Here is a 56,873-nt window from a genome sequence, read left to right as displayed (position 1 = left end):
TTTCGGCAACCTGCACCAGGGCTGGACCGATTTCGTGCTGTCCGACCTGGGCCTCTTCCGCTACGAGAGCGTGGACATCTCGCCCGCCTCGCGCGGTTTCCGCCAGCGCGCCGACGTCGACCACTACCTGCAGCTGCATGCCTGCCGCGAGCGCTTCGCCGCCGGCGAAGACGTGGACGAGGTCGTGCGCGACCTGCCCGTGCACGCCTTCGACAACGACTGGCTCGAGAGCCGGCGCGAAAAACTGACGTTCCAGATCGGCCAGCACTACGAAAAGCTGAAGGACTGGGACGGCGCCTACGCTGCCTACGCGCGCTGCCGCTTTCCCGGCGCGCGGGCGCGCGCGATCCGCGTGCTCGAAAAACACGAGCGCTTCGAGCAGGCGCATGCCCTGCTGCTTCAAGCGCAGTCCGCACCCGAGAACGATGCCGAGCGCCAGCACCTGGCCCGCATCGCGCCGCGCCTGGCGCGCCGCCTCGGCCACGCGCGCCTGGCTCCGCGCAGCAAGACGGCCGTCGAGCGCATCGAGTTGACCCTGGCGCCGCCGAACGGCGAACGCTGGGTCGAAGGCGCCGTGCGCGGCCACCTGCACGGGATCGATGCGCCCGTGTTCTATGTCGAGAACGCGCTGGCCAACACGCTATTCGGCCTGCTGTGCTGGCGCGCCGTGTTCGCCGCCATCCCGGGCGCCTTCTTCCACCCTTTCCACCGCGGGCCGGCCGACCTGCACAGCGCCGACTTCCACCAGCGTCGGCAGGCCGAATTCGCCGCCTGCCTGGCGGAGCTGGACAGCGGCAGCTATCGCGACACGATCCGGCTCACGTATCAACAGAAGTCCGGCCTGCAATCGCCCTTCGTGCACTGGGACGGCGTCACGTCCGAACTCATCGAGCTGGCCCTGGCCTGCATCCCGCCCGCCCACCTGCGCAAATGGTGCGAACGCATCCTGGCCGACGTCAAGGAGAACCGCACGGGCTTCCCCGACCTGATCCAGTTCTGGCCGAACGAAGGCCGCTACCTGATGATCGAAGTGAAAGGCCCGGGCGACCGCCTGCAGGACAACCAGCTGCGCTGGATCGACTACTGCGCGGCGCATGATATGCCGGTGGCGGTGTGCTACCTGCAGTGGCTCGAGATGGCGGCTTAGAATTACGTGAGCTACACCATCGCCGTACGCGCCCTGTGCGAGTTCACCGCCAAGCAGGGTGACCTCGACCTGCGCTTCACCCCCTCCCCCAGCGCCCAGGAAGGCATTGCCGGCCACGCCGTCGTGGCCGGCCGCCGCGGCGACGGCTACCGCAGCGAAGTCGCGCTGTCGGGCCAGTGGAACGACTTGCACGTGCGCGGCCGCGCCGACGGCTATGACGCCAATGAAAACCTGATCGAAGAAGTCAAGACCCACCGCGGCCGTGCCGACGCCATCCCCGACAACCACCGCCACCTGCACTGGGCCCAGCTGCGCGTCTACGGCCACCTGCTGTGCCAGGAGCAAGGGATGGAGTCGGTCAACCTGGCCCTGGTCTACTATGACATCGTCAGTGGCGTCGAGACCGTGCTGCGCGAAACGCGCGACAGCGCATGGCTGCGCGCGCACTTCGAAGAGCTGTGCCAACGCTTCTCGGGTTGGGCCGCCAGCGAAGCGGCGCACCGCGCGGCGCGCGATGCCGCATTGACCGGGCTGTCGTTCCCGCATGCCGACTTCCGTCCCGGACAGCGCCAGCTGGCCGAGAGCATCTACCGCGCCAATACCGGCGGCCGCTGCCTGCTGGCGCAAGCGCCGACAGGCATCGGCAAGACCGTGGGCAGCCTGTTCCCGGTACTGAAATCCATGCCGCGCGAGAAGCTGGACAAGGTGTTCTTCCTGGCCGCGAAGACGCCCGGCCGGCGCCTGGCGCTGGACGGCGCCGCGACCCTGTGCCGCGCCAGCCAAGCGCCGCTGCGGGTGCTCGAACTCACCGCGCGCGACAAGGCCTGCGAGCATCCCGACAAGGAGTGCCATGGCGAATCCTGCCCGCTGGCGCGCGGCTTCTACGACCGCCTGCCGGCCGCCCGCACTGCCGCCGCCGAGGTGCCCGTGCTGGACCGCGAGGCGCTGCGCGAAGTCGCCCTGGCGCACGAGGTCTGTCCCTATTACCTGGGCAGCGAGATGGCGCGCTGGTCCGACATGATCGTCGGCGACTATAACTATTATTTCGACGGCAGCGCCATGCTGTACGCGCTGGCGCTGAATAACGGCTGGAAAACCAGCCTGCTGGTCGACGAGGCCCACAACCTGGTCGGCCGGGCGCGCTCGATGTATAGCACCGAGCTCGATCGCGAGCTGCTGCGCCTGGCCCGCGCCGGCGCGCCGCCAGGCATCAAGAAGGCACTGGAGCGCGTGGGCCGGGCCTGGACTGCGGTCGACAAGACGGCGCCGGCGCCGTATCAGCTACTCGAGAAGATTCCAGCGAAGCTGGTCGACTCCCTGCAGGAAGCGGGCAGCGCCATCAGTGAACACCTGGCGGCCTTTCCCGGCCCGCTCGATCCCGACCTGCAGCGCTTTTATTTCGACGCCATGGGCTTCGTGCGCCTGGCCGAATCGTTCGGGCCGCACTCGCTGTGCGACCTCTCCCGGGACGCCGACCGCCCCACCCTGCGCGACTCGACGATCTGCATCCGCAACGTGGTGCCGGCGCCCTTCCTCGGCCCGCGCTTCGCCGCGACGCATTCGAGCACCCTGTTCTCGGCCACGCTCGGGCCCTGGCATTATTGCCTCGATACGCTCGGCATGCCAGAGGATACCGCCTGGGTCGAGGTCGAATCGCCGTTCAAGGCAAGCCAGCTCGAAGTCCACGTCGCGCGCGGCATCTCGACCCGCTACCAGGTGCGCGCCGCCTCGGTCCAGCCCATCGCCGAACTGATCGCACGCCAGTACCGCGAGCGTCCCGGCAACTACCTGGCCTTCTTCAGCAGCTTCGACTATCTCGACAAGGTGGCCAATGCGCTGGAGCGGCTGGACCCGACCATCACGGCCTGGCGCCAGGAACGCCGCATGAGCGAGCACGAACGCCAGGGTTTCATCGACCGCTTCGCCGTTGGCGGCACGGGGGTCGGCTTCGCGGTGCTGGGCGGCGCCTTCGGCGAAGGGGTCGACCTGCCGGGCGAGCGCCTGATCGGCGCCTTCGTCGCCACCCTCGGCCTGCCCCAGGTCAATCCCGTCAACGAGCAGTTGCGCGAACGGATGCAGACGCTGTTCGGCGCCGGCTACGACTACACCTATCTGTATCCCGGCATCCAGAAGGTGGTGCAGGCGGCCGGCCGCGTGATCCGCACCGAACAGGACCGCGGCGTCGTGTGGCTGATCGACGACCGCTTCGCCCAGCCGGGCATCAGGAACTTGATGCCGGCATGGTGGGAACTGGGGTCACAGTAGAACTTATGCTAGCAGTTCGCGCACCTTCTGGTAACCGCTGCGGCTGATCGGCAGCTTCACGCCGTCCCTGAGCACTGCGCAGTAGTTGTCCTTGCTGACTGGCTCGATGCGCTCGACCGCGCCGACATTGACGATGTAGGAGCGGTGGATGCGCACGAACACGGCGCCATCCAGCTGCGCTTCGAGCTCGGACAAGCGCTGGTGCTTCAGGTAGCCCTTGCCGCCGGCCGATATCCGCACATAGTCGTCCTGGGCCTCGATATGGTCGATCGTGCTGGCGGCGACCACGTGCACGCGGGCGCCGTCCCGAATCAGGATGCGTTCGAGCGGCTGCTGGCGCGCCTGCGCGTCCTTCACCACGGCCTCGATCCGGGCCGGTTGCGGGGAACGCAGGCGCGCCTGATTCAATGCCTCGGCCAGGCGCTCGCGCGAGAACGGCTTGAGCAGGTAGTCGAGCGCATGCACCTCGAAGGCGCGCAGCGCGAACTGATCGTAGGCGGTGGCGAAGATGTAGTGCGGCTTGCCACCGGCCAGCTCCACCACCTCGAAACCGTCCAGCTTGGGCATCTGGATGTCCAGGAAAACCAGGTCGGGATCGTGCTCGGCAATCGCCTTCACTGCCTCGAAACCGTTGGCGCATTCGCCCACGATCTCGACGTCGGGATGCGCCGCCAGGTATTCGCGCAGCAGCGCGCGCGCCAGGTGTTCGTCGTCCACGATCAGGGTTCGCATTCCTTACTCTCCAGTGTCGGCGGGCAGCACCAGCTCCACCCTGAACATATTATCCACGCGTGTCGCATGCACGCTCGCTTCAATCCCGTACTCCGCCAGCAGGCGCGCACGCACATTGGCGAGACCAATGCCGCCGCCCGCGGCCGCACCGGCGCCATCCGGATCGACGTCATTCTCCACCCGCAACCTGAGCTGCGAACCGGCCCGCTCGACCTGCACGCGCACCACGCCGCCATCGAGTAGCTGGCCGATGCCATGCTTGACCGCGTTCTCGACCAGCGGCTGCAGGATCATGGGCGGCAGCAGGCAAGCCTCGGCCTGTTCGTCCACGTGGCGCTCCACGCCCAGGCGCGGCCCGAAGCGCACCCCCTCGATCGCCACGAAGCGCTCGACCAGTGCCACTTCCTGGGCCACCGTCACCTTGCGGTGCGCCTCCAGTCCCAGCGTCTGGCGAAAGAAGCCCGCCAGCTGCAAGGTCATGTCGCGCGCGGCGCCGGCGTCGATGGCGGTCAGGGCGCTGATCGAATTGAGGCTGTTGAACAGGAAGTGCGGATCGACCTGGGTGCGCAGCATGCGCAGTTCGGCGTCCTGGGCCAGCAGCTTGAGTTCGAGCTCGCGCCGCTCCAGGCCGCGCGCGCGCTCGAATTCCAGCGCCAGGTAGTGGGCGCAGGCGGTCATCCCGTACAGCAGCACGCCGACGCCGAACATCACCGCCGTCAAGGGCCGCGACATCGCGACGCTATCGCCCTCCGGCGCCAACCACTGCCACCACGCCGCCCAGCCGGACGCCGCGGCGCACCACAGCAGGGCCGCGCACACGGCGGTGACAAGAAACACGCCCAGCACCGCCGGCGTCGACTTGCGCCCCAGCGGATAGGCGCGGCACAGGTAATAGGCCGAGAAGCCGCACACGGCGGCATAGACCAGCACCAGTGGCAGCGCGAACAGCAGGCTGGCCGCCAGGCCGGCGCCGCCGGTGGCGGACAGCAGCCCGGCCAGCATCAGTCCCAGCATCAGCCAGGCCGCCAGGTATAGCGCGGCGCTTCGCCGCGCCCAGAATCCGCCGCCCATCAGTTGCGGATTTCCACGCCACCCATGATCGCGTAACCGCGGATGACCAGCCGCTTGCTATTATCCGGCGGCGCGATGGTCTTTTCCTCGAAGCCGCCCAGGATCGGCGTGCCGTGCAGGACGATGGCCCAGTCGGGCGGACACTTGATGGTCACGCCGCCCCAGAAGGCGAACACATTGACCACCGCCTCGCCCTGGATCGAGGCGCCGCGCATATCGAGTTCGCAGCCGCCCATCACCGCCGTGATCTCGCCGCCGCGGAAGTTCTGGCTCGTGACGCGGCGCTCGTAGCCGCCCAGGATGGCGGTGATGTCCAGCACCTCGCCCACGCCCCCGTCCACCGGCGCGCCGTCGACGATCGCCACCCCGTGCTCCAGCGCGCGCTTGCCGCGCAGCGCCTTCGCCACCAGAAAACCGCCGAGGCCGATCAGGACCAGCGGCCAGATGGTGCGCCAGCTGAAATCGATGATGTTCATCCGGTCCAGCATCAACAGGATGCCGACGCCGACCAGGCCGGCCCCGAGCAGGGTGCCGCCCTGGGTGCGGGTGTCGCACAGCTTGACGGTGCCGACGATCACGAACAACATCGGCCAGAACGAGAAGGCGCGGTGCATGTCGACGAAGCCCAGGTTATCGAGCAGGAACAGCAACCCCATCCCGATCACGAGCAGGCCGAGCACGACCTGGCTCGTCACGCCTTTTGCATGCGGATCATTTTTCATGGCGGTTCCTTTGATTGTTGGCGAAGCGGCGCGCGATGAACGGATCCAGCACCAGCTTGACGCCCCACATCAGGATGAACAGCGGCCAGCTGTTGCGGAAGGTGAGGCCAAAGGCATTCTCCAACACGGCGAACAGCCACAGGCCGGTGAACACAGTCCACAGGCCGTTGCCGAATTCCTTGGGACTCGGGTAGCCGATGGTCTGGCCGATGCCGACCACGACCAGCAGCAGGGGGGCGTAATGCCAGTAATCCTGGGCATCGATATAGTGCAGGCGGTCGAGCAGCACCACCGTGCCGACGACGATCAGGAGCAGGCCCCACAGCACCTGCTTGCGCCAGCGATAGGCATCTTCGGACTCCATTGCATCACTCCTCTCGTTATCGAACTGGATATACGATAGCAAACGGGAAGGCAAGCGCGAAAGCGCTATTCGGTGAATGGCGGCTGGAAGGCGGCGAATGGAGATATTCGGGAAGGATGGACGTAAAAAAGCCCGCCTCGCAGGCGGGCCGTGTGCAGCCTATGGGGTGATCAGGCAGCCGTCTGCGCCTGCTCACGCATTGCCTGGCCTTTCGGCTGGTTGCGGTACTTGGCGCGGGCTTCAGCCTGGCGCACCGCTTCGCGCGCGATGTTGGTGCGCTTGATCTCGAGGCGTTCTTTCTTGCCGCGGTGTTGGGCGATGTGTTTGCTGCCGATCTTGCTGGTCATGGATGTCTCCTGTGGTGGGCTGGGCGCCGCGTCCTCGCGGGACGTCGGCGCGTAAAGAAAAATGCTCAGGAGCGGTTGGTGCCCATCTTGAGGTCGGCCGGCATCAACATGCCCCAGCCAAGCTGGCGCCGGATTTCTTCCGGGGTCGGCGGCGGTTTCGGGTCGCGCGAGCGACGTTCGAGATAGGCGCGCACCAGGTGCTTGGGTGGATGCTTGACATCGTACATGGCAACCTCCGCTTGTCGTTGCGGGCCGCGCCTGCAATAACGGCGGCGCGACCCTGAAATTGGTGCCGATCCTCGAGGCGACCGGCTAACCTGTTGAGGTTTCGGATGGCAGCGAATCGAATCGCGCGTTCCTCACTCAGACAGGTGCATCTTATCGAAACCGCAGCCATTGCACCGTTAGGTGACGCACACTGTGCGCGTCAATACAGCCCTGCAGGCCACATGACAGGTGCGTGACAGCGATAGACGAAAAAAGGGGAGCCGAAGCTCCCCCTCATATCATGCGCTCGCGGCGATCAGAACTTGTAGCGCAGGTTCAGGTAGTACTGGCGGCCGCTGACGTCCAGCTTCTGCTGCTCTTCTTCGCTGTAGCGATACTGGGCGCGCTTGGCATTGGTCAGGTTGGTCGCGCTGAATGCGAGTTCCAGGTTCTTGGTGAAGTAGTAGTTGGCGGAGAACGCCAGCGTGGTCACCGCGTCGGCATAGGTCGGCGCGGTCGGCATCGCGATGCCGTTGATGACCGAGAGACCCTGGCTGTTGGCGGTCGGCGACGGCGCCGTGGTGCTGTTCACGTATTCGCCGCGGTAGTTGGCCACCAGGCGCGTCGACAGCTTGGCATCCTCGTAGTACAGGCCGACGTTGCCGGTCCATTCGGACGCGCCCACCATCGGGCGGCCGTCGTCGACCTTGGTCTTGGCGCGGCTGACGTTGGAGGTGAAGCCGAAGTTGGTCTTGCCGAACGGTTGCTCGTACTGCAGCTCGATGCCGTTGATCTTCGCGCCCTGCTGCGAGGCCGTGTTGATGAAGAAGGTCTTCACGGTCTGGTCGCGCGGGTCGAGCAGGTCGACGGTGGAGCTGCCTACCGCGCCGGTCTTCGGATAGCCGTCGATCGACGAGTGGAATACGCTCACCGCCACGATCGAACGCGGCGCGAAGTACCACGACCAAGACAGGTCGAGGTTGTCCGCGGTTTGCGGTTCCATGTCCGGATTCGGACCGGTCACGCGGCATCCGTTGGCGTCGCAGCCCGGGGTGCCGAAACCGCTGCCCAGCAGATTGTAGTTCTGGCGGCCGATGGTGCGGCTGACGCCGAAGCGCGCCAGCATGTCGTTGCCCATGTCATAGCGCAGGTTCAGGCTCGGCAGCCAGTTGTCGAAGGTGCGCTTGGTCGGCGTCTTGTAGTACAGGATGCCGGCGGTGGGATTGAACGGCTGGCCGTCGAAGTAAGAGGTGGCGTCGCCGGCATCCGTGATCGCGCCTGGATAGGCGGCGCATGGAACGGGAGCCTGGCCCGGCTCCACGCGCCGGCAGGCGCCGGCCGGGATCGGGGTGGCGATATTGGCCTTGACTTCGGTGCGGGTGAAGCGCACGCCGACGTTGCCCGACCAGCGCTCGCCTTCCAGGTTGGCCATCACATAGGCGGCGCTCTGGCGCTCCTGCATGTCGATTTCGGAATTCACGCGGCGTTCCCAGGCGTCGCTGGTGACCTTGGTATTGCTGGCGATGTAGTCCTTGATGCCTTCCGGGGTATAGGTGAAGCCGGTGTTGTCCCAGCCTGCCGGACCGTCGAGATCATTGCCGAAATCGCCCGGGAATGCCTGCCAGCCGGTGAGCGGCGTCGGCGTATTGGAGATCACGCGGCCGGTGACCGGGTCGAGCGTAATGCCGTTGCGGAAGGCCGGGCCGCGGCGGCCGCTGGTGCGCTTGTGGTCGGCGAAGCGCACGCCGCTTTCCAGCGACTGGAAGATGCCGCGGTCGAGGCGGTACTCGGCATCGAACTGGGCGCTCCATTCCTTGTCGACGGTCTTCACGCCCGATGCGGCGCGGTCGACGATCGTGTAGCCGCTGCCGTCCGGGTTCAGGCCCGGCTGGTTGGCGCCGGCGTTGTGGTACTGGACGAAGGGCGCGTCGTGCAGGTCGCCCAGCGCGTACGAGATGCCGGTGCCGTAGCGCGCCAGGGTCAGGCCCTGGTCAAGCTTGGTCTGGCCGACGCCACGGGTGGTCGACAGCAGGGTCTTGACGGTCAGGTCGTCGTTGACGCGGTACTTGGCGTCGAGGTCGAGGAAGGAGCTCTCGGCCTTGGCGCCGTCGCGGTAGAAGCCCTCCGAGTTGCCCACGTACTGAGGGCTGGTGCCGTCGGCGAAGACGATGTCGGCGGCCTTCAGCACCTTCAACGGGTGGCCGTAGACCGTGGTCTCGTCGACGATCACGGGGTTGCGGATCTGGGCGAAGACCTGCTGGCCGTTGTGACTGGTGTTGACGGCGGCGGCGGTGGTGCCGCCCAGCGGCGCGTTCTTACCGAGCAGCATGGAGTAGATGGCGCTCGAGGTCAGGCGGCCATGGTTGTTGGCGTCCATCGAGGAGTGGAAGCCGGTCATGGTGACGTCGAGGTCGCGGTTCGGCTTGAACTGCAGCGACAGCATGCCGCCCTTGCGGTCGCGCACCGATTCCACGAACTCCGAGCTCATCGAACCAGGCAGGCGCACGCCATTCAGGTCGGCCGCGGTATAGCCGGTGCCGGCCAGCGATTCGTCGGTGATGCCCTTCATGGTGCTGGTGTTGATCACGTCCCAGCCGCTGTTGGTGCCATAGGCGAAGCGCGATACCGAGTCACGCCGCACGTGGCGTTTTTCGGCGAACAGCGCGGCCAGCACGCCGAAGGTGCCGGCCTCGTTCTTCCAGGTGACCGAACCGTTCATGTCCGGCGCATAGCGGCCCGGCAGGTCGGCATAGCTGGCGCCGACGCTGACCACGCCCGAGAAGCGTTCTTTCTGCGACAGCGGCTTGCGGGTCGTCACATTGATGGTGCCGGCCAGGCCGCCGTCGACGATGTTTGCTTGCGAGCTCTTATAGACGACCGCCTGCTGCAATACGTGCGACGGCATCAGCGACAGGCTGGTCGAGCGCGAGCTCGAGCCTTGGTCGGCGACATACCAGTCGGCGCTGCTGACCGCGTGTCCGTTGAAGATGATCAGCGACATGTCCGGATTGGTGCCGCGCATCGACACCTTCTCAGCTTCATCGTAGTCGGTGCGCACGGCCACGCCGGCCAGGCGCTGCAGGGAGTCGGCCAGGTTCTTGTCCGGCATCTTGCCGACGTCTTCGGCCGTGATCACCTCGACGTTGGCCGAGGCGTCGCGCTTGACCGACAGGGATTTGGCCAGCGAGGCACGGATGCCCGTCACTTCCACGGTCTGCATCGGCACTTCGGGGGTGGCTTCCTGCGCCATGGCCGGCAGGGCTGCAAGGCTCCAGACTGCCATCGATACGGCCGCTGCGAGCGGCTTCTGCTTGAACATCTTCTCTCTCCTGGGAATAGTGCTATCGTTCTTGCTTAAGGCAGGCTGAAGACTGCCATGCTCGGAGTATTCATGATTCATTCCGTCCGTGAATAATCACTTGTGTTCGCTTCTATATAACTTGAAGGAATGTACATAAAGTCGCTCTCCGTGCGGTTATGGCTGGACGAAGAAATTTCATTACCCAAGCCGGGCGCACCAGATTAGCTTGACGTTTTTTGCCCACATTGATGAACGCCATGCGCCTTGCCTGCCTGCTGCTTGCCAGCGCCGTCCTGACCGGGTGCGCGACCGCGCCCGCCACCAAACCCATACCGGGGGCGCCGCCGCCACCGACGCCGCTGTCCACCCTGCTGCAAAAGCAGGTCTACCAGATGACGCCATTCGAGGCCGGCCAGTACATCGCCCACATGCAGGGCGCCGAGCCGGACCTGAAGAAGCGCATCGCCGCGATCGGCCGCCAGAACATCGGCCAGCCCTACTCGCTGCACCTGCTGGGCGAGTTCCCCTACGAGATCCACGACAGCCTGCCTCTATATAGCCTGGCGCAGAGCGATTGCGTGGTGTTCGCCGAACACACTTATGCGATGGCCATGTCCGGCTCGTGGGAAGAGTTCTTCTGGATGCTGCAGCGGATCCGCTACCGCGACGGCGTGATCGGCGTGGCCACGCGCAACCACTACACCGAGATGGACTGGAACGTGGCCAACCGCTGGCTGGTGACCGACGTCAGTGCCGAACTGGCCGGCGCCGGCGGCCCTGGGTACGACATGAAGGTCGACCGCGCACGCTTCCTGGCCACCCGACACAACACGGTGCGCGAGATCCCGGTCGAGACCAGCCGCCAGGCCTATGTGCCCAAGGAACAGGTGGCGGCCATCGCCAGCCAGTTGCAGGAAGGGGATTTCGTCAATGTGATCTCGACCCGCGACGGCGAGTACTGGGCCTCGCACGTGGGCCTGGTGGTGCTGGGACCGAACGGCGAGCGCCACTTCCTGCATTCCGCCGAACCGCAGGTGCGCGAAGAGACCTTCGAATCTTATATATCGCGCACGCTCGAGCGCCAGGAGCGCAATGCGCGCGCCGGCAAGCGCGGCCAGGCGCTGGCCGGTTTCAAGTTCCTGCGCCTGAACGAAGCGATCACGGTGCCGCCGATGGCGCCGCAGCCGCGTCCGGGGCGTCCTGCCGCCTGACGCCCGGCATCGTCGACCGCGTCCCGGCCTGCCGGGTCGGGACGCTTTTTTATTTCCGCCATTCCCATCGGCATCCGCCGACCCGCCCTTCCTCAATATCCCGAATTAAATAAATAGTCGCTGGAAATGATTATCCATCGCCATTTCTTTTATTCACTTCTTCATTTCAATCTTTGTGCGCATGCATTATATCCCCTATCGCTGTTGAGTGACCTCAAACCCGCCATTCAATCTCGGACAGATAATAAGCTTATACACACAAAACCAATCGGCAAAACCACCCCATCCAGCGCAGAGTTTTATTCTAACGCCTGATCGTGCAGTAAACCATTATTTTGATTGCAGCTGCACGTCGTTCTCTTTCAGCGAGAAGCCGATTGCCATGTCAATTCAACGCTACAGCCTGTCTCACCAGCTCTGCGCAAGAATCGTATCCATGCACCGCACTGCGAAGGCCGCCCTGGCCATCGGGGTCGACCTGGTTGCGCTTCCCGTCTGTTTTTTAATCGCAATGATATTGCGCGGGGGCGATTTACAGCTTGCAAAACAATTCGGGCCCGGCTCTTATTTACTGGTGGCGGTGCTGACGATAGCGGCTTTCTGGCTATCCGATTTATACCGTGCAGTCATTCGCTTCATCGACCATCGCCTGCTCACCCTGACCGGTCTCGCATTGGGTATTGCCGTATTATGCGCCTATCTTACTTTGGTAATCCTCAATGAGGCGCGATTTCCGCGCAGCGCGCTGGCGATATATTGGTTCATCGCTTTTTCTTATGTCGTGATATCGCGGATCGGTGTGCGCAAGCTGCTGCGCAGCAAGCGCGGCCCCTGCACTGGCAAGGCACTGGCGGTCGCCATCTACGGCGCCGGCGAGGCCGGCGCCCGGCTGGCCCAGACCATGCGCGACGGCGACGAATACCGCCCACTCTGCTTCTTCGACGACAAGCACGCGCTCAACGAACGCACCGTGGCCGGCCTGCGCGTCTTCCACACCTCGCGCCTGGTGGAGCTCAGCGCCGCGCTCGGCATCCGCACCATCGTCATCGCCCTGCCCGCCGCCGCACCCGAACGCCTGCGCGAGCTGATGCAGCGCCTCGGCCAGGCCGGCGTGCCTACCAAAATCCTCACCCGGCTGGTCGACCTTGGCGACGACAAGGCCAGCGACAAGTCGGTGCTGCGCGACGCCATCCGCGAGATCAAGTTCGAAGACCTGCTCGGCCGGCCGCCGGTGCCGCCGCGGCTCGACCTGTTCGCGCGCTGCGTGCGCGGCAAGGGAGTGCTGGTGACGGGCGCCGGCGGTTCCATCGGCAGCGAGCTGTGCCGCCAGATCGTCACCCTGAGCCCGGCGCGCCTGCACCTGATCGACCATTCCGAATACGCGCTGTACACCATCCGGCAAGAGCTGGCGGCGCGCTTTCCCGCCCTGCCCATCCACGCCCACCTGGGTTCGGTCTGCAACGCCGACCTGGTCGAGCGCGTGCTGGCCGCCGGCGGCATCGACACCATCTACCATGCCGCCGCCTACAAGCACGTGCCGCTGGTCGAGACCAATATCGTCGAAGGCCTGCGCAACAATGTGCTGGGGGCCCAGATCATCGCCGCCGGCGCGGCGCAGCACGGCGTCCAGACCTGCGTCCTGATTTCCAGCGACAAGGCGGTGCGGCCGACCAATATCATGGGCGCCAGCAAGCGCATCGCCGAGCTGATCTTCCAGGCCGCTGCCGCCCGCGCCGCCGGTGGCTGCGCTCCGGGCGACGGCGTAGGGGCTGGCGCCGGCCATGGCCCGGCCCATGGCGCAGGCAACAGGACCGGCACGACGTTCTGCATGGTCCGCTTCGGCAATGTGCTGGGCTCCTCGGGCTCCGTGATTCCCCTGTTCCAGCGCCAGATCACGCGCGGCGGGCCGGTGACGATCACTCATCCCGAGGTGTCGCGCTACTTCATGCTCATCCCCGAGGCGGCCCAGCTGGTGATCCAGGCCGGCGCCATGGCCAAGGGCGGCGACGTCTTCGTGCTCGATATGGGCGAGCCGGTGCGCATCCTCGAGCTGGCGCGCACCATGATCGCCATGCACGGCCTCACCGAGCGCACGCCCCAGCAGCCGCGCGGCGACATCGAGATCCAGTTCATCGGCCTGTTCCCCGGCGAAAAACTGCACGAGGAACTGCTCACCGACGGCACCGTCTTCCCGAGCGAGCACCCGCGCATCATGCGCATGAAGGAAAGCGCGCTGCGGCCCAGTGTGCTCGAAACCTGTATCACCTGCCTCATGATGGCCTGCGAGACCCACGAGCGCGGCCCCATCGAGTCGATGGTCAAGGCCATCGTGTCCGAATACCTGCCATCGACGCCGCCGCCCCTGCCGCAGGCGCCGGTCGAGGAGCCCGTGCCTGCCGGCCTGATTCGCAAGTTCGTGCCGTTCCGGATCTAGGGCCGGCCAGCGCCACCGCTTCACACCGTCACATCGTTGCCGTCATACCTGCCCGTCATACCCGCTGTCATACAGATACTGTCGAGGAAACCCATGCGAGACGAGAACCAATCAGTTCACCTGGAGCAGCTGCTGGACCGGCTGCGCGACCGCCATGCCGTGATCGGCATCATCGGCCTCGGCTACGTCGGCCTGCCGCTGGCGCTGCGCTACGCCGCCGAAGGCTTCCGCGTCCTCGGGATCGACGTCGACGCCGACAAGGTCGCGCGGCTCAACCGCGGCGGCAGCTATATCGCGCACATCGGCGCCGCCGCGATCGAAGAGGCGCGCGCGGCCGGCTTCATGGCCAGCACCGACTTCGCCCGCACGAGCGAGGCCGACGCCCTGATCATCTGCGTTCCCACCCCGCTCACCGCCTACCGCGAACCCGACCTGTCGTTCGTGATCGGCACCGTCGAATCCCTGCTGCCGCACATGCGGCCCGGCCAGCTGCTGTCGCTCGAAAGCACTACCTATCCCGGCACCACCGAGGAAGAACTGCGCCCGCGCCTCGAGTCGCGCGGCCTGCGCGTCGGCCAGGACGTGTTCCTCGTGTTCTCGCCCGAGCGCGAAGACCCGGGCAATCCCGATTTCCATACCCGCACCATCCCCAAGGTGTGCGGTGGCTCCACCAATGCCTGCCTGGAGGCCGGCCTGGCCCTGTACCGCGCCGCCATCGACACGGTGGTGCCGGTCAGCTCCACGCGTGCGGCCGAACTGACCAAGCTGCTCGAGAACATCCACCGCGCCGTCAACATCGGCCTGGTCAACGAGATGAAGATCATCGCCGACCGCATGGGCATCGACATCCACGAGGTGATCCGCGCCGCCGCCACCAAGCCGTTCGGCTTCACCCCGTATTACCCCGGCCCCGGCCTGGGCGGACATTGCATCCCCATCGATCCCTTCTATCTCACCTGGAAGGCGCGCCAGTATGGCCTGCACACCCGCTTCATCGAGCTGGCCGGCGAGATCAACAGCGACATGCCGGGCTGGGTGGTCGGCAAGGTGGCCGACGCCCTCAACGAGCGCGGCCGCGCGGTGATGGGCAGCCGCATCCTGGTGCTGGGCATCTCCTACAAGAAGGACGTCGAAGACATGCGCGAGTCGCCCTCGGTGGCGCTGATGGAGCTGCTGCGCGCGCGCGGCGCCGCGGTCGACTATTCCGACCCGCACGTCCCGGTCTTCCCGCGCATGCGCGAACACCGCTTCGAGCTGTCGAGCGTGCCCCTCACGCCTTCCTCGCTGGCGTCCTACGACGTGGTGCTGCTGGCCACCAGCCACAGCGCCTTCGACTACGACCTGGTGCGCCAGTACGCCAACCTGATCGTGGACACCCGCGGCGTCTACCCGAACCGCTTGCCGAACGTGGTGCAGGCCTGAGCGGCCGTCCCTCCGATCCGACTCGTCCACCCACCCCATCGATGCCCACCGTCACGCCCGGAGCCCGCATGCGCCACTACCCTCCCCCCATCCTCGACCGCAAGATCCGCTTCGCCCTGGTCGGCTGCGGCCGCATCGCCCGCAACCACATGAACGCCATGCGCGAGCACGCCGACCGCTGCGAACTGGCCGGCGTCTGCGACATCGACCCGCGCGCGCGCGAAGAAGCCGCCGGCGTCACCGGCGCCCGCCCGTATGCCAGCCTCGAGCGCATGCTGGCCGAATGCGACGCCGACGCCTTCGTGCTCGCCACCCCATCCGGCCTGCACCCGGGCCAGGCGATCCGTATCGCCGCTGCCGGCTGCCACGTGATCACCGAAAAGCCGATGGCCACGCGCTGGGAAGACGGCAAGCGCATGGTCGCCGCCGCCGACGAGGCCGGGGTCCGGCTGTTCGTGGTCAAGCAGAACCGCCGCAACGCCACCCTGCAGCTGCTCAAGCGCGCGGTCGAGAAAAAGCGCTTCGGCCGCATCTACATGGTCAACCTCAATGTGTTCTGGACCCGCCCCGAGGAGTACTACCGCAGCGCCGGCTGGCGCGGCACCTGGGAATTCGACGGCGGCGCCTTCATGAACCAGGCCAGCCACTACGTCGACCTGCTCGAATGGATCGTCGGCCCCATCGAAAGCCTGCAAGCCTATACCGCCACCCTGGCGCGCGACATCGAGGTCGAGGACACAGGCGTGATGAGCCTGCGCTGGCGCAATGGCGCGCTGGGATCGATGAACGTCACCATGCTGGCCTGGCCGCGCAACCTCGAAGGTTCGATCACCATCCTGGGCGAATATGGCAGCGCCCGCATCGGCGGCGTCGCCGTCAACGAAGTCCAGCAATGGGAATTCGCGCAGCCCGATCCCGACGACGCGCTGGTGCTTGACGCCAGCTACCAGACCACCTCGGTCTATGGCTTCGGCCATCCGCTCTACTACGACAACGTGATCCGCGTGCTGCGCGGCGAGGCCGAGCCCGAGACCGACGGCCGCGAAGGCCTCAAATCGCTCGAGGTGCTGGTCGCCGCCTACCGCTCGGCGCGCGACGGCCGCCGCGTCGCCCTGCCGCTGGAGTACTGACCATGGCCATCATCATCCATTCCAGCGCCATCGTCGACCGCGGCGCGCAACTCGGCGACGACACCCACGTCTGGCACTTCGCCCACGTCTGCGCCGGCGCGCGCATCGGCGCCGCCTGCTCGCTGGGCCAGAACGTCTTCGTCGGCAACGACGTGTGCATCGGCAACGGGGTCAAGATCCAGAACAATGTCTCGATCTACGACGCCGTGACCCTCGAAGACGATGTCTTCTGCGGTCCCAGCATGGTGTTCACCAATGTCTACAACCCGCGCGCCGCGGTGCCGCGCAAGCACGAGTACCGGCGCACCCTGGTGCGGCGCGGCGCCACCATCGGCGCCAATGCCACCGTCGTGTGCGGCGTGACGATCGGCCAGTACGCCTTCGTCGCCGCCGGCGCCGTGGTCAACCGCGACGTCGCGCCGCATGCGCTGGTGGCGGGCGTGCCGGCGCGCCAGATCGGCTGGATCAGCCGCACCGGCGACCGCCTGGCCCTGCCCCTCACCGGCAATGGCGAAGCCCGCTGCCCGCATACCGGCGAGCCCTACATCCTGCAGGACGGCGTCTGCCGTGCTGCCGACAGCGCAAGCGACCTGACCGGCAGCGATCCGAACCCAAGCCCGAGCCAGAGCCAGAGCCAGAGCCAGAGCCAGAGCCAGAGCCAGAGCGCACGAGGATAATCCATGGACTTCATCGACCTCAAATCGCAGTATCTCGCTTCGCGCGAGCTGATCGACGGCCGCATCCAGGCCGTCCTCGATCACGGACAGTACATCCTCGGCCCCGAGGTGGCCGAGCTCGAAGCGCGCCTGGCGGAGCGCACCGGCGCGCGCCACTGCATCACCGTGTCGTCCGGCACCGAGGCGCTCATCATCGCCATGATGGCGCTCGGCATCAAGGCCGGCGACGAGGTGATCACCACCCCGTTCTCCTTCATCGCCGCGGCCGAAGCCGTGATGCTGGTGGGCGCCACCCCGGTGTTCGCCGACGTCGAAGCCGCCACCGGCAATATCGACGCGCGCCTGGTCGCCGAGCGCATCACGCCGCGCACGCGCGCCATCCTGCCGGTGTCGCTATACGGCCAGCCGGCCGACATGGACGCCATCAACGCCATCGCCGAACCTTATGGCATCGCCGTCATCGAGGACGCCGCCCAGAGCTTCGGCGCCACCTACCGCGGCCGCCAGAGCTGCCACCTGTCCACGATCGGCTGCACCAGCTTCTTCCCCAGCAAGCCGCTGGGCTGCTACGGCGACGGCGGCGCCCTGTTCACCGACGACGATGCCCTGGCCCAGGCCATGCGCGAGATCCGCGTCCACGGCCAGTCACACCGCTACGTGCATACCCGGCTGGGCGTCGGCGGACGCATGGACACCCTGCAGTGCGCCGTGGTGCTGGCCAAGCTCGAACGCTTCGACTGGGAAGTCGAGCAGCGCCAGCGCGCCGCGGCCGAGTACGACGCGCTGCTGCGCCACCAGATTCCCGTCTTCGCCGTGCGCAACGACCGCAGCAGCGTTCACGCCCAGTACACAGTGCTGGTCGACGAGCGCGAACGGGTGCGCGCCCAGCTTGCCGCCGCCGGGATTCCGACCGCCGTCCACTATCCGGTGCCGATTCACCGCCAGGCCGCCTATGCCCACCTGGCGCCAGACACCTATCCGGTGGCAGAAGGACTGGCCCGGCGCGTCCTGAGCCTGCCGATGGGGCCATTCCTCGACGACGCCAGCGCGCAGCGGGTGGCCGGCGCGCTGCTCGACGCCTGCCGCCAGGCGCGCAGCGCGATACCCGCCGTGACGCCAGACGAGGTGGCGCTCGCCTCGACCACCGTGCCCACGACCGTGACTGCGACCGCCACAGCCTCCGCATCGACCGCCGCGCCGGCCACGACCTCATGAGGCATTTGCCGCCATTTTGGCGCCACGTCGCCACCGTCCTCGGTGGTGCTCTCGGCGCGCAGGCCCTGCCGCTGCTGGCGGCGCCGCTGCTGACGCGCATGTGCACGCCGCAAGAGTTGGGCGCCTACAGCGTCTGGCTCGGCGTGATCGCGCTGTCGGCGATCGGCGCCACCCTGCGCATGGAGGCGGCGATGATCCTCGACCAAGAACAACAGCACCAGCGCACCTGCTTCCGGGTCGTGTTCTACAGCGCCACCATCGCCGCCTTGCTGCTCACGCTGATCGCCACCGTGGCGCGGCTGGCCGGCTTCGAACCGGCCCTGCACCTGCCCTGGGCGGCCCTGCTCACGATCGGCGCCGGCGCCTGGCTGATCGCCTGCATGCAGACCACGCTCGCCTACGCCACCTCGCACAATGCCTTCGGCAAGGCGGCGCGCGCCAAGGTGGTGGCGGCCGCCGTCATCGTCCTCACCCAGCTCACGCTGCTGTACGCCGGCCTCGGCGGGTCCGGCCTGATCGCCGGCCACCTGTGCGGCCTGCTGGCCGGCTACCTGTATGCGCGGCGCCTGCTGCAGCCGCCGCGCGCGCCCATCGCCTGGCTGCCCGATCCCGACCAGCGCGCCTACCTGCGGCGCCACCAGGCCTTCTGGCGCTACTCGCTGCCGTCGAACCTGCTCAACGGCGCCGTCAGCCAGTTGCCGCTGTTCCTGATCGGGATGCGCCACGGCGTGCTGGCCGCCGGCCTGTATGCGCTGACCCAGCGCGTGCTGTCGGCGCCCGTGTCGCTGCTGGCAGCCTCGGTGCTCGAAGTCTTCAAGCGCGAATCGGTGCTCGAATTCCGCGAGCACGGCAATTGCAGCCGCACCTACCGCCACACCTTCAAAGCGCTGCTGGTAATGGGCATCGGCCCGGCCCTGCTGCTGATGGCCTTCGCCCCGACCCTATTCGCCACCGTGTTCGGCGCCTCCTGGCGCGAGGCGGGAGAATTGGCCCAGCTGATGGCGCCGCTGTTCCTGCTGAACTTCGTCGCCAGTCCGCTGAGCTATGTGTTCTTCGTGGCCGGCCGCCAGAAGGCCGACCTGCTGTGGCAGGTGACGCTGTTCGCCACGACCCTCGGCGCCTTCCTGCTGCCGGGCAGCGTGCACGACAACGTGCTGTGGTACGTGATCGGCTATTCCTGCCTCTACCTGGTCTACCTGCACATGTCCTGGAACTGCTCGCGCAACGGGCTGGCCGCCGCATGAATCCCCTGGCCACGCCCCCTTCCGCCCCACCTCCGGCCATGCATGCCGGCGGCGCACCCGATGCCTGGGCGCTGGCGCTGCAGGACGGCCCCTCCCAGCCTCGCGGCGCGGCGCGTGCCAGGCGCGAGCAATGGCTAATGATCGCCTGCTTCTTCATGCTGTTCCCGGGCTTCTTCTTCTACCACACCCTGCTCGGCACCGGCACCACCGGCGCCTTCCTGGGCGGTTACTTCGGCCCGGTGGCGCTGGCCTTTGCCGGCCCGATGTGCCTGGTCTATCTTGCCCGCGTGCGGCGCGAGGCCCGGCGCCTGACCCTGGTCGACGTCCATTACGGCGTCTTCTTCGCGTATTTCGTGGGCGTGGTGGTGATCAATGCGGCGGCCGGCGCCAACCGCGCCATCGTGGTCTACCACATGCTCGCCATCCTGTTCATGGTGCTGGTCTACATCCAGTTCTGCTTCATCGACTTCGCCAGCCGGCGCTTTCGCGCCGTCGGCCTGCTCAGCCTGGCCGGGATGTCGACTATCGTGTTCTCGTATTCGGTCGACGGCGTGTTCTATCTCGGCGCGCTCGGCATCGCCAAGGACACCAATGCACTCGCCACCTACCAGGGTTTCTCGCGCTCCTACCTGTTTACTTACCTTGCGGTGGCCACCTTCACGCGCAGGCTGCCGCTGCGCCTGGCCTTGCATGCGCTGGGCGCGGCCACCCTGTTCGTCAACACGGCGCGCAGCGAGTTCGTGGCCCTGCTGTTCGCGATTCCGCTGATCGAATTCTATTATTCGCGCCATAAACTGTACTTCGTGCTGGCCGGCGTGTGCATCGCCGCCACCGTCGGCCTCTACCTCGACCAGATCCTGGCGTCCCTGCCCTCGAACCGCATCCTCGAACTGTTCGACCTGTCGCATTCGACCTCGGCCAACAAGCGCCAGCAGCTGACCGTGCATGCAGTGCAATCGATCGCCGCCCATCCGATCCTGGGCGACTATGGCAGCTACAAGCCCGGCCACTACTCGCACAATGTGCTGTCGGCCTGGGTCGACCTCGGCCTGTTCGGCATGCTCTACGTGGCGGCGCTCGCCATCGTCCCGATCACGCCGATGTTTTTTCACGAGTACTTTGCCGCGCGCCGGCGCCCGCTGTTCCTGCTGGCCTTCGCCTTCGCCTGCGTCACCGTCTTGTTGCTACTGACGTCCCATTACTTCACCGACATGCTGCTCAGCGCCACCCTCGGCGCCTGCAGCCGCTATGCCTACGAGAGGAAACATGCCGCGCATCGTCCACCTGACCTCGGCGCACCCGCGCTACGACACGAGGATCTTCGTCAAGCAATGCCGCACGCTGGCCAGCCATGGTCATGAGGTGATCCTGGTGGTGGCCGACGGCCTCGGCGACGAGCTGCGAGACGGGGTCCGGATCGTCGACGCAGGGAAGCGTGCAGACGGGCCGCCGGAGCGCCGTCCAAACGCGCTCGTGGAGCGCTTGGACCGCATGCTGTGGACCACGCGCCGGGTGGCCGCGCGCGCGCTGGCCTTCGATGCCGATGCCTACCAGTTGCACGACCCTGAACTATTGCCAGTTGGCCTGCGCCTGCGGCGCGCGGGCATGCGCGTCGTGTTCGATGCCCACGAAGACGTGCCGACCCAACTGCTCGACAAACCCTATCTGGCGCCGGGCGTCGCGCGCCTGGCGGCGGGCCTGTACGCGCGCTACGAACGCTACGCCTGCAAGCGCATCGACGGCCTGCTGGCCGCCACGCCTCATATCCGCGAGCGGCTGGCGCACTGCAATGCGCAGACGATCGACGTCGCCAACTATCCGCTGCCCGAGGAATTCTCTCCCGAGCGCAGCTGGGACGCGCGCACCGGGATCTGCTACGTCGGCAGCATCTCGGCGATCCGCGGCATCCGCGAAATGGTGCAGGCCTGCGCCCTGCTGCGCACCCCGGCCCGGCTGGCCCTGGCCGGCAGCTTCGCCGACCCGGCGCTCGCGCACGAAGTAGCGCTGCTGCCGGGCTGGACCCGCATCCGCGCGCTCGGCCACCTCGATCGCGCCGGCGTGGGCCGGGTCATGGAAAACGCGTTCGCCGGCCTGGTTACCCTGTTGCCGACCGCGAGCTACCGCGATGCGCTACCGGTCAAGATGTTCGAATACATGGCGGCCGGTATCCCCGTGATCGCGTCGGATTTCCCGCGCTGGCGCGCCATCGTCGAGGCCAATGATTGCGGCCTGTGCGTCGACCCGCGCAATCCGGCCGCCATCGCCGCCGCCATCGACCGCCTGGCGCAGGATCCGGCGCTGGCCCGGCGCATGGGCGCCAATGGCCGGCGTGCTGTCGAGCAAACCTATAACTGGAAAAACGAGGCGCAGAAGCTGGTGCGATTTTATGCCGACCTGACCCGGCATCCATTGGCGCACCGCCTGGCGCTGACCTAGCGAACAGAAAAAATTCAGGCCGCATCAGCGCCCATCGTTTAAGCAGTTTCAAGGAATCGCACGGCGATCCACCTTATCGTGTAAAGCAGACTTAGAGGTGAGAATATGTTCTTGCAACACTACAATACATTTATTCAAGCCATTAGTTTGCCGGTAGCGAAACTCTGCTTTCACGAGCATATCGATCCGGAGGATATCCGCACCACCTACCGCGCCTTCACCCGGCCGCATCCGCGCTTTCGTCTCATCCGCGCCAAGACCGTCGGCGCGGCGCTGATCGACCTGTCGCGCTTCGCCGACCGCCATGCCTACGAGGAGCAGATCAAGGCGAAGAACCACGGCGGCTATCACGCCAAACGCGCGCGCAAGCGCGGCTACCGTTTCGTCGACATCGACCGCAACGATTATGTCGACGACATCCACGCCATCAATACCTCGCTCGATACGCGGCAAGGCCGCCCCATGGACGGCAAATATACCGAGAAACGCGAGGCATTCGACACGCTGCCGCATTTCCGCCATCACGGCATTCTCGATCCACAAGGAAAGCTGGTCGCTTATGCGAGCCTCGCCATCTATGGCAATTTCGCCGCCTTTTCGCAAATGCTGGGCTATCGCAATAACGACGGCATCATGCACCTGCTGCTGGTCGACACCATCAGCCGCCTGATCGACGAACGGCAAGTGCGCTACGTCATGTACGACACCTTCTTCGGCGCCCAGCCCGGCCTCAAGACCTTCAAGACCATCCTGGGCTTCCAGCCCTACCGTGCGCGGTATTTCCTTCAATGAAACACTGCAATGAAGACTTTCTTGAACCGGGTGTACGCCGACTACCTGATGCCCAGCCGCCTCGGCGAATACGCGTCCCTGCTGCAGGCGGCGAACGAGGCCGGCTACGCCCAGGTATCGGTGCGCAGCTTCTTCCGCAACCTCAACCGCGAGCAGGCGCCGCGCAAGACGCTGGTGCACCGCCACGACATCGATAGCGACCTGCGCACGGCAAAGAAGATGTTCGCGCTCGAGGCGCGGCACGGAGTGCGGGCCAGCTATTACTTCCGCCTGTGCACCCTCGACTATGGCTTCATGCGCGAGATCGAAGCGGCCGGCAGCGAAGCCAGCTACCACTACGAAGAAGTCGCCGATTTCGCCAAGCGCCACCGCATCCGCAAGGGCGACGAACTGCGCCTGCGCTTTCCCGAGATCCGCGAACTGTTCGCACGCAATATCGGCCAGATCGCTTCTCGCCTGGGCGCACCGCTGGCCACCGTGGCCAGCCATGGCGACTTCGCCAACCGCCGCCTGAACGTGATCAACCACGAGCTGCTGCGCGACCGCGCGCTGCGCACCCGCTGCGGCATCGAATGCGAGTCCTACGACGCCGAACTGCTGCGCGGCTTCGACCTCTACATCAGCGACCGCAAGCATCCCGTCTACTACACGCCGATGTCGCCCTTTGCCGCCCTCGGCCACTTCGAGCGCATCTGCATGCTCACCCACCCGGTGCAATGGGAAACCAACTGGATCGAGAACACCCGCTGCAACTGGCGGCGGCTGGTCGAAGAGATGGCGTGGCGTATATGACGCATCAGATATGACGCATCAGATATGACGCATCTGCTATGAACATTCTTCTCATCAACCACTACGCCGGCTCGGTCCATCACGGCATGGAGTACCGCCCTTATTACCTGGCGCGCGAATGGGTACGCGCCGGGCACCGGGTGCACATCGTGGCCGCCTCGCATTCTCACCTGCGCCGCCAGGGCCCCACCATGGCCGGCCACGACCGCCTGGTCGAGGACATCGATGGCATCCATTACACCTGGCTGCGCACCCCCGCCTACGCCGGCAACGGCGCCGGCCGCGTGCGCAATATGCTGGCCTTCGTGGCGCGCCTGTGGCGCGAGGCGCCGCGCCTGGCGCAGACCTTCGCGCCGCACGCCGTGATCGCCTCAAGCACCTATCCGCTCGATATCTGGCCGGCGCACCGGATCGCCCGCCTGGCGGGCGCGCGCCTGCTGCACGAGGTGCACGACCTGTGGCCGCTGTCGCCGATGGAGCTGGGCGGCCATTCGCGCCACCACCCCTTCATCATGCTGCTGCAGGCGGCCGAGAACCACGCCTGCCGCCACGCCGACGCCATCGTCTCGATCCTGCCCCGGGTCCGTGGACACCTGGAGGCGCGCGGCATGGCGCCGCACAAGCTGCACCTGATTCCGAACGGCGTCGATCCGGACGAATGGCCGGCCGCGGGCACGCCGCCTGCGGATGCGCCATGCCGCGGGCGGGACGTATTGCCGCCTGCCGTCGCCGCGCTCCTGAGCCGGCTGCGTGCCGAGGGACGGGCGATCGTCGGCTATGCCGGCAGCCACGGCCTGGCCAATGCGCTCGATACCCTGCTCGACGCCGCCCACCTGCTGCGCCAGCGGCCGCTCGCCTTCGTCCTGGTCGGCGCCGGGCCCGAGAAGGACCGGCTGCGGCGCCAGGCGCGCTCGCTTGGGCTAGACCACGTCCACTTCGTCGACCCGGTCGCGAAGCGCGCCATCCCGGCCCTGCTGGCGCGCTTCGACATCGCCTTCCTCGGCTGGCGGCGCCAGCCGCTGTACCGCTTCGGCATCGCGCCCAACAAGCTGCTCGACTACATGATGGCGGGCTGCCCGGTCCTGCATGCAGTCGAGGCCGGCAACGATCCGGTGGCCGAAACCGGCTGCGGCGTCAGCGTCGCGCCCGACGATCCGTCCGCCCTGGCCGAAGGACTGGCGCGCCTGGTGGCGCTCGATCCACGCACGCGCCGGGCGCTGGGCGAGCGCGGCCGCCGCCACGTGCTGGACCACCTGAGCTATCCGGTCCTGGCCCGCCGCTTCCTTGCCGTACTCGCACAGGAGACCCACCATGCCTGACCAGATGCTGCCCGCGGACAGCTTTTTACCCTTCGCCCTGCCCGACATCGGCGAAGAAGAAATCCGCGCGGTCGAAGCCTGCCTGCGCTCCGGCTGGGTCACTACCGGCCCCGTCACGCGCCGCTTCGAAACGGCGTTTCGCGACTACCTCGGCGGCGAGGTCGAGGCGATCGCCGTCAATTCCGCCACCGCCGGCCTGCACCTGGCGCTGGAAGCGGCCGGCATCGGACCGGACGACGAAGTCATCGTGCCGACCCTGACCTTCACTGCGAGCGCCGAAGTCGTGCGCTACCTCGGCGCCCGGCCGGTGTTCGTCGATGCCGACCCGCACACCCTCAACCTCGACCCGGCCGCGGTGGCGGCCGCGATCACGCCGCGCACGCGCGCCATCGTCCCCGTGCACTTCGCCGGGATGGCCGCCGACATGGACGCCATCGGCCATCTCGCGCGCCGCCACGGGCTGCGCGTGATCGAGGACGCCGCCCATGCCTTCCCCACGCGCCACCGCGGCCGGCTGGTGGGCACGCTGGACAGCGACGTGACGGTGTTCAGCTTCTATGCCAACAAGACCATGACCACCGGCGAGGGCGGCATGGTCGTCACGCGCGACCCGCGGCTGGCCGAACGGATCCGCTGCATGCGCCTGCATGGCATCAGCCGCGACGCCTTCGACCGCTACACCGCGCGCACGCCGTCCTGGTATTACGAGGTGATCGCCGCCGGTTTCAAGTACAACCTGACCGATATCGCGTCCGCGATCGGCATCGAGCAGTTGCGCAAGATCGACCGCTTCCAGCGGCGCCGCGCCGAGCTGGCCGCGCGCTACGACGCGGCGCTGGCCGGCCTGCCCCTGGCCCTGCCGGCGCGCCCCGCGCCGGATTCCGGCTCGACCCACGCCTGGCACCTCTACGTGGTGCGCCTGCAGCGCACAGCTGCTGGTGCAGACGGCACGGACGGCGCAGGGATGGCGCACGGTGGCCGCGACGCGCTGATCGCCAGGCTGGCCGAACGCGGCATCGGCACCAGCGTGCACTTCATCCCGCTGCACCGCCAGCCCTACTGGCGCGACAGCTACGACCTGCGCAGCGCCGATTTCCCGGTTGCCGAGGCCGCCTTCGGGGCGATGCTGACCCTGCCGCTGTACACGCGCATGGGCGACGCCGACCAGGAGCGGGTGATCGCGGCGCTGCACGACCTGCTGTCATGAGCAAGCGCCTGTTCGACCTGGCGGCGTCGCTGGCGGGATTGCTGCTGCTGTCGCCCTTGCTGCTGGCGATCGCCCTGTGGATCAAGTGGGATTCGCCGGGCCCGGTGCTGTACCGCCAGCAGCGCGTCGGGCGCGGCTCGACCTTGTTTACGATCTATAAATTCCGCACCATGCACCAGAGACGAGACGGCGGTCCGGAACTCACGGTCGGCGCCGACCCGCGCATCACCCACGCCGGCGCCGTGCTGCGGCGCTACAAGCTGGACGAGCTGCCGCAGCTGTTCAACGTCGTCAACGGAAGCATGAGCCTGGTGGGACCGCGGCCCGAAGTGCCGCGCTACGTGGCCCACTACCCCGAGCCGCTGCGCCGCATCGTGCTGTCGGTCGCGCCCGGCATTACCGACTGGGCCTCGATCCTCTACAAGGACGAGAACGCGGTGCTGGCGCGCGCGGGCGACCCGGAACGCGCCTACATCGACACCGTGCTGCCGGCCAAGCTGCACTACTACGTGCGCTACGTGCGCGAACGGACCTTCTGGATTGACGTGAAGATCATCCTGCGCACCCTGGCCGCGATCGTTCGCTGAGCAGTGGAAGATCGGGCGATGCTGCGCGTGCTGCACCTGGGCGACCTCGATGTCGCGCTGCCGCTGGGAGCGGCGCTGGCGGCCTGGCTGCTGGCCGCCGGGGCCTGGCGCACGGCGCTGCGCTGGGGCGCGTGTTTCGGCGCGGCCGTGGTGCTGGTCGGCGGCAGCAAGATTGCGCACCTTGGCTGGGGCACCGATTTCTCCATGCTCGAGTTCAAGGCCATCAGCGGCCACGCGACGCTGGTCAGCGCGCTCTATCCGTTCGCGGCCTGGGTGCTGCTGTTGCGCCAGGGCCAGGCCGCGGCACGGGTGGGCCTGGCGCTTGGCCTGCTGCTGGGCCTGGCCGTCGCGGCGCTGCTGGTCGCGACCGGCGAGCATACGGCCGCCGAGGCGTCCACCGGCTGGCTGCTGGGCGCCGCCGCCAGCCTGCTCGGCGCCGCCTGGTCGGGCGACCTGGAGCGGACTCGGCTGCTGCCGGCGATCTGGTGGTCGCTGCCGGTACTCGCCGTCGGCGCCTGGCTGATGGAATTCGCGCACGTCGGGTACTGGATGATCCTGGTGGCGCTGGCGCTGTCGGGCAACAGCCATCCCTATCCCTGGGATGCCTGCTAACACTGCAGAAAGGAGCTTCACCATGCCGTCCCTCTCGCTTCCCACGATCCGCTGTCGAACCCAATCCAATCTGCACGACCATCCGCTGCAGTCGCTGGCGCTCTCGCTGCTGCGCGGCGTTGCCGCGCTCGAGGTCGCCGCCGGCCACCTTCGCTCCGAAATCTATCCTGGCCTGCGCTCGCTGCAAGACCCGACGCTGGCTTACCAGGTCTTCGCCTTCGTCACCGGTTTCGCCCACCAGGCGGTGGTGGTGTTCTTCCTGATCAGTGGCTGGCTGGTCGGCGGCAGCCTGTTGAACCGCCTGCACCAGCCGCGCGCCCTCGCCAACTATGCGATCGACCGTGTCACCCGGCTGTGGACCGTCCTGCTGCCGACCCTGGTGCTGATCCTGCTGGTCGGTCTTGCCATCGGCGTGGCCCAGCCTGGGGCGGTCGACCTGTCGCCGTCCAATCACTACTCGGCCGCGAGCTTCGCCGGCAACCTGCTCGGCCTGCAGACTTTCCTCGTCCCGAATTTTGGCGGCAACTACGCCTTGTGGAGCCTGACCTACGAGACCTGGTACTACGTGCAGTTCCCGCTGCTGGCCCTGGTATTGTTCGGCCATGGCCGCTTCAAGCGCCTCGCCTGCGCGACCGCCTTCGTGCTGCTGGTGATCGTGCTGCCCAAGATGATCTCGATGTACTTCATGCTGTGGCTGCTCGGGGCGGCGTTCTCGCGCATCGAGCTGCATTGCGGGAACGGCTTGCGCCTGGTGCTGGGCCTGCTGACGATGGGCTTGTTCAGCTATTACCGGCTGACCGGCAGCAATAACGAACTGGTGCCGGAATCCTTCGTACAAGACATGATCTGCAGCGTCCCCCTGCTGCTGTTACTGTCCTCGCTGCACCAGCGGGTCGATCCCTCCGCCCCGCGCTTCCTGCGCATCAACCGCATCGCCACCTTCTTCTCGGAGTTCTCGTTCACCCTGTACGTCACCCACCTGCCGCTGATCTTCCTGGCGATCCACATTGGCGGCAAGACGTTCGGACGCGAACAGCTCGATCCCTTCGTGACGCCCGACTACCTCTGGTACGGCGCGCTGCTGCTGGGCCTGGTCGGCTTCGCCTATGTGTTCTACCTGGCGTTCGAGCGCAATACCTTCCGCATCCGCCGGGCAGTGAAGGACTGGCTGCTGGCGCCACGCAGCAACCGTCCCACCGTGTCGGTCCTGTCGCCGGATTGAGTGTGGGGATGCCGGTCGGCGGGTGCGTAGGCCGGTGCACTCGCCGGCCGGGGTATTCCTCGCCGGCGTCGTCGCTGCCTGGCATAACGTGTGATGGAATGAATGCTGTGCCTTTGCTGCAGTGAGCCAGGTGCTGTGGCATGCCCTGCGGCGGGGCCTGAACGCAGACTCAGACTCAGACTCAGACTCAGACACAGGCACAAGCAGCGGCGCAAGCACAAGCACATCATGGCGGCCGCGGCCCCGGCCACGCTCTCCTCAGGCCGCGTACCCCAGCTGCGCCGTCCCGTACTGCGAGCGATGTTCGCCCAGACGCAGCGCCATGTCGTTGAACAGCACCCCACGCGGCGAAATACCGGCGTGGTTGAGGCGCTTGATCGACTCGTTGATGTGGTTCTCGGTCGTCACGCCCGAGCGGGCCACGATGAACACGGCGCCGGCATGGGCGCCGATGATGAGCGCATCGGCCACCGCCAGCAATGGCGGCGGATCGAGCAGCACCAGGTCGTAACGCCCACTGACCAGTTCGAGCAGATTGCCGAGGTTCAGTTGCAGCAGGAACTCCGAACGGTTGTTCGGCAACTCTCCGGTCGGAATGAAATCCAGGTTATCCAGCACGCTCCGGTGGATGACCTCGTCGACCGGCATGGCGCCCGCGATGGCGCGCGACAGGCCGCGCGAACGATCGACGCCGAAGTAACGGTGCAGGTGCCCGTTGCGCAGGTCGGCGTCGATCAGCAATACCCGCATGCCGCTGGCCGCCATCACCGCCGCGAAATTAGCGGTTACAAAGGATTTGCCCAGCCCGCGCGTGGGTCCGGCGATCATGACCACGTTGTTCTTGAAGTGCGGCATGGAGAAGCGCAAGGCCGCGCGGAAGCTGCGCAGGCTCTCGACGGCGGGGTCCTCGGGCAGGATCTGGGCCAGCAGCGGCAATCCGCCGTCCGGCTTGACCTTGCGCATGAGCTTGTCCTCGTTGCCGCTGTGCGGAATGGAGGCATACACCACCCGCGCCCGCAACAGCCGCTCGATCTTGGCCGGATCGTCGATCCCGCCGCGCATGGTCTTGCGGGTGAAGGCGAGCAAGGTGCCGAGGAATAGCCCGGTGACGACCGCCAGCGCCACGATCAGCGGCCGGTTCGGCTTGATCGGCCGTTCGGGCTCGATCGGCGCATCGACCAGGCGCACATTGCTGACCCGGCCAACCGAGATCAGGCGCAGCTGCTGGGCCGTGTTCGACAGGGCCGTGTAGAGGTCGGTATTGACCTTGATGTCGCGGGTCAGGCGCGCCTCGTCCTGCTCCATCACCGGCAAGGTGCGGATGCGGGCCGCGATCGCCTCGATTTCGGCGTCGACCTCGCGCCGCTGGCGATTGACGGCGGCGACCACCGGATGGTCTTCGGTGAAGCGGGCCAGCAATTCGGTCTTTTTCTGCATCAGTTCCATGCGGCGCGCGCGCGCGGACGCCGCCTGCGCCAGGCTCATGCGCGCTTCTTCGCGCAGGTCGACCGTGCCATGGGCATTGCGGAACTGGTTATAGCGGTCTTCGGACTGCTCCAGCTGGCGCTTCAGGATCGGCAATTGCTGGTTCAGGAAAGCCAGCGACTTCTCGGCTTCCTCGGTCTTGCGCGCCAGGTTCTGGCGCATGTATTCACGGCCGATCTCGCTCAGCAGGCTGTTGATGCGGTCGGCGTCCTGGCCCTGCATCTTGACCTCGATCACACCCGACTGCTTGCCCTGCTCCGTGATGACCATGGAGCGCTGGATGCCCTGGATCGTGCCCAGGCGCGACTTGCGCTTGATCTTGAAGCGGGCGCCGGGATTGGCAACCAGGCGGTCGACCTTGATCTCGACCAGCCCGTCCGGCGTCTGCACCCGGTAGCGCTGGCCGACGCTGGCATCGAAGGCGATGCGCTGGCCGCCGCCGGAAAAGCGATAGCGGTTATTGGCGCGCGTGGTGATCACGAATTCGCGGTTGAGCCAATTGTCGGGGACTTCGAACACCGATACCGCCGCGCGCTCGCCGCCCCATACGAAGCCGCCATAGCCGAACAGTCCGGGCTTCGACAGCGCGCCGCCGTTCTGGTTGGCGAACCACGAGCCCAGCACCGGGAAGTATTTCGGCTGCACCTCGACGTACAGCTGCAGGTTGTCGACCGCGCGCGAGACCACCATGCGCGAGCGCAGCAACTCCATCTCGGCGATCGCCGCCTTCTTGGTCTCGAACAGCGACGAGGCCTCGCTCAGGATGTTCTTCGAGGCGTTCGGGCTTTCTTCCTCGACGTGGATCATCAGGTTCGCTTCGTAGACCGGGTTGGCCACCAGCGCATACAGCACGGCGACGATCGTGATGATCGCCGTGATGCTGCCGATCAGCCAGCGACTGTCGTATAGGGTGTTGAGATAGCCCTTCAGGTCGACCGTGGATTCTTCGGGCAAGGGTTCGGGCGGGCGTGGGTCGAACGGCACCGACAGCACCGGCGGGCTGTGCGAGACTTGTTTGAGCGAATGCGCCTCGTGCGGGCTGGTCATGGCGGGACTCCTCGGGACAGCTCAGGCAGTGTGGCGCTGCTCAGGGACGATTCGTGACGCCAACGGCATTCGTCAGCGCGCCCGGGAACAGCAGGCTCAGGTGGCGGTTCCAGTTCGCCAGCGGCGAGGCCGCGACGTACACCACGTCCTTGGGCCGCAGCTCGAAGGTCTCTGCCATCGCCAGCGCACCGGAGTCGCGTGCGTCGAGCCGGAACACGCGGGTGCGGTCCGGTGCCTTGCGCACCACATACACCTGGCGCGCGTCGCCGCTCAGGGGACTGATGCCACCGGTCTCACCCAAGGCTTCGTTGAGCGTGAGCCGGCCGTTGTGCATGGTGAGCGCCTTCGGCGAGATCACCTCACCCGAGACGAACACCTTGCTCTCGTCGCGCGAATGCACGCGCACGACGTCGCCATGCGCCAGCAGGATGGTGCCCGGATTCACGCCCTTCTGCACCAGCTCGCGCAGGTTGACGTGGTAGCGCTCGTCGCCGCGCTCGATCACGATGCGGCTCTGGTCGGCGCCCGGCTGCATGCCGCCGGCGCGGTTCAGCGCCTCGACCAGCGTCATCGGGATGTCGTCGATCGCCTGCAGGCCGGGCGTGCGCACCTCGCCGTCGACGTAAACTCGGCGGCTGCGGTAGGCCTGCACGCGCAAGGTGACGTTCGGGTTGGCGATGTAGCGCGCGAGCTTGCCGGTGAGCAGGGCGCGCGCTTCTTCCTCGGTCTTGCCGTCGATACTGAGCAGGCCGATCAGGGGGAACTGGATGCGGCCCTGGTGGTCGACCGCGAAGCCCGGCGGCGTGGCGTTTGGCTGGACGACGCCACTGTCGGCCGCCGAGGTGGCCATGGTCATGCCGCCGGCGGCCAGCTCCGGATGGTCCCAGACCACGATCGACAGGATGTCGCCGCGCCCGATCGTATACGGCGGCGGCGGGGACACGAACAGGGGCGACAGGTCTTGCCGGGTAACGCTGGCCTGCGCCGCGCGCTCCGTCTCGATCAGGGTTTCGGTAATCAGCTCGGTGGTGGGCGCCGACGCTGCGCCCGGGCCGTCCGAACGCGCCGCTTCGCGGAAGCCGATGCCGGTCGCGCAGGCCGACAGGGCGAGGCATAACGCAAGCATCAGGGCAATGGTGAACGACGACACCGGCGCGCGAAGCGACAGCGAACGACACGGTAAAGCCCACGGCAAATCCCTTATTGCAACTGAACGAAACCAAGCCATGATTGTTGCCTATCAAAAATAGTCGCAGTAGATGAACGATTCAGTTCAGAGTACGGCGTCCATCGGGCTTGGCTTTGCAGCGCATCAAATGGCGAACGGCGGCGTCAGGTCCTCAGCGCATCTCTTCGATCAGCTTGAGTCCATCGGCGAAGCGCCAGATGCGGCGGATCTCGATGATGTCAAATTGTGCGGCGACATTCGGCGGAAACGCCGAATAGCGGGCGTTCAGGCGCACGAAGCGGCGCACCGCGTCGTCCATGTCGGCCCGCCCGCTCGAGCGGATGATGGTGACGTCCTCGATGCTGCCGTCGCTGCGCAGCGACACGCTGACCAGGGGATCGATGCGCACGTCCTGCAGCGACAGGCGGGCGCCGCCCAGCACCGCGTTGCGCTCCAGCTTCTGGCGCACGCTGTCGACATACAGGCGCAGCGGCGCGTCGCGCTCGCCGCCGTCGGCCAGCACCCGGCGCCCGCCCATGGCGCGCGCGGCCGGCGTGGCGGGTGCATTCACATTGGGGATGGTCACGCCGCGCAGCATCTCGCGCGCACGGTTGCCGGGCAAGCCGGCCAGCGCCCCGACACCCGGCTGGCTGCCGCCGCCGCTACCGGCGCCCCGCCCCGCGCCCTGGCCCGGGCCGACGGGCATGGAATCCATCGCCGCAGCGCCCGCGCCAGGACCGGGCGCCTGTGCCTGCATCCGCTGCGCGGCGGCCTGGCGCGCGGCGTCTTCCGCCTGCTGGCGCGCCAGGCGTTCGGCCTCGGCGCGGGCCTGCTGTTCGGCTTGTTGTTGCGCCTGTCGTCTCGTCTGCTCTTCCGCCTGCTGTTGCACCAGTTGGCGTGCGCGCTCCTCCGCCAGCTGCTGTTGCGCGAGTTCCTCGATGCGCCGGCGCTCGGCCGCCTCCTGCGCGAGACGCTGCGCTTCCAGGCGTTGCCGTTCGGCGCGCTCTTGCTCCCGCATTTGCTCCTGCATCTGCGCCTGGCGCTGCGCCTGCTCGGCTTGCTCGCGCGCGGCCTGTTCCCGGGCCTGGAGCCGCTCGGCTTCGCGCAGCTGCGCGATCCGGGCCTCGTCTTCTGCCACTAGACGTTCCTGCTCACGCCGTTCCCGTTCCAGCCGCTCCTGTTCGACGCGCTCCTGCGCCAGGCGTTCGGCGGCGTCACGCTCTGCCTGGGCCAGCCGCTCCAGTTCCTGTTCCGCCGCCAACAGGCGCTGGCGTTCTTCCTCGGCCTGTTGCGCGGCAAGGTCCGGACCGGTGTCCGCGACCTCGGTCGGCTCCGCCGGCGCTTCATCCGCGACCGCGTCGGCCAGTGCCGGCGCCTCTTGCGCCGGTTCAGGAACGACGTCCGGCAAGGGCACGGGAACGGTGAATTCCGATTCCGGATCCGGCGCCGCGACGATGACCGGAGGCGGCACCTCGCGCAGCCTGCGCTTCGGCGCGGGCGGCTTGGGACGCTTCGCACGCCGGGCCTGGGCCGGTGGACGCGCCTCGGCCTGGACGATCGGCGGGGGTGGCGGCGGGTCGACCAGGCGCAGGCCGCGTGCCGGCGCGGGGGCCGGTGGCGGCGCGGGCGTCATGGGTGACGCAACCGGCGCCGGCGTGTCAGGCAATGGGGGAATCGGGGCGGTTGCCGGCGGCGCTGGAGGGGACGGCGCCAGGGTGACGTTGATCGGTCCCCCTCCCCCGAGATCGAGGCCGGGCACACCGAACTGCAGCGACAGCAACAAGCCGTGCAACAAGACCGAAATGGCAATGCCCACGCCCAGGCGCCGGCCGCTGCGCGCCTGATCGTGTCCTCGCCTGCCAGCGGTCGCCTGGGTCATGTCGTCGCTTGAGCAATATTGTCAAGCTGGCATCTTAGCGTTTACTCAGCGGTAATGCGAGGCGCGCACGATTCAAATCCGCCCGCTGGCGGAAAACTTCGTGCTCAGCGCTTCACCCTGGTGTTCGAACCCAACGGCCTCACGACAGCACGAAGGCCTGGACTGCGCCGTTCACTTGCTCGACGTGCCTGGCATCGCGCCGACCAGCGCCCGCAATCCGGCTTGCGCCTGGGCCCAGGGCGTACCGGCCAGCTGCTCCGTACAACTCGGGCAGGCCTGCATTGGATTGCAGTCGTGCGGCAACTCGACGTAGTTCAAGCCGACCACGGTCTTGCCCTGGTAACTGTCGACCCGGCCCGGCTTCGACGGCGACGCCTCGGCGCCCGGCGCGCCATCGAGCCACTTGGCGAATGGCTCAGTGGCCACGCCGTCCGGCACGTACCAGCGTTTGCGTGTCGGGTTCCAGCGGGCGCCGAGCGCCTTGGCGGCGTCCTTTTCGGCATAGGGGACGGTGAGGAAAACCATGTATGGAAAGTGCTCCAGGATCGGTTACTTGGACGGCGCGCTATTGTACAAGCAATCGCCGCACCGCTACGGCACCGCCCATGTCAGGGCAAGCCACCGGTACACAATGCATGCTCGGCCTGCCGCCGCCGGACAAGGCCGGCGACCTCGCGGCCGCCGACCTTGTTCCACATCAGCAGGGCATCGCAGGCGCCTTGCATATCGCCGGCATTGGCCAGTCGCGCCATGCTCGATCCGCAAAAAGCCGCCACCCCGATATTGTAGGCGGCGTCGACGAAGGCGGTCTTCTGGCCATCCGTCAGGCGATCCATCGGCAGACATGCGGCGATACCGGCGGCATGGCGCTCGAGGTCTCGCTCGAGCTGGGCCCGGCACTGCTCCGGCGTATAGCGCTTGCCCCATGCGGCGTCCTCGGTCGCGCCAGTGCAATAGGTCAGGACCCCGCCGAGATCACGGTAGGTTTCGAGCCTGGTGCCCTCGAACGCGGGCGTCAGCGCCAGCAGCGCCGCCGCTGCCGTGGCGCCGACGATGCCGGCCAGGGTGGCGGCGCGGCGACTCATTGGTGTCCTCCGAGGCGGGCATCGCTTTCGCGCTGCTCGCGCCGGTCCTTGCGGTAGTTGAACACCAGATTGACGATGAAGGTCAGGATCGCGGTGACGATACCGACCATCACGCCCAGCTCGGTCATCGTGAGGGACGCGCCGATGGAGGTCGCCCCTCCCGCATAACTGGCTACTTCAGCGGCACTCACATTCTTCATCGATCTGTCTTTCATGCTGGCGTAAAAAAGCCCGCTTGCGCGGGCTTCGTCAGGCCGTTGAGGACACTCGCGAGAGTGCCCGGGGTAAATCGCCAGGGGTCCGGGAACCCGAGGGCCGCGGCGACGGCTTCGGAACAGAACCAGCGCCCGTTGGCGTGGCTCACCGGAGCGACGACGAACTGCAGGTTGCCCAGCAGGTCGTACCTGGCGCCGTTGTGCGCTTCGAACCATTTCTCGGCCTCTGGCTCCAGGTGCGGAGGGAGGTCGATGAAATCCCATTTTTCGGGGTCGAAGTCGATGTATTTCGCGCGTACGCCGCCATCGTCGTATGAGGCGGACCAGGACAGGCCGGTCGAGAGGACCAGTTCGACGTGCGAGTAATCGGATTTGGTCCACCAGCGGACCAGGCGGTTGTAGATGCCGGCCAAGCCGGGACGGTTGTCTTTGTAGAAGGCTGCTTGCATTACAGCTCCGCGGCGGTGATGAATAGTTGGTCGAGAGCCTGGTCGTCGAGGCCCAGTGCTTGGCCCAGCATCTTCACCAGGGGACGATCGCGCACGACAGTGCTGGAGAATTCCCATTCGATGCGGGCGGCGTCGCGCTGGGCATCTGGAAGTGTCTCGATGGCGGACGCCACCTGAGCCAGTACCCCCGTACTGAGTAGCGCGAGCCGTGCCTGCCGCATGGTGATTTCCTGAGGGACCTGAGGCATTTGCGTCGTCAGCTCCTCGGGAGTCATTTCACGGATACTCCACAATTGCGTCCACCGATCGTCCACCAGCGCGATCTGCGTCGGGACAGCAATCTTGCCTGCGTCGACCGAGGGCGTTTGGCTGGATAGCGGGAAGATGCCGCATTCTTCCAGATCGCTGGCGGCGATCGCCGGACCGAATAAGACATTTGGTAGCGCGGTGCGAATCTCGGTTTGAAGAGAAAATATCTGCTTAGTTTCTGGTCTGTAGTACACGATTTCTCCTTATGCAAATTCATCCACGGTACGAGTTGATGGGTAGGCCCGGTTGCCGCCCCAGATGATACGAACTGCTCCGCCGCGACCGTCGGCGCCGGATCCACGCCAGTTTGCTTTCCCGCCACCTCCTCCGCCTCCGTAAAGTCCACCAGGGCCGCCATTGTCGTAGTTGGCCGGTGTTCCAATCGCATTCCGTCCGACGTCACCACCTGATCCACCGTCGCCGCCCTGACCGCTCGCAGCTCCGAATGCGCCGTTAGCACCTTCGCCGAGGATGCCAACACCGCCTCCGCCTCCGCCCCCGCTAACGCCACCGTTGGATGGCAGGTTCATGTAATTCCCGTCACCATTGCGGCCCCCGCCACCGCCGCCGCCGGCGCCAGATGTCTGATTGTTCTCGTCCCCATCTGCTCCGCGGCCACCGGCGCCAGAGTAGCCGCCGGCGCCCCCGCCTCCCGTCCCCCCATAATCCGACGTTGCTCGCCCTCCGAGACCGCCATTACCGCCACCGACCGTGCCTCCAAATGGTCCGGCTCCGGCAGGAGTATTTCCATTGGTACCGGTTCCCGCGTTGCTGGACCAGCTTCCGCCAGCAGCGGTGACGAGATTGTTGGCCCCCCTGGACAACCTGCTATGCCCACCATTTCCTCCGATTGACTTAGCGCTTCCAGGAGAGTTGCCACTGCCACCGCCTCCGACTAAGACAGTGATCTCTTCTCCAGGGGTAACAGGCAGTTGGTTAATGTATCGGAGGTGTCCCCCGCCTCCCCCATAGCCCGATGTGCGTGTAGCGAGCTGGTCGTCGGGATTGGGACCATACCCTCCGCCCCCGCCGCCTCCGCCGCCTATGACCACAGCGCAAATGCTGGTGACACCCATGGGGACGACAAACGAATATGTCCCAGGCGTCGTCCACGCCACCTGCCCGACACGCTTACTCACCACGGCGCCACGCCGAAGCCAAAATGTTGTCATGTCCATAGATCAGACCGAATAGTTGGTGGCGGCAGCAAGGCGCCACCGAGCCCCCCGGTTCGATGTCACGAACATCAGCTCGTGGACCTTGTTAACCGTCAGCACGTAAGGCATATCGTCTGGCGTTCTCACGGATGCCGGCAGCGTTGCGGTCCCGCCTGTTACCGTCAGCTCCAGTGTGAAGCTGTATCCATCGTGGGGGCAGTTGTCGAAGGTGTACGTCTGACTCGCGCTCTGCGTCCTCGTAAAATAGTTCCCGAGAGCGAGATTAATCGACGATGCTGCGACAGGCTGCGGGACGAACGCGCCATCGCCAGTCAGCATCGTCCAGTTAGTCGAATCATTGGCCGGGTCTGTCGTGCCGGCGCCAGCCACCCGACGGCGATAGGTCTGGAAATTAAGCTGGCTGATCACTGCAGCGTTCTTTTGGTAAGTCGCCCCACTGACCCACGCATTTACGCCCGCGAGCTTGACCACATCAGATGCGGCGGCAGTTGCGAGTTGCGCCGCAGAGCTGGCGGTGATCGACTTGGCCGACACGTCGGCAGCGACTGCATTCGCCTGGATGGCAAAGTTATTGAGTTCTCCAGGCAATGCTCGCTGTGCGAGGACAGAATTCGCCGCTTTCTGGCTGAATTCTGACGGAGAATCGATTGCCGGATCCGGCGCCGGTGGCAGCTCGGTGATCTTCTGTGTGATAGTCATACAAGTCCTCTGAATTCAATTGATGCTGTTTTTCCATTCCGGCTGACCGGGACCGACCACTGGCCCAGGAAGCCGTAACCAATACCCATCGAATACCTGTCGCCAGCGATCACCCCAATTTCCGTATCGGTGTAGGTCGAGAACAGCCGATAAGCCTCGTCTTCGAAGCCGGCCGGGATGAGTACGTCGAAGTTCAAGCGCTTCGCATTGCTCCGCTTTACCATCGTCACATTGCCGAAGGTGTCCGTCGTCGACGTCGAGTAGCTCAGCACGCCACCGCTCATGCTCGCGGTTGTTTTTCCAATCGTCCGGTACCGTCCCAATAAACAGGCTCCGATTCTCGAGTCGGCTGAGCCGTTGTCGATCGCTACAGTAAGCAGCGCGCCTGGATAAGGTGGAATATCGTCGAACACCGCGTCGCCTGCGCGGATCGGCTCCTCGTAATAAAAGTCATACCAGCTGAGGACGTCATGCCGAACCAGGCGCTTGGTCCTGATATAGCCACTTTCGGACTGGCTGACCGTTACCGACGCACCCTCCACGTTCAGGAGCATCAACGTGTTCGCCAAACCGCCAGCCTTCACTGAGAATGCAAGCAGGCCCGGTGCGGAAGTTTGACTGTTCACTGCCTTGTCGAACACCTTCCAGCGATTGGTGAGACCAAGCGGAAGCCACTTCGTCTTGTCGCTCAATGCCGCTGTGTTCCCCGCAACCAGGGACTCATATGTAAGGTTCGCCGCATCGCGCACCTTGGCGCCCTTGGCGTAAGTGCCCGCCACCCACATGGGCTCTGCGATCGGAACATTCGAAGCAACCAGGCCAATACCAGCGCCCACAATGTCGGCAGCGCGCGTCACAGGCGCGCTGGTCGTTCTGATATACGATCCAGGCTGGTCGCCCGCTACCAGCTGCGCTCCCCACGAAAACATCCCCTCGTCACCAGTACCGAGCCACGATGTCGCGCTGTCTCCGCGCAGGAGGATCACGCGGGACAGCAGCCGTGTCGGATAGGTGTCGGCGTACTCAACTACCCCGACAATCGAACAGCGGCACCATCCGTTAGGCAGCAATTCGATCGCCGCGGAATGGACGTCGGGCCCGGTCGATTCCAGCACGCCGGTCCTGAGATTGAATACCGCCTGGTAGCCTCCAGTACTCCCCACCGCGTAGTACATGTCCAGCCGCGCTCTTTCCAGAGTGTGTGCTCGCAGGAACACACTGAAGGTGTACCGACTCCCGTTCGAGAAGGTCCCTGCGACTTCCTGATCTCGATAATGAGCACCGCTGGATGCCGCGGCGACGAGCCGATCCGCCGTCATATTCCCATCTGGCGCGATACTGACATCGACATTCACGCCTAGATTTGCACCACCCCAGACAGACGAGTTATCCAGTTGCTCCGAATAGCGCAGCATATTGGTCGAGGCTGGCTCGATAAGTGCGTACGGCGCCCGACTCAGATCGACGGGATCGTACGACACGCGCAGCGTGTTGGCCGGCGCCGCCCGCAGCGTCCCGGACTTGTCAAAGTAGGCGCCGCCGCCGCCACTGAACGAGCCGTCCGTCGCAATCGGCGTCAGCCTGACCAATCGAAAATCTGACGAGTTCACGTAGTTACCTCCTGTTTGGTACGAATTGCATTAAAACCGTCGGTCACCACCTCGAGTCCGTCCGCCATCCGCCGCGTATTGCGCTGGGTCTGGTCGAACGCCGCCTCCAGGGCGCCAGTCGTTCTCGCCTGCCGCTCGACCGCCTCCGTCAGTCTTTCCACCGCGACGGCCAACGCAGAATCGCTGTCCGGACTGGACAGTCTGCGCATCAGCTCACGGTTGTCGGCAGCAGGAATGACCCGCTCGCCTTCGTGGATCATCACCGGCATGTCGGCCGGCACATGGTTCGTGCCGACCGCGAGGCTGCTCAGCTTGTTCTTGGCCTCGTCGCTCTCGGCGAACGCCTGCCTGATCGTATCCAGGCTGACGCCAGCGTTGAGCCTGTCGATCCAGTAGTTCAACCCGCCGGCATCCGCCGGCCGACCGAAGACCTCCTTGTACAGCTTCTGAATCCGCGCTTCCGCCGAATTCTTGATGCCATCGACGATGGTGTCGGTCGAGGTGCCGCCAGCGGCCAGGTTCTTCCAATACTCCAGTCCCGCCGTATCCGGCGTCCGCCCCAGCGCCGACTGGTAGGCATCGTTGATCCTGGAGGTGGCCGAAATGGCTGGATTCGCACCTGCGGACGCCAGGGCGCCATGCAAGGCCTGGAGCGCCTGCTCGATCGACAAGCCGGTCGTCGATATCCCCTTGAGGACATCGATCTGCTCCTGCTCGCGCTTTAGCATCTCGTCGTACAGCTTGACCTGATCCTCCAGCAACTTCAGGCTTTGCATCTCGACCGACAGCGTTTCATCGGTCAAGTCGGCCAGGTCCTCAATGCCAAGGCGGGTGACGTAGAAGTCGCGCAGATAATCCTGCTCGTTCGAGAACAGGGCCGCGGAGTCCCTGCCGAGCACCGACAGGGCCGATCTGAGGCTGTCTGCCTCAGGCAGGACGCCGCCCGATCTTGCGATCGCCAGGGCCGCCTGAATCCGTGCCTGCGCATCTTGCCGGTCGTCGAGCTCACGGCCTGGCAGGGTCATGCCATCCAGGGCGCCTCGCAACGCATCTGACAGCGCCCGGTGCTTGTCGACCAGCTTCTGCTCGACATTGATACGCTCCTGCAGCAGGGATTTTTCACGATTTACGACGCCTTGCAGAGTCGAGAACGCGCTGTCGACATTGCCCATCAAGGTATCCGCCAGCGCCTTCGCCTGCTGCTCCGCCACGGTCTTGGCCTTGATCGCCTGGACCTGGTCGAACAGTGCGCGGTTGCTTTCATCGAGCGCTTCGCGCTGTTTTGCGAGCTGCTCGGTCGATGACATCGTCATCTGGTCGAGCTGCTCCTGCAGCCCCTTGCGTTCGGTGAGAATCCGGACCTCGTCGAACAAGGACCGGTTGCTTTCGTCGACCTTCATGCGCTCCTTGTCGCGCAACTGTTGCGGCGACAGGGTGATCTGGTCGAGTTCGTCTTGCAGTCCAGCGCGCTCTTCCAGCCTGGCGGCGTCGATATCGGCGATTTGCTTGAACGCCGGTGCGATCTGCATCAGCGTGGCATACGCCCGCGCACCGGCCTCGGTCGTCAGGTCCAGTCCGGTCACCACATTGCGGAACTGCTTCAGCGAATCCTCGTTCCCCGACGCGATCCCGAATTGCTCCAGGGTCGGCGCGATACGCGCGCGCAGGGCGTCCGCACGCTCCTGGTCGGTATAGAAGTCGGCAAGAAACTGGTCCGCGCTCGAGGTGAACTCATCGATCCCGCCAGCGAGATCGACCAGCCGCTCACGCGCACCGACCGACGCCACGCCGACGGCATCGAAGGCGATGCCCATCGATTGCGTCACGGCGGTGACGGCCTGGTAGTTCGTCGCCACCCGGGTCAAGGTTTCGAAATAACCCTCCCCCACTTTCTGGAACTGTTCGAGACCGCCGACGCCATACCTGGCCAGATCGTCGCCAAGCTTCGAGAAGACGGCCTCCAGCTCCTTCTGGATGTCTTCGTTGGACATGCCCTTGAAACTGACTTTGCCGATATCCACCACGAACGAATTCAGTTGCGCCGAGAATGCGTCAGCGCCAAGCCCGATCATCGTACCGGCCTCGAATACCGTGTCATACAGGGAAGTCAGGATGCCGGCGATCTGGCGATTGCCCTCCGCGCCCAGGCTCTCGAGCCGGGTGCTGCGCTTGTCGCTGCTGAACCAGCCGCCATCCTTCTTGATATCGGCGTATTGCGCCGCATCGGTGCCACCGGCAAGGATTTTGCCGAAAGTGGCCTTGGCCAGGACGAAGCCGGTATCCTCGACCGTCGTCTTCCCGCCGAAGATGCTCCCCAACACGGAACCGGTGATCTTGCCCAGCCATCCGCCCGTGATCTTGTCCAGCAGCGGACCTAACACTGGAAACACCGCCATCGACAAGCCGAGATCGGAACGTCCGAACGCATCGGCACTCCCGCGGCTTGCGAAGTCGCCGCCGAAGTCACCCGTCACCCCGGTCGTCCGCACCAGCAACGAAGCGAACTGGACGATCCCGGCCTCGATATTGCGCAACGAGGTCAGCATGCCGTTGCTCAGCCCCAGCCCCTGCAGCGTCGCCGACTCGATGTTGTCGAGCGACCGCGAGATCGATTCCGACTTGGCGTCGGAGCCAAGCACGGAGCCGGTGCCCTGTGACTTCTGCCGCGATTCGGACAGGCTTGGACCGCCACCCGCCACCCCGCCGATGGCGACGCCCAGGCCGGCCACGATGGCGGCCATTGCGGCCATGCGTCCAAATGCGGAATACGGATCGCCACTACCCTGGCTCAATACAGCCGAAATACCTTTCGGAACGAGCTCTGCCACTGTCATGGCAAGCTCGGCGGCATGGAACACCTTGGACACCGCCATCAGCGCGTCGTAGCCCCGGCTTTGCTCGCCGAAGAAGCCCGCTGCGGCGCTGGCCATGCTGCCGTAGCCCGACATGCGGTCCTTGGTTTCCTTCCGCTGTAGTGCCGAAATCTTCTCAAGGTACTGGACCTCGGTGAGGTTACCAGCGCCACGCTCCTTCTCTGCCGTGGCACGATGCTTTGCAATCTCGGCCTGGCCCTTCGCAAGGCCGTCATAGGATTGCAGCAGTTTCGACAGCGCCTCACCGGCACTACCGAACGCACCTTTCAAGGCGTCGCCGAAGGTCTGCGCCTTCGCGGGATCGAGGAACTGGTTCAGTTCGTCGAGGGCCTTCTTGCCGGATTCGAGCTGTTCCACCTTGCCGATGGCCGCCGCATTACGCTTCTTCGCACCGATCAACAGTTCCAGATATTCGATCTGATCGAGGGTCATGCCGATCGACGAGCGTTGCGCGAGCTGCTCTTCCAGTCGCGCGATCTCCAGCTCTTCGATGGCCAGCTTGGTCAGGCCGAACGTGCGCGCAATCTCTTCATTGCGCGCAGCTTCTTCTTCGGCGTCCTTGATCGACTTGGCGTAAACGGCCCCCGTTGCCTCCAGGCCCTGGGCATACTGGCGATTGAACTCGTCCTGCGCCTTGCGCGCGGCGGCCTCCTGGGCGGCGGCCTCCTGCAGCGCAGGCTGCTGTTTCAGGAGGCCGGCCCGCGCCCCGCTCAAGCCTTCGATGGCCTGCATCTCCTGTGCATACCGCTTGCTCAGGGTCCCCACGTCTCCGGCCAGCGTCTCGGAATCCCTCTTCGGCTGTTCGCGCCTCCTTGGTGCCGCCGGCCGCACGCCGGTGCTTTCGGGCGGGGCACGGAACTGGGCCAGCACGTCCGTGGCGGCAGCGCCAGGCGCCAACTGGGCTGCCTTACGCGCCTTCTCGACGGCGCCCAGGATCGCCGCGCTCTTGGCATCGACTTCCTTGCGATCGCGCTCGGCATCGGCCTTCATCAACTGCCCGATTGTCCGGGCCTGGGCGAATTCGCCCTGCAGGACCGCGGCGACCTGGGCCGCAGTGCCACCGATTTCCTTGCCGATCGTCCTGAATACATAGGCCACGTTCACGCCGAGCACGGTAACCGCTTCGAACGCCGTGGTCAGTCCCTGGTGAATGACGTTGACCAGGCCGAGCGAGCGGCCCTGTTCGTCCGCGGCATCGGTAACGGCGCGGAGCATCGTCTGGAGATCCGTCAACGCAGCGCTTACGCCGAGTGCGCCTTCCTGGACCACGTCGCCGATCCCGGAGCCCGAAATGGCCTGCAAGGTAGCGCTCCAGGTGTCGCCGAGATTGCCGATCGCACCATCGAGCGTGGCGGTGCGCAGCGCCATCGCCGATGCGAAATCGGTCTCCCCGAGCGTCTGCAGATAGCTTTCGATCTCGGACGCCGAGTTGCCGATGGTGGTCGCCACGCCCCTGAAGGTCATGGTTACCTTGTCTCCATTTGCGGCAGCGGTGATGCCGAGCTGGCCCAAGGCATCGAAATCTCCGCCTGCCGCCCCGGCGACGGCGCCAACCATCTGGTCCAGGCTCACGCCGAGACCGGCCGCCATGTTTCCGTAAGAGCGCAATGCCTGCTCGGACGGGTCCAGGCCCTCGCGCTGCAGCTTGACGAAGGCCTCGGTGGCCTCCCGCACGCTGTAAGGCGTGGCGGCAGCAAATTTTTGCAGCGCCTTGAAGGCTTCGCCCGCACCTTTCGACGAACCGACAGCGCCGGTGAGCTGGGCGCCAAGCTGGTCGAGCTCGCGCTGGGCGGAGACCACCTGCTTCAGGAATCCGGCAAGCGACAGGTCACCGAATGCCGCACCCAGCGCGCCCTTGATGACGTTCCCGACATCGGCCGCCGATGCGCCGGCCCGTCCCTGTGCGGACTCGATGGCACGCAGCTGGTTGAGATAGGGTTCGAGTGCCTGCCCATCGACGCCGCGATGGCGCGCCAATGTTTCATAGTATTGCGCGCTGGAGCGCGACCCGGCTTCCATCTGGGCGGTGCTCTGCTGGATCGCCTGGATCAGGTTGCGCTGGGCACGTGCGGATTCATTCGAACCGGCGCCGACGCCGGACAGCGCGCGCTCGGCCTGGCGGGCCGCATCGATTGCCGGCCGCAGGCCGGCTTCGGCGCCATCCGCGTTCACGGTGATGCGAATCTCCGCGATTCTTGTTGTCTCAGACATCGTACGCGTCCAAAATAAAAGCCACCGACAAGGTGGCTTGGTGAAGGAAACTTCCTGCTGTCCGGGCAATGCATTCCGGACCAGGAACCGTTGCAGCGTTCAAGCGGCATGGCGCCGGCTCGATCGTTGCGGCTTAATCTCCGCGGTGCGCCATCGCTGCCAGGGCAGCCAGTTCCATCACGCGCACATCGGCCATCAACTGCTGCCACTGCGCACGGGCCGCGCCGATCATCCGCAGCGCGACCGGCAAGGCCGCATAATCGAGACCAGTCGCGCCGCCCATGCCAACCCGCCACTGCGTTTGCAGGGTCAGGAACAGGTAATAGGCCGGTTCGTTCTCGGGCCAGACGTCGATCTTCACATCCGGGAAGTCGCTCTCGCTCAAGCCCGCCGCGTCCATTTCGGCCAGTTCCTTGTCGGTCAGGCCGGGGGTGTACATGGCGGCGGCGATGGCCCTCAGTTTCCCAGGCGTCCTTCGTTGATCGCGGTCTGGTAGTCGCCGATGATGGCCTTGACCGCCGCCGGCACGGTGTCGACGAGCTCGGCGATCGCCTCACGGTCGAAGGGCACCTCGAGATTCCAGCCCTCGACGCTCTCCAGGATGAATTCGATGCTGACCTTCGCCTGGCGCGCGATGATGTCGCTCTGGGTGATCGAGAACTTCGGCGCCGGCTCGTTGTTCTTTTCTGCGGCCTCCTCGGCCGCCTTGAAGCGCGCGATCTCCGTTTCGGCCTCGGCGCTCAGGCGGGCCTGGAACGCGTCGTAGAACGCGGCGAATTCCGATTTGCTGCGATATTTGTAGGTGATGCTCATGCACCCTTCCCCGCCGTCAAGCATCGGGAAAGTCACGTCCTTGGTGAATGCCTCGGGACGCTTGCCCAGGACGATTTTGCTCGCTTTGACCATATTGATTGCTTTCTAAGTAAATGGATGTCGTGCGGTGAACGGGGCGAAAAATGCCAGCCATGTCCCGGCGTGGCGCCGGGACATGCTTGCGCGCCGAAAGCGGCTGGCGTGCCGGTCGCTTACGCCACGTAACGCACCGGACGACCCTGCATCGCGCAACCCGCGCGCACGGCCATCACCTGGCCCTTGGTCATGGTCGGGGTCTCGTCGAAGCTGATGTAGCCGTTGTAGAGGATCTTGCTGCCGTTCGGCAGCTCGGCCTTCAGCGCGGCGATCTTGCGCGAGTCAGCGACCTGCTTGAGCGCCTTGTGGTGCGGCAGCGCAGGATCGTCGGCGATCGTCATCGCCAGGCTCTGGGCGTTGTAGCCGTCCGGCAGGTTGATGTCGTTCTCGTTGTCGAGCAGGCTGACGGCGGCGTACTTCGGATCGCCGCCCGACGGTTCGGCGGTCAGCATCTGCTGGATCGGAACCCAGGTGGTGACCTTGCGCAGCGTGCCGGCGCCGGCGCCGGCCGGGAACAGGTTCGCCACGCTGGTGTCCATGCCTTCCAGCGTGACCGAGGTCGCGGCGGCGGCCTTGACGCGGAACACGCGGTTGGTCATGCGGCTCCAGCCGCCGACGTATTCGACGTAGTCGCCGGCGGCGAAGGTGTTCGCCGCGGTGGTCAGTTCGGTCTCGGCCGCGTTGCTGGCGGCGGTGACGCTGACGATGGCGGCATAGGCGGTGGCGACCGCGTACTGGGTGCCGGTTGGGAGCGAGAGTGCCATTGATGAAGCCTTTCAAATGAAAAAGCCCGTTGCCGGGCCATTGCGCCCTTGCGGGCAAAGAAAAAGCCGCCCGGATTGCTCGGGGCGGCTTCGATGTGGGTGTCGTAGGGTCGAGCGCCGACACTATCGGGTCGGCTGCTCGTCTGCCTCGGGTGACGTTGGCGCTGTGGCGCACATTACGTGGATCGAGGGAAGTGATGGATGAATCTTAGGGGTGTTTGTTGGCAGCGCCAAGTTCTTTTTGCGTCGCCGGCGGCGCACGGCGCAGGCGTGCGCCGGCGCGCGCGCAATGCGACTGGTACAGGCCTTCCAGCTCACTCACCATGTCGGCGACCTTCTCGCGTTCGACCGCCCCGCCGCGGATCGGCTCGCGGCCGCTGCCGGCGCAGGCGGTGCAGCCGCGCTCGCCATCGACCCTGGTGCCGTGGCAGACCGCGCACTCGCCCGCCAGCCAGTGCGCCAGGCTGACCCGGGCGATCTTGGCATACATCGCGGTCGCGGCCTTGATGTCCCACTCGTGCTTGATCTTCATCCAGCCACGCGCCAGCCCCTTGGCGGTCACTGCCTCGGTCCAGGCGCGCAGCAGCGCGGCGATGGTCCGGCCGGCGCCGTCGGCGCCGTGCTGCGGAATCGGGTGCGCATACTTGGCCCGCACCAGGAGCGAGCCGAACACATTGCGCGAACCGCCCGACAGGTCAGCCAGGGCCGCTGCGGCAAGGGCGTCGGTCGCATCGTTGATCCCATCGTCGCGCAGGTCGTTGGCATGCAGCGCGCGCAAATATTTTTCTACAAACATCGTGTCTCCTGGTGTGGTGGGGCGAGCGGCGCTCGCCGGTATGCAATCAGGCGCGCAGGGGCGCCGGGCCGAACAGCGCGGCGACCAATGGATCGCGGCCATTGACTGGTGTGAAGTCCGCGTAGACGGGCGTCGGGGCCATCTCGGGATAGAGCGGCTCGACCGGATACAGCGGCGTGCCATCGCGTCCCAGTTCAGGGCCGTGTTTCCAGACGTCGGCCTTGCCCGGCTCCTTGCCGATCCGGTGCACGTGGTTCAAGTCTTCCAGCTCGATCAGACGCACGCAGACCCGCGAACGGGAGTACGCAAGCCGCCGCGCGATATCGGCGGTGGCGCACACGCCTTCCTGCAGTGCGGCGAACAGCGCGCTGTCGAAATCTTGCTGGCTCAGGCGGCGGCGCGCGTGGCCACCGGGTTCATCACTGACATCCATATTCGTTCATCCCATGGTGGTCGCGAGGCGAAGTCATTTCCGCCTCGCCGCGTCTTGCGGCTGATCAAAGTATAGGAATGCTATACAATGGAGTCAAGCAAAACTATACCCAATCGTAAAGATTTCCTATACCATGGGCATATGGAACTAAACACGACGATCGCGGGCTGGGTGAGAGAAGCGCGTACTGGCGCCGGCCTGTCCGGCACGGCGCTCGGCGCGCGGCTGGCGCTCGAGCTCGGCACCGAGCGCGGCAATACCAAAGCCAATATCTCGCACTGGGAAAACGAAAAGCACAGCCCGAACCTGAAGCAGCTGCTCGCCATTTCGCGCGTCACCGGCCGCAGCTTGCCGCCCGACATCCTGGCGTCGATGTCGGGCGCGCCGGCGAACGACTCACCTCCTGGCGGCGTGACCAACGCCCTGCGGGTGGTGGCGGCCGAAGGCGACGACGATGGTTTCGTGCAGATCCCGATGGTCAAGCTGCGGCTGTCGGCCGGTATCACCGGCTACCAGACCGAGCCGGAAAAGCGCGACGGCGGCACGCTCGGCATGCGCCGCACCTGGCTCGAGCGCAACCAATACAGTCCGTCGCACCTGATCGCGATCTACGTCAAGGGCGAGAGTATGGAGCCCTCGCTGTACGCGGGCGACATCGTGGTCATCAACACGCTCGACACCAAGCTGGTGGACGGCGCCGTGTACGCCTTCAACTACGAGGGCGAAGCCGTGGTCAAGCGCCTGGCGCGCGACGCCGGCCAGTGGTGGCTGACCTCGGACAACGTCGACGGGCGCAAATACCACCGCAAGCTGTGCCAGGGCGGCGAATGCATCGTCATCGGCCGCGTGGTGCGCAAGGAAAGCGACCGCATTTGACACTGAGCAGCGGCATCGTCACCGTGCGCGGCATCCGGATGGCGCTCGTCTTTACCGATCCCGACTGCCTGCGGGCCGGCGCCGGCGACGCCCTGCTGGCGCGGCTCGGCCCCTGGTTCCCGCGCCTGCCGATCATGCTGGCGGCGCCGCGCGCGAATCCGACGCAGGCCTACGCGCAGTTCGATACGCGCCCGCTGCTGCCGGAACTCGACCTTGCCGGCATGGTCGAACGAGAGATCGATCTCGACGGGCCGCCGCCCGACGACACCGCGCCGCCGTTCTAGGACGGCGCCTGTCCGAAGGCGCTGGGCGCGCGCTCCAGGATGCGCTGCAATGCCGGATGGTGCACGCGCCGCTCGACCGTCACGGCATAGATCTGCTCGACGATCGAATCGATCACGCCCACCTGCTCCAGTCCATACTGCACGCACAGCGACTCCGCCAGCACGGTCGGCGCCACCATGAAACCGGCGCCTGCGCCGGCGAAGGAACCGAGCAAGGCGCCATCGTCGAATTCGCCCACCACGATCGGACGCAGTCCGTGCGCTTCGAGCCAGGCCTTGAGCTGGCTGTGCAGGGCCGCGTCCTCGCCCGGCATCAGGAAGGGCGCGCCCTTCAGGCGTTGCGGGAATGGCCCGTCCCAGCGCCGGCAGACATCGCGATGAGCGACCACGGTCACCGTGCTCGATCCCAGCAGGTGACTGTGGCCGCGCACCGCGCCGCCGGGCGGCAGGCCCTGGTCCGAGATCAGCAGGTCGAGCCGGTGCGCGCTCAGGTCGTCCATCAGGTCGGCGAAGCGCCCTTCCCTGCACACCAGGTGCATGGCCAGGCCGGCGTCACGCGCCGGCTGCAGCAGGCGGAAGGCCATCGTCTTGGCGATCACGTCGCACAGGCCGACCCGCAGGGTTTCGGTCTCCGTGAACACGCCGCGCCGCACTGCCTGCTCCAGCTCGTTACCCAGGCTGAAGATCTGGTCGGCATAGCGCAGCACCGTCTTGCCGGCTTCGGTCAAGGCCAGCCCGCGTCCCTTCTTGCGCAGCAATTCCTCGCCAAGCTGGTCTTCCAGCACCTGCAACTGGGTGCTGATCGCCTGCGGCGACACGTGCAGCTGTTCCGCGGCGCGCGCCACGCTGCCCACCGTCGCGACCGCATGAAAGTATTGGAGGTGCTTGTAATTGATCATGCAATACCACCAAAAAATGGAATGATGTCGAAAGATTATTCGATTTTACTTTCGAATCATCGCGCCGTATATTGATGACTCCCAATTCTTGTAGAAGCGAGGAATGCAATGAGAAGTTATCCCACCAACAGCCCGAAAGCCATGTGCCGCCTGCTGGCGCTGGCCATGATCGTCGACGGCCGCATCGCGCCGCAGGAGCTCAAGAGCCTGCACCGCAGCGGCGTGCTCGAGGCGCTGCGGGTGAGCGAAGACACCTTCGACGACACGGCGGGCGAACTGACCCAGGACTTGCTGGCGACCAGCGCCGACCGCGCGGCCGGCATGGTCGAGATTGCGCCCGAGACGATCGACCGCCTGCTGGGCGAGGTGCAGGACGAGCTGCTGCGCGCCACTGTCCTCAAGGGCATGCTCGAGATCGTACGCGCCGACAGCGTGATCGACCACCGCGAGCGCAGGCTGCTGCGCCGCGCGATGCATGCCTGGGCCGGCTCGGGCGTCGAGGCCGGCAGCATCCATTGATGAGACGGGGCGGCGTCCTCGCATGCATACTTTGAAAGACATGCTTGCAATTCAGACGCCGCCGTTACAAAGCGACACCAATTCAACATATTGCTGGAATAACCCAGCCATACAATGAAGACCTCACATTGCGCGAGGTCCATCATGTCGAACTACTCCCCCCAGGATTCCCGGTATAACCTGACGCCGTCCGAGATGGACTGGGCCTGGCGGCTCGACCTGCGGCCGGTACACGATCCGGAACTCGGCCAGTACTACGCCCGCACCGCCCAGTTCGGCACCCATGATCCATACGCCAGCCAGGACGACATCTTCGTCTTCCACGCCACCAGGGGCATGGCCTACACGGTCCAGAGCGGCAGTTACTTCGATCCCATCGACCTGCGCATCTACGACGACGATGGCCGGGAAATCGCCAGCGACGATGGCAGCGGCGCCTATGGCTACGATTACGCCGCCTTCGTCGCTCCCTATACGGGCTGGTACTACATCGACGCATCGTGGAGCCAGGGCTACTACGATACCTATGCCAGCGTGAACGTCTACGAAGACCGGGTGCCGGTCTACCTGCCGACCAACACCATCGCCGGCACCGGCGGCCACGACATGCTGTATGGCACGCGCTCGGACGACTTCGTGGATGGTGGCGCCGGCATCGATACTTTCTGGCTGGAAGGCTATCGCGACGAATACGCGGTCAGCGTGAAAAACGGGACGATCACGGTCACCGACCTGCTGGGCCTGGACGGCGTCGACACCCTGCGCAACGTCGAGCGGCTGTCCTTCGAGGGCGGCGACGTCATTTCTTACGAAACCACGGGCTTTCCGGCCGAAGCCTATCGCCTGTACCAGGCGGCCTTCGACCGCACGCCGGACAAGGTTGGCCTGGGATACTGGATGGGCAAGATGGGTGACGGGGCAAGCCTGCACGCGGTGGCGGACGCTTTCGTCCACTCGGCCGAGTTCGGCGAACTGGTCGGTCCTAAAGCCAGCCATGCGGACATCGTCACCCTCCTCTATGCGAACGTGCTCGACCGTGCACCGGACGCGACAGGGTTTGCCTACTGGATGGATGCGCTGGACAGCAAGGAGATGACGGTGGCCGACGTGCTCGTGGGCTTCAGTGAAAGCCCGGAAAATCAGGCCAAGGTGATCGGGTCGCTGCAGGCGGGGTACGAGTTCATCGTGACCTGATCAGCAAGCAAGTCCATCGAATGGCACAGTGTGGCCCGCCCTGAGGGAATCGAACCCCCGACCCACAGCTTAGAAGGCTGTTGCTCTATCCGACTGAGCTAAGGGCGGTCCTGGAAGAGGCGCTACTATAAACCGCCAGCATTGATGCTTGCAATATGGCAGTGCAAGCCTGGCTGGCGTAGCGATGCTGAAAACAAAACAGGCCGTCCTGGGACGGCCTGTCTCGATGAATCTTTTGGTCGGAGTACAAGGATTCGAACCTTGGACCCCCTGGTCCCAAACCAGGTGCGCTACCGGGCTGCGCTACACTCCGCCGTGAGAAACATTATAAGCGATGGCGACGCGAAATGCCAGCCCCTGCCTGCATCCGACCAGGCTGGCCTTTCAATCACGCCGCCAGCTTGTCCGCGATGCGGCGCGCCATGCTCTCGGCAAGCTGTGCCTCTTTCGCTTCCACCATCACGCGGATCAGCGGTTCGGTGCCGGACGCACGGATCAGCACGCGGCCGTTGTCGCCCAGTTCGCGCTCGACCGCTTCCTTCTCGGCCACCAGCGCCTGGTCGCTGGTCCAGTCGAAGCCCGGCGTGACCTTTTTGTTGATCAGGGTCTGCGGGAACAGTTGCAACTCGCTGCAGCATTCCGCCAGCGACTTATTGCCGCGCACCAAGGCCGACAGCACTTGCAGCGCTGACACGATGCCGTCGCCGGTGCTGTGCTTGTCCAGCGCCAGCAGGTGACCCGAGCCTTCGCCGCCGAACAGCCAGCCGCGCTCTTTCATGACTTCGAGCACGTAGCGGTCGCCGACCTTGGCGCGTGCGAAGCCGATGCCCATCTGCTTGAAGGCGACTTCGAGCGCCATATTCGTCATCAGGGTGCCGACCGCGCCCGCCACTGGACCGGTGCTCATGCGGTCGCGCACCATCACGTACAGCAGCTCGTCGCCGTTGTAGACGCGGCCATTGGCGTCGACCATGATCAGGCGGTCGGCGTCGCCGTCCAGCGCGATGCCGAGGTCGGCCTTGTTGGCCACCACGGCTTCGGACAGCGCCTTCGGCGCGGTGGCGCCAAAGCCGGCATTGATATTGAAGCCGTCCGGCTGGGCGCCGATCGAGATCACTTCGGCGCCGAGTTCGTGGAACACGTGCGGCGCGATGTTGTAGGCCGCCCCGTGGGCGCTGTCGACGACGATCTTCAGGCCGCGCAGGTCGAGTTCATTCGGGAAGGTGCTCTTGCAGAATTCGATGTAGCGGCCCTGGGCGTCGCGCAGGCGGGTCGCGCGGCCGAGTTTATCGGAGGCGACGCAGCCCATCGGCTGGTCGATCGCTTCCTCGATCTCGAGCTCGACGGCGTCCGGCAGCTTGGTGCCGTGTTCCGAGAAGAACTTGATGCCGTTGTCCTGGAAGGGATTGTGCGAGGCCGAGATCACGACGCCGGCCTGCAGGCGCAGCGCGCGGGTCAGGTAGGCGATGGCCGGGGTCGGCATCGGGCCGGCCAGCATCGAATCGACGCCGGCGGCGGACAGGCCGGCTTCCAGCGCCGCTTCGAGCATATAGCCCGAGATGCGGGTGTCCTTGCCGATCAGGACGACTGGACGGCCGCTGCTCGACTTGCGGCCCTTGGCCAGGACGGTGCCGGCGGCATAGCCGAGACGCATCACGAATTCAGGAGTAATTGGCGCAACGCCCACCGTGCCACGAATGCCATCGGTGCCGAAATATTTCCGTGCCATCTAGTTCTCTTTTCTCTTATTGAAACGATTTTTACAGGACCGACAGTGGATGCATCGCCGCATGCCACACCTTCAGGGCATCGACAGTCTCCGCCACATCATGCACACGCACGATTCTAGCGCCATGCGCTACCGCAGCCAATGCCGCGCCGATGCTGCCGGCCACCCGCTGCTCGACCGGCCGCCCGGTAACGGCGCCGATCATGGATTTACGCGACATGCCGGCCAGTACCGGCAAGCCGAGTTCCTCGCGCAAGCGCGGCAAGCCGCGCAGCAAGGCGTAATTGTGTTCGACCGTCTTGCCGAAGCCGAAGCCGGGATCGACGCAGATACGCTCGCGCTCGATGCCGGCCGCGGTCATCGCATCCACCCGTTCGCGCAAGAAGGCGATCACCTCCCCCACCACGTCGTCGTAACGCGGCGCCTGCTGCATCGTGTCGGGCGTGGCCTGCATGTGCATCACGCACAGGCCGCAATCGCTGTCCTGCACCGCGTCGATCGCGCCCGGCGCACGGAAACCGTTGATGTCGTTGATCATGTCGGCGCCGGCGATCAGCGCTTCGCGCATGACCTCGGGCTTGCAGGTGTCGACCGACAGCGCGACGTCGAGCGTGCGCAGCGCGTACAGGGTCGGCATCACGCGCCGCAGTTCTTCGTCGAGCGGCACGCTGGGCGAGCCGGGACGGGTCGATTCGCCGCCGATGTCGATCATGGTGGCGCCATCCTTGATCATCGTCTCGGCATGGGTCAGCGCAAACTCGAGGCCCTGGTAGCGGCCACCGTCGGAGAACGAGTCGGGGGTAATGTTGAGGATGCCCATCACCACTGGATAGGCAGCTTCGGCCCCCTCCAGCGCGAAGCTGAAGTGGCCGCATTGCAGTTTTTTGGTCATGGCGAAAAACAGCGGGGTCAGGTCTGACAATCAGACACGGCCTCGACAATAAACGTATTTAAAGGTTGAGTTCGTGTCCGAATGTCAGACCTGACCCCAGCTTTTTGTAAAACAAAAAAGGCACCCTGACGGGTGCCTTTGAGGGGAGAGACAGCGTCAGGCCGGTGCGGTGGCATTCGGCGCCACACCGCCCGAGCCGCTGTCGCCTGGCGGCGTGCGCTTGGTCAGCACGGTCTTCGGCTGGCGCGGCTCGCGGCCGGCCATGATGTCGTTGATCTGCTCGGAATCGATGGTTTCCCAGTCGAGCAGCGCCTTGGTCATCATCTCGACCTTTTCGCGGTTCTCTTCCAGCAGACGGCGTGCCAGCGCGTACTGCGTGTCGAGGATGGCGCGGATCTCGGCGTCGACCTTCTGCTGCGTCGCTTCCGAGATGGTCTTGGTCGCGCCGCCAAAGAAGCCTTCGTTCTCGCTGTCTTCGTAGACCATCACGCCCATGCTGTCGGACATGCCGAAGCGGGTGACCATCGAGCGCGCCAGCTTGGTGGCACGCGAAAAGTCGTTCGATGCGCCGGTCGACATTTGGCCGACAAAGATCTCTTCAGCAATACGGCCGCCGAACAGGATCGAGATTTCCTCGAGCATCTTGTCTTTGTAGCCAGACAGCGCGTCGTGCTCCGGCAGCTGCCAGGTCAAGCCCAGCGCGTAACCGCGCGGCATGATCGTGACCTTGTGCACCGGGTCGGCCTTCGGCAGCAGCTTGGCGACCACCGCGTGGCCCGACTCGTGATAGGCCGTGTTGCGGCGTTCTTCTTCGCGCATGACCATCGACTTGCGCTCCGGACCCATATAGATCTTGTCCTTGGCGTCTTCGAAGTCGATCATCTCGACCAGGCGCTTGCTGCGGCGTGCGGCGAACAGCGCGGCTTCGTTGACCAGGTTGGCCAGGTCGGCGCCCGAGAAGCCCGGGGTGCCGCGCGCCAGGATGTCGGCCTTGACGTCGGTGCCGATCGGCACTTTACGCATGTGCACGTTGAGGATCTGTTCGCGGCCGCGGATGTCCGGCAGGCCCACCATCACCTGGCGGTCGAAACGGCCCGGACGCAGCAGCGCTTTATCCAGCACGTCGGCGCGGTTGGTGGCGGCGATCACGATCACGCCCGATTGCGCCTCAAAGCCGTCCATCTCGACCAGCAGCTGGTTGAGGGTCTGTTCGCGTTCGTCGTTACCGCCGCCCATGCCAGCGCCACGGTGACGGCCGACCGCGTCGATCTCGTCGATGAAGATGATGCAAGGCGAATGCTTCTTGGCGTTCTCGAACATGTCGCGAACACGCGACGCACCGACGCCGACGAACATCTCGACGAAGTCGGAACCCGAGATCGAGAAGAACGGCACCTTGGCTTCGCCGGCGATGGCGCGCGCCAGCAGGGTCTTGCCGGTACCCGGAGGACCGACCATCAGCACGCCGCGTGGAATGCGGCCACCCAATTTCTGGAATTTGGTTGGATCCTTGAGGAAGTCGACGATTTCCGAGACTTCTTCTTTCGCTTCGTCGCAACCGGCGACGTCGGCGAAGGTGACGGTGTTATTGGTTTCGTCGAGCATGCGCGCCTTCGACTTGCCGAAGGAGAAAGCGCCGCCCTTGCCGCCGCCCTGCATCTGGCGCATGAAGAACACCCAGACGCCGATCAGGAGCAGCATCGGGAACCACGAAATGAAGACCTGCTGCAGGAACGATGGCTCTTCCGGCGGCTTCACGTCGAAGCGCACGCCGTTTTCGCGCAGGTCGCCGATCAGGCCGCGGTCCAGGATGGTCGCGGTCGCGCGCACCTTGGAATCGTCGCTGCGGGTGGCGGTGATATTCGAGCCTTCGATCGTCACATCCTTGATGCGACGTTGTTTGATCTCATCGAGCAGCTCGGAATAAGCAATGGTCTTGCTGCCGCCGGCGACGCTATGGGTGTCGAACTGCTTGAACAGCATGAACAACAGCAGCGCGACGACCACCCAGATGGCGGATTTGGAAAACATATTATTCACGAGCACTCCTCCGATGCAATTGCATCTCTACCGATTTCAGTATTCTGATTTTACCCGCAATAAGCCGACACCGCCACGCGGTGCAGGCAATAGTGCCAAAATACTATGTTTTTACGTCCCAATGGCCGCAGGCCGCCCCGTAAGGAGGCGCAAGCAGCGGGATCACGCGGCAGATGTATGGCCGCGCGCCAGGATTTCAAGGGGCAATTCTATGCCCGGATGCAGGTTTATGCCGATGGGTTCTTCAGGCCGCGCCCCAGCAGGAAAATCTCGGATGATTTGTCGCGACTCGCTTTGGGCTTGACCTGTTTCACCACCTTGAATTCGGTCCGGAATTTCTCCAGGATTTGTGTAAAACCCATGTCTTTAAAGCACTTTACCAGCAATGCCCCTTCGGGTTTCAGGTGGGCCTGCGAAAATTCGATCGCCAGATCGATTAAATGTTCCATGCGCGCCGCATCGGCATGACTGATGCCGGACAAATTGGGCGCCATATCGGACAGCACCACATCGACTCTGCGGCCGGACAGGACAGTATCCAGCTGGGAGAGCACTTCTTCTTCTCGGAAGTCACCCTGGATATATTGAACGTCCGCGATGGCTTCCATTGGCAGGATGTCCAGGCCGATGATGGTGCCATTGATCCCGCCGCCGTCCTTGCCTGCCAGCTTGCGCCGGGTGTACTGGGCCCAGCTGCCGGGGGTGCAACCGAGGTCGACCACGGTGTGGCCGGACTTGATGAGCTTTTCAGCCTCATCGATCTCCTTGAGTTTGTAGGCCGCACGTGCCCGATAACCCTCTTTTTGTGCAAGTTTCACGTAGGGATCGTTAATATGGTCGTGTAACCAGTTTTTGTTTAATTTGTTCTTGGCCA

At 65.5% G+C, this 56,873-nt stretch carries 51 protein-coding genes and 2 tRNA genes (2 of these 53 only partly in view); 22 read left to right on the top strand and 31 right to left on the bottom strand.

The window, feature by feature from the left end; translation table 11 throughout:
• Both SOM28_RS08400 and SOM28_RS08395 read left to right on the top strand, forming a co-directional pair.
• Positions 1–1,147: the 3' portion of a VRR-NUC domain-containing protein gene (locus SOM28_RS08400; RefSeq protein WP_320467813.1), read on the top strand. 503 nt of this gene lie to the left of the window's left edge; the window shows 1,147 of its 1,650 coding nt (coding positions 504–1,650); its start codon lies beyond the left edge, outside the window; its stop codon occupies positions 1,145–1,147.
• Between the two features lie 6 nt (positions 1,148–1,153).
• Positions 1,154–3,412 (top strand): ATP-dependent DNA helicase, encoded by a 2,259-nt coding sequence (locus tag SOM28_RS08395; protein ID WP_320467812.1) that lies wholly within the window; start codon positions 1,154–1,156, stop codon positions 3,410–3,412.
• 3 nt (positions 3,413–3,415) lie between these two features.
• Here SOM28_RS08395 and SOM28_RS08390 read toward each other — a convergent pair whose 3' ends face one another.
• The 7 genes from SOM28_RS08390 to SOM28_RS08360 form a co-directional block, all read right to left on the bottom strand.
• Positions 3,416–4,144, bottom strand: coding sequence for a LytR/AlgR family response regulator transcription factor (locus SOM28_RS08390; protein ID WP_123067570.1), 729 nt, complete (start codon positions 4,142–4,144; stop codon positions 3,416–3,418).
• A 3-nt stretch (positions 4,145–4,147) separates the two neighbouring features.
• A complete protein-coding gene (locus tag SOM28_RS08385; protein ID WP_320467811.1) occupies positions 4,148–5,215 on the bottom strand; it encodes a sensor histidine kinase in 1,068 nt (355 codons plus the stop codon).
• Complete coding sequence (locus tag SOM28_RS08380; RefSeq protein WP_320467810.1) at positions 5,215–5,937, bottom strand: LiaI-LiaF-like domain-containing protein; 723 nt, start codon at positions 5,935–5,937, stop codon at positions 5,215–5,217. Before SOM28_RS08380 ends, SOM28_RS08385 begins: the two co-directional genes overlap by 1 nt.
• On the bottom strand, positions 5,927–6,301 hold the full coding sequence (locus tag SOM28_RS08375) for a LiaI-LiaF-like domain-containing protein (protein ID WP_123067573.1): 375 nt from the start codon (positions 6,299–6,301) through the stop codon (positions 5,927–5,929). The genes SOM28_RS08380 and SOM28_RS08375 overlap by 11 nt, the downstream gene beginning before the upstream one ends.
• Positions 6,302–6,471: 170 nt before the next feature.
• Positions 6,472–6,648, bottom strand: coding sequence for a hypothetical protein (locus SOM28_RS08370; RefSeq protein WP_183407286.1), 177 nt, complete (start codon positions 6,646–6,648; stop codon positions 6,472–6,474).
• A 65-nt stretch (positions 6,649–6,713) separates the two neighbouring features.
• Complete coding sequence (locus SOM28_RS08365; protein ID WP_183407287.1) at positions 6,714–6,875, bottom strand: hypothetical protein; 162 nt, start codon at positions 6,873–6,875, stop codon at positions 6,714–6,716.
• Between the two features lie 296 nt (positions 6,876–7,171).
• Complete coding sequence (locus SOM28_RS08360; protein WP_123067574.1) at positions 7,172–10,174, bottom strand: TonB-dependent receptor; 3,003 nt, start codon at positions 10,172–10,174, stop codon at positions 7,172–7,174.
• 230 nt (positions 10,175–10,404) lie between these two features.
• On the opposite strand from SOM28_RS08360, the gene SOM28_RS08355 reads away from it, so the two are divergent.
• From SOM28_RS08355 to SOM28_RS08280, 16 genes are all read left to right on the top strand, one after another.
• On the top strand, positions 10,405–11,367 hold the full coding sequence (locus SOM28_RS08355; protein ID WP_123067575.1) for an N-acetylmuramoyl-L-alanine amidase-like domain-containing protein: 963 nt from the start codon (positions 10,405–10,407) through the stop codon (positions 11,365–11,367).
• A 382-nt stretch (positions 11,368–11,749) separates the two neighbouring features.
• On the top strand, positions 11,750–13,801 hold the full coding sequence (locus SOM28_RS08350; protein ID WP_123067576.1) for a polysaccharide biosynthesis protein: 2,052 nt from the start codon (positions 11,750–11,752) through the stop codon (positions 13,799–13,801).
• Positions 13,802–13,894: 93 nt separating this feature from the next.
• Positions 13,895–15,223 (top strand): nucleotide sugar dehydrogenase, encoded by a 1,329-nt coding sequence (locus SOM28_RS08345; RefSeq protein ID WP_123067577.1) that lies wholly within the window; start codon positions 13,895–13,897, stop codon positions 15,221–15,223.
• A 68-nt stretch (positions 15,224–15,291) separates the two neighbouring features.
• Positions 15,292–16,353 (top strand): Gfo/Idh/MocA family protein, encoded by a 1,062-nt coding sequence (locus SOM28_RS08340; protein WP_320467809.1) that lies wholly within the window; start codon positions 15,292–15,294, stop codon positions 16,351–16,353.
• Positions 16,354–16,355: 2 nt separating this feature from the next.
• On the top strand, positions 16,356–17,030 hold the full coding sequence (locus tag SOM28_RS08335) for an acyltransferase (protein ID WP_320467808.1): 675 nt from the start codon (positions 16,356–16,358) through the stop codon (positions 17,028–17,030).
• A 3-nt stretch (positions 17,031–17,033) separates the two neighbouring features.
• Entirely contained in the window at positions 17,034–18,245 is a 1,212-nt protein-coding gene (locus SOM28_RS08330; protein ID WP_320467807.1) for a DegT/DnrJ/EryC1/StrS family aminotransferase, read from the top strand.
• The gene (locus tag SOM28_RS08325; RefSeq protein WP_123067580.1) at positions 18,242–19,489 is read left to right on the top strand and encodes a lipopolysaccharide biosynthesis protein; all 1,248 of its coding nucleotides are present in this window, start codon (positions 18,242–18,244) and stop codon (positions 19,487–19,489) included. The genes SOM28_RS08330 and SOM28_RS08325 overlap by 4 nt, the downstream gene beginning before the upstream one ends.
• Entirely contained in the window at positions 19,486–20,850 is a 1,365-nt protein-coding gene (locus SOM28_RS08320; protein ID WP_123067581.1) for an O-antigen ligase family protein, read from the top strand. The genes SOM28_RS08325 and SOM28_RS08320 overlap by 4 nt, the downstream gene beginning before the upstream one ends.
• A complete protein-coding gene (locus SOM28_RS08315; protein ID WP_183407288.1) occupies positions 20,756–21,925 on the top strand; it encodes a glycosyltransferase family 4 protein in 1,170 nt (389 codons plus the stop codon). The genes SOM28_RS08320 and SOM28_RS08315 overlap by 95 nt, the downstream gene beginning before the upstream one ends.
• A gap of 147 nt (positions 21,926–22,072) precedes the next feature.
• Positions 22,073–22,717: a hypothetical protein gene (locus tag SOM28_RS08310; protein WP_229414791.1), complete on the top strand. Its 645-nt coding sequence runs from the start codon at positions 22,073–22,075 to the stop codon at positions 22,715–22,717.
• A gap of 9 nt (positions 22,718–22,726) precedes the next feature.
• Positions 22,727–23,509, top strand: coding sequence for a polysaccharide deacetylase family protein (locus tag SOM28_RS08305; RefSeq protein ID WP_123067583.1), 783 nt, complete (start codon positions 22,727–22,729; stop codon positions 23,507–23,509).
• A gap of 38 nt (positions 23,510–23,547) precedes the next feature.
• Positions 23,548–24,828, top strand: a complete 1,281-nt coding sequence (locus SOM28_RS08300) for a glycosyltransferase family 4 protein (protein ID WP_123067584.1) — start codon at positions 23,548–23,550, stop codon at positions 24,826–24,828.
• A complete protein-coding gene (locus SOM28_RS08295; RefSeq protein WP_183407289.1) occupies positions 24,821–26,035 on the top strand; it encodes a DegT/DnrJ/EryC1/StrS family aminotransferase in 1,215 nt (404 codons plus the stop codon). Before SOM28_RS08300 ends, SOM28_RS08295 begins: the two co-directional genes overlap by 8 nt.
• Positions 26,032–26,622, top strand: coding sequence for a sugar transferase (locus SOM28_RS08290; RefSeq protein ID WP_123067585.1), 591 nt, complete (start codon positions 26,032–26,034; stop codon positions 26,620–26,622). The genes SOM28_RS08295 and SOM28_RS08290 overlap by 4 nt, the downstream gene beginning before the upstream one ends.
• A gap of 18 nt (positions 26,623–26,640) precedes the next feature.
• Positions 26,641–27,234 carry a phosphoesterase gene (locus SOM28_RS08285; RefSeq protein WP_320467806.1) on the top strand — a complete coding sequence of 198 codons (594 nt, stop codon included), beginning with the start codon at positions 26,641–26,643 and terminating at the stop codon, positions 27,232–27,234.
• Positions 27,235–27,256: 22 nt separating this feature from the next.
• Complete coding sequence (locus SOM28_RS08280; RefSeq protein WP_183407290.1) at positions 27,257–28,456, top strand: acyltransferase family protein; 1,200 nt, start codon at positions 27,257–27,259, stop codon at positions 28,454–28,456.
• A gap of 258 nt (positions 28,457–28,714) precedes the next feature.
• Here SOM28_RS08280 and SOM28_RS08275 read toward each other — a convergent pair whose 3' ends face one another.
• From SOM28_RS08275 to SOM28_RS08200, 17 genes are all read right to left on the bottom strand, one after another.
• On the bottom strand, positions 28,715–30,988 hold the full coding sequence (locus SOM28_RS08275) for a polysaccharide biosynthesis tyrosine autokinase (protein ID WP_123067588.1): 2,274 nt from the start codon (positions 30,986–30,988) through the stop codon (positions 28,715–28,717).
• Between the two features lie 40 nt (positions 30,989–31,028).
• Positions 31,029–32,114 (bottom strand): polysaccharide biosynthesis/export family protein, encoded by a 1,086-nt coding sequence (locus SOM28_RS08270; RefSeq protein WP_229414792.1) that lies wholly within the window; start codon positions 32,112–32,114, stop codon positions 31,029–31,031.
• 214 nt (positions 32,115–32,328) lie between these two features.
• Entirely contained in the window at positions 32,329–33,972 is a 1,644-nt protein-coding gene (locus SOM28_RS08265) for an energy transducer TonB (RefSeq protein WP_320467805.1), read from the bottom strand.
• Between the two features lie 234 nt (positions 33,973–34,206).
• The gene (locus SOM28_RS08260; RefSeq protein ID WP_123067591.1) at positions 34,207–34,560 is read right to left on the bottom strand and encodes a DUF5710 domain-containing protein; all 354 of its coding nucleotides are present in this window, start codon (positions 34,558–34,560) and stop codon (positions 34,207–34,209) included.
• Between the two features lie 83 nt (positions 34,561–34,643).
• The gene (locus tag SOM28_RS08255; RefSeq protein WP_123067592.1) at positions 34,644–35,120 is read right to left on the bottom strand and encodes a lysozyme; all 477 of its coding nucleotides are present in this window, start codon (positions 35,118–35,120) and stop codon (positions 34,644–34,646) included.
• Positions 35,117–35,320 (bottom strand): holin, encoded by a 204-nt coding sequence (locus SOM28_RS08250; protein ID WP_123067593.1) that lies wholly within the window; start codon positions 35,318–35,320, stop codon positions 35,117–35,119. The genes SOM28_RS08255 and SOM28_RS08250 overlap by 4 nt, the downstream gene beginning before the upstream one ends.
• An 11-nt stretch (positions 35,321–35,331) precedes the next feature.
• Positions 35,332–35,784 carry a hypothetical protein gene (locus SOM28_RS08245; protein WP_123067594.1) on the bottom strand — a complete coding sequence of 151 codons (453 nt, stop codon included), beginning with the start codon at positions 35,782–35,784 and terminating at the stop codon, positions 35,332–35,334.
• A complete protein-coding gene (locus SOM28_RS08240; protein ID WP_123067595.1) occupies positions 35,784–36,287 on the bottom strand; it encodes a hypothetical protein in 504 nt (167 codons plus the stop codon). Before SOM28_RS08240 ends, SOM28_RS08245 begins: the two co-directional genes overlap by 1 nt.
• A 9-nt stretch (positions 36,288–36,296) precedes the next feature.
• Positions 36,297–37,265 (bottom strand): glycine-rich domain-containing protein, encoded by a 969-nt coding sequence (locus SOM28_RS26375; RefSeq protein WP_491715949.1) that lies wholly within the window; start codon positions 37,263–37,265, stop codon positions 36,297–36,299.
• 9 nt (positions 37,266–37,274) lie between these two features.
• Entirely contained in the window at positions 37,275–37,970 is a 696-nt protein-coding gene (locus tag SOM28_RS08235; protein ID WP_123067596.1) for a hypothetical protein, read from the bottom strand.
• Positions 37,967–39,580 carry a phage head spike fiber domain-containing protein gene (locus tag SOM28_RS08230; protein ID WP_148043934.1) on the bottom strand — a complete coding sequence of 538 codons (1,614 nt, stop codon included), beginning with the start codon at positions 39,578–39,580 and terminating at the stop codon, positions 37,967–37,969. Before SOM28_RS08230 ends, SOM28_RS08235 begins: the two co-directional genes overlap by 4 nt.
• A complete protein-coding gene (locus tag SOM28_RS08225; RefSeq protein ID WP_320467804.1) occupies positions 39,577–44,664 on the bottom strand; it encodes a DUF4214 domain-containing protein in 5,088 nt (1,695 codons plus the stop codon). Before SOM28_RS08225 ends, SOM28_RS08230 begins: the two co-directional genes overlap by 4 nt.
• A gap of 133 nt (positions 44,665–44,797) precedes the next feature.
• Complete coding sequence (locus SOM28_RS08220; RefSeq protein ID WP_229414793.1) at positions 44,798–45,103, bottom strand: DUF1799 domain-containing protein; 306 nt, start codon at positions 45,101–45,103, stop codon at positions 44,798–44,800.
• A gap of 17 nt (positions 45,104–45,120) precedes the next feature.
• The gene (locus tag SOM28_RS08215) at positions 45,121–45,570 is read right to left on the bottom strand and encodes a phage tail assembly chaperone (protein WP_123067599.1); all 450 of its coding nucleotides are present in this window, start codon (positions 45,568–45,570) and stop codon (positions 45,121–45,123) included.
• A 119-nt stretch (positions 45,571–45,689) separates the two neighbouring features.
• Positions 45,690–46,337: a phage tail protein gene (locus SOM28_RS08210; RefSeq protein ID WP_123067600.1), complete on the bottom strand. Its 648-nt coding sequence runs from the start codon at positions 46,335–46,337 to the stop codon at positions 45,690–45,692.
• Positions 46,338–46,545: 208 nt separating this feature from the next.
• Positions 46,546–47,133 carry a hypothetical protein gene (locus SOM28_RS08205; RefSeq protein WP_123067601.1) on the bottom strand — a complete coding sequence of 196 codons (588 nt, stop codon included), beginning with the start codon at positions 47,131–47,133 and terminating at the stop codon, positions 46,546–46,548.
• 46 nt (positions 47,134–47,179) lie between these two features.
• Complete coding sequence (locus SOM28_RS08200; protein WP_123067602.1) at positions 47,180–47,566, bottom strand: hypothetical protein; 387 nt, start codon at positions 47,564–47,566, stop codon at positions 47,180–47,182.
• 141 nt (positions 47,567–47,707) lie between these two features.
• Here SOM28_RS08200 and SOM28_RS08195 point away from each other — a divergent pair, with 141 nt between their 5' ends.
• Positions 47,708–48,442: a S24 family peptidase gene (locus SOM28_RS08195; RefSeq protein ID WP_320467803.1), complete on the top strand. Its 735-nt coding sequence runs from the start codon at positions 47,708–47,710 to the stop codon at positions 48,440–48,442.
• Positions 48,439–48,726, top strand: a complete 288-nt coding sequence (locus SOM28_RS08190; RefSeq protein WP_320467802.1) for a hypothetical protein — start codon at positions 48,439–48,441, stop codon at positions 48,724–48,726. Before SOM28_RS08195 ends, SOM28_RS08190 begins: the two co-directional genes overlap by 4 nt.
• Here the strand turns inward: SOM28_RS08190 and SOM28_RS08185 are convergent.
• Entirely contained in the window at positions 48,723–49,625 is a 903-nt protein-coding gene (locus SOM28_RS08185) for a LysR family transcriptional regulator (RefSeq protein WP_320467801.1), read from the bottom strand. The genes SOM28_RS08190 and SOM28_RS08185 overlap by 4 nt on opposite strands.
• Before the next feature lie 108 nt (positions 49,626–49,733).
• Between SOM28_RS08185 and SOM28_RS08180 the strand changes: the two genes are divergently transcribed.
• Both SOM28_RS08180 and SOM28_RS08175 read left to right on the top strand, forming a co-directional pair.
• Positions 49,734–50,144 carry a tellurite resistance TerB family protein gene (locus SOM28_RS08180; protein WP_320467800.1) on the top strand — a complete coding sequence of 137 codons (411 nt, stop codon included), beginning with the start codon at positions 49,734–49,736 and terminating at the stop codon, positions 50,142–50,144.
• Positions 50,145–50,288: 144 nt separating this feature from the next.
• Positions 50,289–51,338 carry a DUF4214 domain-containing protein gene (locus SOM28_RS08175; RefSeq protein WP_320467799.1) on the top strand — a complete coding sequence of 350 codons (1,050 nt, stop codon included), beginning with the start codon at positions 50,289–50,291 and terminating at the stop codon, positions 51,336–51,338.
• A 31-nt stretch (positions 51,339–51,369) separates the two neighbouring features.
• Here SOM28_RS08175 and SOM28_RS08170 read toward each other — a convergent pair.
• From SOM28_RS08170 to SOM28_RS08145, 6 genes are all read right to left on the bottom strand, one after another.
• Positions 51,370–51,446 (bottom strand) — tRNA-Arg (locus tag SOM28_RS08170).
• 128 nt (positions 51,447–51,574) lie between these two features.
• Positions 51,575–51,651: transfer RNA gene (locus tag SOM28_RS08165), tRNA-Pro, on the bottom strand.
• A gap of 75 nt (positions 51,652–51,726) precedes the next feature.
• Positions 51,727–53,067 (bottom strand): phosphoglucosamine mutase, encoded by a 1,341-nt coding sequence (gene glmM, locus SOM28_RS08160; protein WP_123067607.1) that lies wholly within the window; start codon positions 53,065–53,067, stop codon positions 51,727–51,729.
• Between the two features lie 31 nt (positions 53,068–53,098).
• Positions 53,099–53,959, bottom strand: coding sequence for a dihydropteroate synthase (gene folP, locus SOM28_RS08155; RefSeq protein WP_320467798.1), 861 nt, complete (start codon positions 53,957–53,959; stop codon positions 53,099–53,101).
• A gap of 156 nt (positions 53,960–54,115) precedes the next feature.
• Positions 54,116–55,999 (bottom strand): ATP-dependent zinc metalloprotease FtsH, encoded by a 1,884-nt coding sequence (ftsH, locus tag SOM28_RS08150; RefSeq protein ID WP_320467797.1) that lies wholly within the window; start codon positions 55,997–55,999, stop codon positions 54,116–54,118.
• Between the two features lie 227 nt (positions 56,000–56,226).
• Positions 56,227–56,873, bottom strand: partial view of an RlmE family RNA methyltransferase gene (locus tag SOM28_RS08145; RefSeq protein ID WP_123072169.1) — the 3' portion only. Its footprint extends 1 nt past the window's final position; the window shows 647 of its 648 coding nt (coding positions 2–648); only part of the start codon is in view: it crosses the right edge, with 2 bases visible at positions 56,872–56,873; its stop codon occupies positions 56,227–56,229.

Source organism: Massilia sp. CFBP9026 (assembly GCF_034045165.1).
Classification (GTDB): Bacteria; Pseudomonadota; Gammaproteobacteria; order Burkholderiales; family Burkholderiaceae_D; genus Telluria; species Telluria arenae.
This window is presented reverse-complemented; position numbering and strand designations above follow the sequence as displayed.

What these genes read in the sequence shown, in the direction of transcription:
- SOM28_RS08360 (WP_123067574.1), bottom strand. Translation starts at nt 10,174, where the DNA reads ATGTTCAAGCAGAAGCCGCTCGCAGCGGCCGTATCGATGGCAGTCTGG.
- SOM28_RS08365 (WP_183407287.1), bottom strand. Translation starts at nt 6,875, where the DNA reads ATGTACGATGTCAAGCATCCACCCAAGCACCTGGTGCGCGCCTATCTC.
- SOM28_RS08260 (WP_123067591.1), bottom strand. Translation starts at nt 34,560, where the DNA reads ATGGTTTTCCTCACCGTCCCCTATGCCGAAAAGGACGCCGCCAAGGCG.
- SOM28_RS08290 (WP_123067585.1), top strand. Translation starts at nt 26,032, where the DNA reads ATGAGCAAGCGCCTGTTCGACCTGGCGGCGTCGCTGGCGGGATTGCTG.
- SOM28_RS08280 (WP_183407290.1), top strand. Translation starts at nt 27,257, where the DNA reads ATGCCGTCCCTCTCGCTTCCCACGATCCGCTGTCGAACCCAATCCAAT.
- SOM28_RS08200 (WP_123067602.1), bottom strand. Translation starts at nt 47,566, where the DNA reads ATGGATGTCAGTGATGAACCCGGTGGCCACGCGCGCCGCCGCCTGAGC.
- SOM28_RS08275 (WP_123067588.1), bottom strand. Translation starts at nt 30,988, where the DNA reads ATGACCAGCCCGCACGAGGCGCATTCGCTCAAACAAGTCTCGCACAGC.
- SOM28_RS08325 (WP_123067580.1), top strand. Translation starts at nt 18,242, where the DNA reads ATGAGGCATTTGCCGCCATTTTGGCGCCACGTCGCCACCGTCCTCGGT.
- SOM28_RS08225 (WP_320467804.1), bottom strand. Translation starts at nt 44,664, where the DNA reads ATGTCTGAGACAACAAGAATCGCGGAGATTCGCATCACCGTGAACGCG.
- SOM28_RS08370 (WP_183407286.1), bottom strand. Translation starts at nt 6,648, where the DNA reads ATGACCAGCAAGATCGGCAGCAAACACATCGCCCAACACCGCGGCAAG.
- SOM28_RS08235 (WP_123067596.1), bottom strand. Translation starts at nt 37,970, where the DNA reads ATGACTATCACACAGAAGATCACCGAGCTGCCACCGGCGCCGGATCCG.
- SOM28_RS26375 (WP_491715949.1), bottom strand. Translation starts at nt 37,265, where the DNA reads ATGACAACATTTTGGCTTCGGCGTGGCGCCGTGGTGAGTAAGCGTGTC.
- SOM28_RS08220 (WP_229414793.1), bottom strand. Translation starts at nt 45,103, where the DNA reads ATGTACACCCCCGGCCTGACCGACAAGGAACTGGCCGAAATGGACGCG.
- SOM28_RS08340 (WP_320467809.1), top strand. Translation starts at nt 15,292, where the DNA reads ATGCGCCACTACCCTCCCCCCATCCTCGACCGCAAGATCCGCTTCGCC.
- SOM28_RS08305 (WP_123067583.1), top strand. Translation starts at nt 22,727, where the DNA reads ATGAAGACTTTCTTGAACCGGGTGTACGCCGACTACCTGATGCCCAGC.
- SOM28_RS08335 (WP_320467808.1), top strand. Translation starts at nt 16,356, where the DNA reads ATGGCCATCATCATCCATTCCAGCGCCATCGTCGACCGCGGCGCGCAA.
- SOM28_RS08345 (WP_123067577.1), top strand. Translation starts at nt 13,895, where the DNA reads ATGCGAGACGAGAACCAATCAGTTCACCTGGAGCAGCTGCTGGACCGG.
- SOM28_RS08300 (WP_123067584.1), top strand. Translation starts at nt 23,548, where the DNA reads ATGAACATTCTTCTCATCAACCACTACGCCGGCTCGGTCCATCACGGC.
- SOM28_RS08385 (WP_320467811.1), bottom strand. Translation starts at nt 5,215, where the DNA reads ATGGGCGGCGGATTCTGGGCGCGGCGAAGCGCCGCGCTATACCTGGCG.
- SOM28_RS08270 (WP_229414792.1), bottom strand. Translation starts at nt 32,114, where the DNA reads ATGCTTGCGTTATGCCTCGCCCTGTCGGCCTGCGCGACCGGCATCGGC.
- SOM28_RS08380 (WP_320467810.1), bottom strand. Translation starts at nt 5,937, where the DNA reads ATGAAAAATGATCCGCATGCAAAAGGCGTGACGAGCCAGGTCGTGCTC.
- SOM28_RS08295 (WP_183407289.1), top strand. Translation starts at nt 24,821, where the DNA reads ATGCCTGACCAGATGCTGCCCGCGGACAGCTTTTTACCCTTCGCCCTG.
- SOM28_RS08250 (WP_123067593.1), bottom strand. Translation starts at nt 35,320, where the DNA reads ATGAAGAATGTGAGTGCCGCTGAAGTAGCCAGTTATGCGGGAGGGGCG.
- SOM28_RS08210 (WP_123067600.1), bottom strand. Translation starts at nt 46,337, where the DNA reads ATGGCACTCTCGCTCCCAACCGGCACCCAGTACGCGGTCGCCACCGCC.
- SOM28_RS08180 (WP_320467800.1), top strand. Translation starts at nt 49,734, where the DNA reads ATGAGAAGTTATCCCACCAACAGCCCGAAAGCCATGTGCCGCCTGCTG.
- glmM (WP_123067607.1), bottom strand. Translation starts at nt 53,067, where the DNA reads ATGGCACGGAAATATTTCGGCACCGATGGCATTCGTGGCACGGTGGGC.
- SOM28_RS08185 (WP_320467801.1), bottom strand. Translation starts at nt 49,625, where the DNA reads ATGATCAATTACAAGCACCTCCAATACTTTCATGCGGTCGCGACGGTG.
- SOM28_RS08255 (WP_123067592.1), bottom strand. Translation starts at nt 35,120, where the DNA reads ATGAGTCGCCGCGCCGCCACCCTGGCCGGCATCGTCGGCGCCACGGCA.
- SOM28_RS08245 (WP_123067594.1), bottom strand. Translation starts at nt 35,784, where the DNA reads ATGCAAGCAGCCTTCTACAAAGACAACCGTCCCGGCTTGGCCGGCATC.
- SOM28_RS08175 (WP_320467799.1), top strand. Translation starts at nt 50,289, where the DNA reads ATGTCGAACTACTCCCCCCAGGATTCCCGGTATAACCTGACGCCGTCC.
- SOM28_RS08315 (WP_183407288.1), top strand. Translation starts at nt 20,756, where the DNA reads ATGCCGCGCATCGTCCACCTGACCTCGGCGCACCCGCGCTACGACACG.
- SOM28_RS08355 (WP_123067575.1), top strand. Translation starts at nt 10,405, where the DNA reads ATGAACGCCATGCGCCTTGCCTGCCTGCTGCTTGCCAGCGCCGTCCTG.
- SOM28_RS08330 (WP_320467807.1), top strand. Translation starts at nt 17,034, where the DNA reads ATGGACTTCATCGACCTCAAATCGCAGTATCTCGCTTCGCGCGAGCTG.
- SOM28_RS08205 (WP_123067601.1), bottom strand. Translation starts at nt 47,133, where the DNA reads ATGTTTGTAGAAAAATATTTGCGCGCGCTGCATGCCAACGACCTGCGC.
- SOM28_RS08375 (WP_123067573.1), bottom strand. Translation starts at nt 6,301, where the DNA reads ATGGAGTCCGAAGATGCCTATCGCTGGCGCAAGCAGGTGCTGTGGGGC.
- folP (WP_320467798.1), bottom strand. Translation starts at nt 53,959, where the DNA reads ATGACCAAAAAACTGCAATGCGGCCACTTCAGCTTCGCGCTGGAGGGG.
- SOM28_RS08350 (WP_123067576.1), top strand. Translation starts at nt 11,750, where the DNA reads ATGTCAATTCAACGCTACAGCCTGTCTCACCAGCTCTGCGCAAGAATC.
- SOM28_RS08390 (WP_123067570.1), bottom strand. Translation starts at nt 4,144, where the DNA reads ATGCGAACCCTGATCGTGGACGACGAACACCTGGCGCGCGCGCTGCTG.
- SOM28_RS08320 (WP_123067581.1), top strand. Translation starts at nt 19,486, where the DNA reads ATGAATCCCCTGGCCACGCCCCCTTCCGCCCCACCTCCGGCCATGCAT.
- SOM28_RS08285 (WP_320467806.1), top strand. Translation starts at nt 26,641, where the DNA reads ATGCTGCGCGTGCTGCACCTGGGCGACCTCGATGTCGCGCTGCCGCTG.
- SOM28_RS08195 (WP_320467803.1), top strand. Translation starts at nt 47,708, where the DNA reads ATGGAACTAAACACGACGATCGCGGGCTGGGTGAGAGAAGCGCGTACT.
- SOM28_RS08215 (WP_123067599.1), bottom strand. Translation starts at nt 45,570, where the DNA reads ATGGTCAAAGCGAGCAAAATCGTCCTGGGCAAGCGTCCCGAGGCATTC.